We start from the raw sequence: 55,917 nt of genomic DNA on the forward strand, positions 1-55,917 counted from the left end.
TCGACGCCCTGGCCGACCGCGCCCGCGCCGCCGCCGCCGCGCAGGCGGCCGAGCGGGCCTCGGCGCTGCTCGGCCGGGCGCTGGCGCTGTGGCGCGGGGAGCCGCTGTCGGACGTACCGTCGGAGCGGCTGCGCCTGGAGGTCGTCCCCGCGCTGAACGAACGCCGGCTGAGCGCGCTGGAGCTGCGCACCGACGCCGAGTTCCGGCTCGGGCGGCATGCGGACGCGCTGCCGCGCCTGCGCGAGCTGACCGCCGCGCATCCGCTGCAGGAGCGCTTCTGGGCGCAGCGCATGCTGGCGCTCTACTGCTCGGGCCGCCAGGGCGAGGCCCTGGACTGCTACAGCACCGTCAGCGCGCTGCTCGCTGATGAGCTGGGCGTCGACCCGGGCGCCGAGCTGCGCCGGCTCCACCAGCAGATCCTCACCGCCGACCCCGCCATGACCGCACCGGCGATCACGGTGTCGTCGGTGTCATCGGTGACGTCGGTGTCGCTGGAGGGCCTGCGGGCGAAGGGCAATCTCCCTGCCGAGACGACGACGTTCGTAGGCCGCGAGGCCATGCTCCGCAAGACGCGGAAGCTGCTGGAGAGCGCCCGTCTCGTCACGCTGACCGGGCCGGGCGGGGTCGGCAAGACACGGCTGGCGCTGCGTGCGGCCGCCGAGGCGGTCGAGGCCGTCGACACGGCCTGGGCGTTCCCGCACGGCGCCTGGCTCGCCGACCTCGCGCCGCTGACCGAGCCGCGGCTCCTGGACCGCGCGGTCGCCGAGGCGCTCGGCCTCCCCGACCACTCCATGCGCCCCGGTACGGAAGTACTGGTCGAGCACCTGAGGGAACGGCAGCTGCTGCTGGTCCTCGACAACTGCGAGCACGTCGCCGAGGAGGCCGCCCACCTCCTGGGCACCCTGCTGAGCGCGGCCCCGGGCCTGCGCGTGCTGGCCACGAGCCGCCAGGGGCTGCGCGGCCCCGGGGAGTATCTGCTGCCCGTACCGCCCCTGGCCGTCCCCCAGGGCCGGGGCGCCGCACCGGCGTTGACGCGCTGTGAGGCGGTGCGGCTGCTCGCCGACCGTGCCGAGGCGTGCGCCCCGCACTTCCGGATCACCGCGCGCAACCAGGAGGCGGTGGGCCGCCTCTGCCGCCGCCTCGACGGCATCCCCCTGGCCATCGAACTGGCCGCCGTCCGCCTCGGCACGCTCTCCGCCGAGGAGATCCTCGAACGCCTCGACGACCGGTTCCGCCTCCTGTCCGACACCGGGGCGCGCACCGGGCCCCGGCACCAGCGCACCCTGCGTGGCGTCGTCGACTGGAGCCACGACCTGTGCGACGAGCGGGAGCGGAGACTGTGGGCGGGCGTCTCGGTCTTCTCCGGCGGCTTCGACCTGGCGGCGGCGGAAGCGGTGTGCCCGGACGAGCCGGGCGACGAGACCGTCTCCTGCCGGGACTTCGGGCATGAGGGCGCATCCTGTGGGGGCGCCTCCTGGGTCGAGCCCGCCCGCAAGGACGGTCCTCCCGCCGGAGGCGTCGTCGTGGGCGGGCCGGCGCGGGAAGACGTCGTGGACGTGCTGGCCGCCCTCGTGCACAAGTCGGTGCTCACCGTGGACACCACCGGGTCGCCCGCCCGGTACCGCATGCTGGAGACCCTGCGGCAGTACGGGCAGGGGCGGCTCCCGGAGACGGGGCGGCAGGTGCCGTTGCGGCGGCGGCACTGCGCGTATTACGGGGGCATGGCCGCGACGGCCGCCGCGCAGTGGTGCGGGCCCGGCGAGGTGGCGTGGCTGTCACGGCTGCGGCTGGAGTCGCCGAACCTCCGGGCCGCCCTCGACTTCAGCGTCTCGGGTGAGGGCGACGCCGCGTCCGGGCTGGAGATCGCCGCGAACCTCACCCGCACCCGGTACTGGTTCTTCAGCAGCTCGCTCGGCGAGGGCCGGCACTGGCTGACCCGGGCGCTGGAACTCACCCCCGACGCCCCCGTCCCGCTGCGGACCTGCGGTCTCGCGCTCGCCGCCTGGATCGCGCTGTGCCAGGGGGACCAGCCCGCCGCCGAACGTCTCCTGGCGGAGGCCGTGCGGCTCGGCGGGGCCGTGGAGGGCGGCGTGAGCCCGGCCGTACTGGCGTACATGGAGGGCGCCTTCGCCTTCCTCGTCCGCGGCGACGCCGACTCCGTCGCGCTCCTCGCCCGCGCCAGGGAACGCTTCCGGGCGGGCGGGCAGGTGGGCGACGCGCACATGGCCACCATGCTCTGGGCCATGGCGCTGGGCTTCCTCGGCGAGCGGGAACCGGCGCTGGCCGCCGGACGGGCGTACGTGACGGAGGCCGACGCGTACGGCGCGGGCTGGGCACACTCGTGGGCCCTGTGGGGCATGGGGCTCGCGGAGCTGCGGCACGGCGACCCCCACCGAGCGGTGGGCCTCTTCCGCGACTCGCTGCGCCGGCAGCGGGGCATCGGCGACCGCTGGGGCCCCGTGTGGGGCGTGGAGGCCATGGCCTGGACCGCCGCCGCCACGGGAAACCACGGCCACGCGGCTCGCCTGATGGGAGCGGCATGCCGACTCCTACGGACGACGGGCGTCGCCCTCACGGGCCTCAAGCCGCTCCACGACGCCCACCTGAAAGCCGAACACCAGGTACGCCACGCCCTGGGCGACCGGGCCTACATGGCAGCCTTCGCGGAAGGCGCGGGCACGAGGGACCCGGTCCGCCTGGCACTGGGCAGACGGTAAGCCGGCTACACCCACAGAGGGGCCCAGACAACCGCTCAGGTCCGGCGCAGTCCGTACGCGAGGGCGTTTCCCCGGTCCTCCAACCGCTCGAACCCGGCCCGGCCGAGCACCGCCTGTGACGGTGCGTTCGACGGGTCCACCAGGCCGAGGACCGATGTGACCTCGGGCCGGGCGAGGGCCCACTCGGCGAGGGCCCGTAGCGCCGTCGCGGCATAGCCGCGACCCCGCGCCGCCTCCGCCAGGTCGTAACCGACCTCCACGCATCCCTCGTCGTCCGGCGGCCCATGGAACCCCATGGCGCCGACGGCCAGCTCGTCCTCGGTGCGGACCAGCACGTACATGCCCCACTCGGGCCGGTGCACCCCGGCGGCGTACGCCTTCGCCGTCCTGCCGGCGGCGCCCCGCGTCCCGCCGAAGGGGCCGCCCTCGATCCAGGTCAGCCCGCCCGTGCCGCCCGCGGCGAGGTCGGCGGCCGCCGCGGGGGACACCTCGCGCAGCGCGAGCGCCGGCCCGGCGGGCAGGGAGGGGGAGTTGTGCCAGCGCCAGTGCGTCAGCGGCTCGCGCCCCGGCAGGCTGCCGCGGCCCGTGGACCACAGCAGGACCTGCCACGGCGTGCCTCCGGCGGGCGGCACATGCGGGAAGAGGTGGGCGAGCACCGCCTCGCAGAGTTCGGCGGGCGGCTCCGCGTCGACGCCGAGCGCCTGAGCGATGTCGTACGTATGGAGGAGGATCTCGGTGACGCCCATCGCGGCGAAGCCGGCCGCGTCCGCGCTGCCGTGCGGGTAGGGGTGGAAGCCGCGGACGCCGCGGGGCGTCGTGCGGATCACCGCCGCGAGTAGGCCGCCACTCGCCTCGATCGCCCGGATCGCGCCTTCGGGACCCGTGCCCTCGTCGAGCGCGGCCTCGAAGGGGACCCAGGAGTCGGTGGCCCGGCCCGTCAGCTGTCCCGCGTACGCGACGAGGTCGCACACGATGTGTTCCGCCGTCGTCAGGCAGCTCCAGTCGAGCCCACCCGCCTTGACCTCCCAGTTCCCCTCCGCCGTGGCCCGCAGCACTCGCGCCGCGTGCGCGACGGCCTCGTCGATCCTGTCCCCACCCATGAGCAGCATGCGCGGAGCGTACGGGAGGGCGGGGCGGCGGGCACCTGGGTTTACGGGTCGAGCAGGGCCAGCTCCGTCGCCAGGTTCTCGCGCGCCGGGGACTCCCAGACGGCCGCTCCGTGCGGGGTCCTGAACAGGCGTGGCAGGGCGAGGAGTTGGCGCAGTACCGCCGCTCTGCCCGCGCGGAACGCCTCGTCCGGCACGAATCCGTACTCCTCGCGGACGGCCGCCGCGTAGGCGGCGTACGCGTCCGGGGCCGCCGCGAGGATCGCCAGGTCGGCGTCGCACAGCGCCTCGCCGTTGTGGTCGCCGTCGGCGGGGTCGTGGGTGACGGTCAGGCGGACGAGGCGGGCCACCTCGGAGGTCCGCGCCGCCGACAGGCCCGCTTCGGGGAGGGCGCGCTCGGCGAGGCGGGCCGAGCGCTCCTCGTTCTCGGAGCGGTCGGGCGCGTACACCGCGTCGTGGAACCAGGCCGCGAGGCGGACCAGCTCGGGGTCCTCGGCGTGGTCTTCGAGTACGTCGATGTGGTCGAGGACCGCCGTCAGGTGGGCGGTGGTGTGGTAGCGGCGCTGCGGCTCGGCCCAGCGGGCGAGCAGGTTGTCGGCGAACCGGTACGGGTCGTGGACGCACTCGTCGGTGTCCCGTGCGCGCAGCAGCGTCCTGAGCCAGCGCTCCCGCAGCGGCTCGTGGTTCTCGTCGTCGGCCATGGGACGAGCGTATCCCTTGGGGTCTTGTATACCCCCCTGGGGTAAGGTAGCTTCCTCGGTGTCCGGTACCCCTTGGGGGTATAGGGCGACCCGGGGCAACCCGTGCCGTGTCGGTTTTGGAGGGGACTCGCCATGCAATCCGTCAATCCCATGCGCTGGTGGGCGCTGCTCGTGCTCGCCACCGCGCAGTTCATGGTCATCATGGACACCTCGATCATCGGGGTCGCGCTCCCCGAGATGCAGAAAGACCTGGGCTTCTCGCAGGGCGAGCTGCAGTGGGTCTTCAACGCGTACGTCATCGCCTTCGGCGGGCTGCTGCTCCTCGGCGGGCGCCTCTCCGACCTGCTCGGGGCGCGGAAGGTCTTCGTCTCCGGCTGGGTCGTCCTGATCGCCGGGTCCGTCCTCGCCGCCGCCGCGCAGACCGCGACCGTCGAGGTCGTCGGGCGCGCCGTGCAGGGCGTCGGCGGCGCGCTGATCGCGCCCGCCGCCATGACCCTGCTCATGATGCTCTTCGGGCACGACCCGAAGGAGCTCGGCAAGGCCATGGCCCTCTACGGCGCCGCGGCCCCCGCGGGCGGCACGGCCGGCGTCTTCCTCGGCGGTGTCTTCACCGAGTGGCTGAGCTGGCCCTGGGTCTTCATCATCTACGTCCCGATCGGCGTCGCCACGCTCGCCGCGACCCGCCTCCTGCCCGCCGTCGCGGGCAAGCGCGGCTCGGTCGACGTCCTCGGCGCGGTCTCCGTGACCGCCGGGCTCGCGCTCGCGGTGTTCGCCGTGGTCCGCGCGCCGGAGGCCGGGTGGGGCTCGACGGGGACCGTGCTCCAACTGGCCGGCGCCGCCGCCCTGCTGGCCCTCTTCCTCGTCGTGCAGAAGACCGTCCGTGAGCCGCTCATGCCGCTGAAGGTGTGGCGGGTGCCGCGGCTCGGCTCCGCCAACCTCGCGATGACGCTGCTCGGCGCCGCCTGGATCCCCATGTGGTACTTCCTCAACCTCTACCTCCAGCAGGTCATGGGGTACGGGGCGTTCGCGAGTGGCGCGGCGCTGCTGCCGATGACCGGTCTGCTGATGGTCTTCATGACCGCCGTCACCGCCCGCCTCCTCGGCCGCTTCGGGGCCAAGTCCCTGATCGGCAGCGGGCTGCTCGTCCTCGCCCTCGGCCTGCTGTGGCTGTCACAGGTCGGCCCGACCGGCTCGTTCGTGATCGACGTGCTGCCCGCCTCGCTGGTCGCCGCGCTCGGCATGTCCCTCGCGTACATCCCGGCGATGATGGCCGCGATGGCGGGTGCCCCGCAGGAGCAGGCCGGTCTCGCCTCCGGCATCGTCAACACCACCTACCAGGTCGGCTCGGCGCTCGGCCTCGCGGCGCTCACCGCGCTGGCCACCTCGCGGGGTGCGGGCGAGCTGGGGAACCTCCCCGTGCTGACGGACGGGTTCAGTGCCGCCTTCACTGGCGCGGCGGCCATCGCGGGGGTGGGCGGGCTTGTCACCCTGCTGGTGATGCGGGGGGAGTCCGCGGCGGCGAAGGAGAAGGTCTCGGTGGACGCCTAGTCGATCGCCGGACAGGCTCCAACAGCGACAGGCGGGCTGGGTGACTCCAGTCCGCCCGTTGCCATGTGTGCGTTCGAACGGTTGGCTTTCGGCATGACGACCACACCTGACGAGACGTACGAACCCGAGCGCGCCGGACGGCTCCTGCGCACCGAACGCGACGCCCTCATACCGCTGTTGAGGTCCGCGCCCGACGAGGCGTACGCGATCCGCACCTGCTGTCCCGGCTGGACCGTGCGGCATGTGATCGCGCACTGCGGATCCGCGCTGATGCGGGTCGTGGAGAGCCGCTTCGGCGAGGGCGTGTTCAGCGCCGAGAGCAACGACCAGGACATCGCCGAGCGCGCCGACTGGCCCAACTCCCGCATCGTGGACGAGCTGGAGCGCGGTATGACCGAGGCGGGGCCCGTCATGGCCGCGGCCAAGGGGATGCTCGACGGCGTCGCGCTGGGGGAGTGGGTGCACGCCGGAGACGTGCGCGAGGCATGGGGGAAGCCGGAGGCGTACGGCGGTGCGGGGCTCGCGGACGCGCTGCCGCTCCTCGGGCAGTTCAGCCGGGGCGAGTTCAGCGCGGCGACGCCCGGCCTCGCTGTCCACGCCGACGTGGACGGGTGGGACGAGCCGCTGATCCTCGGCGCCACGGACGGCCGGCGGCCCCCGGCCCGCTACATCGGCGACGCGCCGACCCTGATCCGGATCTGCGCGGGACGGCAGCTGGCGGGGACGCGGTACGAGCTGGCTGGCGCCACGGAAAAGGAGTTGGCGCTGTTCGACTGACGGGGATCATGGGGTGATGACCGCTTATGAACCCGGCGTACCCGCCGATCCGGACGTGCTCCACCCCATGCCCGGCCAGGAGCGCCTGGTGCTGCTCAAACCGCTCGTCAAGTCGCCGCTGATCGAGGTCGGCGACTTCTCGTACTACGACGACCCCGACGACCCGACCGCCTTCGAGACCCGCAACGTGCTCTACCACTACGGGCCTGAGCGGCTGGTCATCGGGAAGTTCTGCGCGCTGGGCGAGGGCGTGCGGTTCATCATGAACGGCGCCAACCACCGCATGGACGGCGCCTCGACGTTCCCGTTCCCGATCATGGGCGGGTCGTGGAGCGAGCACTTCGACCTGATCACCGGGCTGCCGGGACGCGGTGACACCGTCGTCGGCCACGACGTCTGGTTCGGTTACCGCGCCACGGTCATGCCGGGCGTCCGGATCGGGCACGGCGCGGTCATCGCGTCCGGTTCGGTGGTCGTCGACGACGTGCCGGACTACGGCATCGTCGGCGGCAACCCGGCCCGGCTCATCCGCCGCCGCTTCGACGACGAGGACATCGCCCGGCTGCTCGAACTGGCCTGGTGGGACTGGCCGGTCGAGCACCTGACCAAGCATGTACGCGCCGTCATGTCCGGCAGCGTGGCCGAGCTGGCGGCCGTGGCACCGAAGGGAAACACGCGTACCCCGGAGGTCGACTGACCTTCGGGGTACGCGTGGGCGCGTGGTAGGGGGCGGCGGTCAGTGCTGGTGGCCGCCGCCCTTCTCCGCGCGCGCGCCGCCGCCCGCGTGCACCGTGAACGCCGCCGTGCGGACCTCGCCCTCGTGCTTGAAGTCCAGGAACAGGCGGTACGCGCCCGCGCTCGGCGCCGTCGCCATGAAGGAGACGCCGGGACCCGCCTCGGTCTTCCCGTCGCCGGGCGCGCCGTTCGGGTGGACGTGGAGGTAGGCGAGGTCCCCGGAGCGCAGGGCCACCAGGTGGCCGTAGGCGCCCAGGTAGGGCTGGAGGTCGGTGACGGGCTCGCCGTCCTTCGCCACGTTCAGGGTGAGGTCGCCGCCCGCGCCCGTCTTCAGCTCGCCCTTCAGCGTCACGTCGTAGCCGTCCACCGTCGCGGTCGTACTGTGCGCGGGCAGCTCCTTCGGCGTGGCCTCGCCGGCCACCGCGAGGTCCGCGCCGAGCGTCAGGCCCTCCTTCGCGCCCTTGGGTCGGAAGTCGGCGAAGACGCGGTAGCCGCCCGCCTGGGGCAGCTCGACCTTGGTCGACCAGGTGCCGTCCGCCGCGCGGGTGGGGTGCAGATGGCGGTAGGTGGTCAGGTCGCGTGAGGCGACGATGAGGTGCAGCTCCTTGTCGTGCTCCTTCTGGTACGCGGTGACGTTCCGCCCCGTGGAGTCCTTGACGACGCTGAAGCGCAGCTCTTCCTTGCGGCCCGCGTCGACGCGCGCCGTCTTGAGGTCCAGCGTGTAGCCGCGCTCGGAGATCTGGAGGCCGCCGGGAGCGGTGTCGCCGTGCTTCCCGTGTCCCTCGCCCTCATCCTTGCCGCTCATCTGCTTCCCCTCCTGCTGCTCGCCGTCGTGTCCACCGTGCTGAGCCGCCGGCGCCCTTTCCGTGACGGGGTCGACGCCCTTGCCCACTCCGTACGCGGTGCCGAAGGTCGCGGCGACGGCGGCGGCGAACGCGGTGATCTTCAGTCCGGTGTTCATGACGGCTCCCTGAGTGATCCCGGCCGGCTGTTCCGGTCGGTCGGCCTCGATGTATTCGAAGATACCCCCTGGGGGTACCAAGTCAAGCCCGGATTTCTCGGCGGCGGCTCTTGCGATTGGTACCCCCCGGGGGTATAAATGGACCTCGTAAGGCCGATACCCGGCCCGGGTATCGGTTCCCGCGCCGCTCCACACAGGAGGCACCCATGAGCACCGACGCGATCACCACCACGTACAAGGTCGACGGCGTCCACAGCGCGCACTGCCAGGGAGTCGTCACCGACGTCGTCGGCGGCCTCGACTTCGTCACCGCCGTGCAGGTGCGCGTCCCGGAGGGCCTGGTCACGGTCACCACCGCCGCCGAGCCCGACGACACCCGTATCGCCGAGACCGTCGAGGACGCCGGTTACGACTACGTCGGCCGCGTCTGACACCGACCGCCCGCCCACCCCGCCCCCACGTCACGAGGAGCCCGCAGACATGTCCACCACCACTCCCGGCACGCCCGAGGCGGCCTCCCCCGCTTCCACCGCAGAAGTGGAACTCGCCATCGGTGGCATGACCTGCGCCTCGTGCGCCGCCCGGATCGAGAAGAAGCTCAACCGCATGGACGGCGTCGAGGCGACCGTCAACTACGCCACCGAGAAGGCCAAGGTCAGCTACCGCGGCGAGGACATCTCCGTACAGGACCTGATCTCGACCGTCGAGGCCACCGGGTACACGGCCGAGGAGCCCACGCCCGTACGGGACGAGAGCGCGTCGTCGGACGACGGCGAGGAGCGGCGCGCCGACGACGCGCTGCGGCCGCTGCGCGAGCGGCTGATCACCGCGGTGCTGCTCTCCGTACCGGTCATCGCCATGGCGATGGTCCCCGCCCTGCAGTTCGAGTACTGGCAGTGGCTCTCCCTCACCCTGGCCGCGCCCGTCGTGACCTACGCCGCCTGGCCCTTCCACAAGGCGGCCTTCACCAACGCCCGGCACGGCGCGGCCACCATGGACACGCTGATCTCGGTCGGCACCTCGGCGGCGTTCCTCTGGTCGCTGTGGGCGCTGTTCCTCGGCACCGCCGGGACGCCCGGCATGACCCACCCCTTCGAGCTGACCATCGCCAGGAGCGACGGCGCGGGGAACATCTACCTGGAGGCCGCGGCCGGCGTCACCGCCTTCATCCTCGCCGGGCGCTACTTCGAGGCCCGCTCCAAGAGGAAGGCGGGCGCCGCCCTGAAGGCGCTGCTCCAGCTCGGCGCCAAGGACGTCACCGTGCTGCGCGACGGAGGACGCGAAGAGACCATCCCGGTGGGCGACTTGAAGACCGGCGACCGTTTCCTGGTCCGCCCCGGCGAGAAGATCGCCACCGACGGCAAGGTCGTCGAGGGTGCCTCGGCCGTGGACGCCTCCATGCTCACCGGCGAGTCCGTGCCCGTCGAGGTCGCCGAGGGCGACTCCGTCACCGGCGCCACCCTGAACGTCGGCGGACGCCTCGTCGTCGAGGCCACCCGCGTCGGCGCCGACACCCAGCTCGCCCGCATGGCCAAGCTGGTGGAGGACGCGCAGAACGGCAAGGCCGCGGCCCAGCGCCTCGCCGACAGGATCTCCGCGGTCTTCGTGCCGGTCGTCATCGGCCTGGCGCTCGCCACCCTCGGCTTCTGGCTCGGCAACGGCGCCGGACTCACCGCCGCCTTCACCGCGGCCGTGGCCGTCCTGATCATCGCCTGCCCCTGCGCCCTGGGCCTCGCCACCCCGACCGCCCTCATGGTCGGCACCGGCCGCGGCGCCCAGCTCGGCATCCTGATCAAGGGCCCGGAGGTCCTGGAGTCCACCCGCAAGGTCGACACCATCGTCCTGGACAAGACGGGCACCGTCACCACCGGCAAGATGACCCTGCTCGCCACCCACACCGCCGACAACACCACCGAGGCCGAGGTGCTGCGCCTGGCCGGCGCCCTGGAGCACTCCTCGGAGCACCCCATCGCCCAGGCCGTCGCCGCCGGGGCGGCCGCCGAGGTCGGTACGCTGCCCGTCCCCGAGGACTTCGCCAACATCGCGGGCCTGGGTGTTCAGGGCATCGTCGAAGGGCACGCGGTGCTCGTCGGCCGCGAGGCACTGCTCGCCGAGTGGGAGATCCGCCTTCCGGTGGCGCTGGAGCGGGCGAAGGCCGAGGCCGAGGCGGCCGGACGTACGGCCATCGCGGTCGCCTGGGACGGCGAGGCGCGGGCGGTCCTGGAGGTCGCCGACGCGGTGAAGGACACCAGCGCCGAGGCGATCACCCGGCTGCGCGCGCTCGGCCTGACCCCGATCCTGCTGACCGGCGACAACAAGGCGGTCGCGGCGTCGGTGGCCGCGGAGGTCGGCATCTCCCCGGAGCACGTCATCGCCGAGGTCATGCCGCAGGACAAGGTCGACGTGGTCAAGCGGCTGCAGGCCGAGGGCCGCTCGGTCGCCATGGTCGGCGACGGCGTGAACGACGCCGCGGCCCTCGCCCAGGCCGACCTGGGCCTGGCGATGGGCACGGGCACGGACGCCGCGATCGAGGCGGGCGACCTGACGCTCGTCCGCGGGGACCTGCGGTCCGCGGCGGACGCGATCAGGCTGTCGCGCCGCACCCTGGGCACCATCAAGTCGAACCTGTTCTGGGCCTTCGCCTACAACGTGGGCGCGCTGCCGCTGGCCGCGTCCGGCCTGCTCAACCCGATGATCGCGGGTGCCGCCATGGCTTTCTCCTCGGTCTTCGTGGTCGGCAACAGCCTGCGGCTGCGGGGGTTCAAGCCGCTGTCCTGACACCCTGACCGCTCCCCGCGGTCAATTGGTCCACCCCGGTGCGGGCGACTCGGCTCGCGCCGGGGTGTTCTGCGCGTAGGCTGGTAATTGGACTAGACCTGTGGGAAGGAAGAGGCAGCCATGAGCAAGCGTGCAGTCCTGGAGGTGATCGCCCTCGACGCCGAGGACGCCGCCGCCGCCCAGGCCGGCGGTGCGGACCGCCTGGAGCTGGTGACCGACATGGCCGCGGACGGCCTCACGCCGTCGTGCGAGACCTTCGCCGCGATCCGGGCCCGTGTCGACATCTCGCTGCGCGTCATGCTGCGGCTGGCCGACGGGTTCGCCGCCGGTGACGTCGAGGCGCTCGTACGCCGTGCGCGCGAGCTGAGGAGCGAGGGCGCCGACGAGTTCGTGCTCGGCTTCCTCGACGAGGCGGGCGGGCCCGACCTCGCCGCGGTCGAGACGCTCGTCGACGCGATCGACGGCTGCCGCTGGACCTTCCACCGGGCGATCGACCGGGCCGCCGACCGTGACGCCCTGCGCAAGCAGCTCGCGGACCTGCCGGGCCTGGACACGTACCTCACGGCGGGGGCCGCGGGCGGGGTCGACGAGGGCCTGCCGACGCTGGCCGCCGAGGCGGCGCGGCGGGGGGAGCCCGGGTATGAGCCGCAGCTGCTGATCGGTGGCGGGCTGCGGCTGGAGCATCTGCCCCCGCTGAAGGCCGCGGGGGCCGACGCGTTCCATATCGGCGGGGCGGCCAGGCCCGACGGATGGTCGGGGCCGGTCTCCTCGCGGGCGGTGGCGCGGTGGCGCGCCGCCGTCGACGCGTAGACGCTCCGCTGGGGTGGGCCGGTGTCGCGCTGTTCCCCGCGCCCCTGGCGGGGTGCTCGGTGGGGCCTGCGGTACAACTGGGGGGAGAGGGAGGGGACTTCATGACCGCACCTACCAGTCGCGCGCTGCCCGTCGCCGTGGCGGTGCTCACCGCGACCGTCGCGCTCTGCATCACGCTTGTCGCGTTCGGGAACATCACCGACTTCGGCACGAACCAGCAGTTCGTACGCCATGTCCTCGCGATGGACACCACCTTCAAGGACGACGACCTGATGTGGCGCGCGGTGGAGTCCACCGCGCTTCAGGACGCCGCGTACATCGCGATCATCGTCTGGGAGACCGTCGCCGCGCTCGTCCTCATCGCGGCGACGGTGCTGTGGGCCGGTGCCCTGCGGCGCCGCGCGGGATTCCGGCGGGCCCAACGCCTCGGGACCGCCGGCCTGTTGATGGTGCTGCTGCTGTTCGGGGCCGGGTTCATCGGCGTCGGCGGCGAGTGGTTCGCCATGTGGCAGTCCGAGGACTGGAACGGCCTGGACGCGGCGACCCGCGTCGTGACGCTGGCGGGCATCGTGCTGATCGTGAGCCATCTGCCGTCCGCCGCGGTGGCGGCGGACGACGCCAAGGGAGCGGAGAACTAAGCGAGTTGCTTCGGCAGCGGCGCCGCGTGCACGACGATCAGGCCGGAGACGGCGCGGGTCAGTGCCACGTACAGCCGGCGCAGGCCCGTCCGCTCGTCGGGCTCGCCGTCGACGACGGCGGCGGGCTCGTCGAGCACCACATAGTCGTACTCAAGGCCCTTCGCCAGGGACGCGGGCACCAGCGTCAGCCGGGTGTCGGGCGTGGTCTCCCGCCCGGGGGAGAGGTACGTGAGACCGGCCGCCGTCAGCGTCTCGGCCAGCGCGGGAACGCGGGCGTCGGCCGCGATGAGCCCGATGGAGCCCTCCTGACGCAGTGACTCTACGCACGCCTCAAGACAGGCCGAGTCCAGCTTCCCCTGCTCCACCTGCCGCACCGCGAGCGAACCGGGCGACTCGCGCACCGAGGCGACCTCCGTGAGCCCCGGCGCGATGTCGGGCAGCAGCCGCGACGCGTACGCGATGACTTCGCGCGGCACGCGGAAACCGGCCGTCAGCTCCTCCACGACCGCGTCGGCCTTGCCCAGATGCCCAAGAGCCTCGGCCCAACTCCGGGTCGCCCACGGCGTGGTGCCCTGCGCGAGGTCACCGAGGACGGTCGCCGAACCGGTCGTGCAGCGCCGCCCCACCGCGCGGTACTGCATCGGGGACAGATCCTGCGCCTCGTCCAGCACGACATGACCGAGCGAATGCGTACGCGATACGAGATCGGTGGCCTCGTCGATCAGCACGGCGTCGGCGGCCGACCACTTGGCGGACTTGACGCTGCGGGCGGGCTTGCTCCACAGCACGGCCTTCCGCTCGTCCTCGGTGAGGAGGCTCTCGGAGTGCGCGGCGAGGAAGTCCGCGTCGGAGAGCAGCCGCAGCACCAGCTTCGCGGGATCGACCGGCGGCCAGATGGCCTTCACGGCGGCCTTCACCGCGGGGTTGCGTGCGACGGCGTCCTGTACGCGGTCGTCGGGGGCCTCGCCCGACTGCTCCATGCGGACGAGGACGGTATGGGCGATGCGCTGCGGAAGCGCGTCGCGGGCGGCGCCGTACCGTATGTCACGCGCGAGCAACTCCCCCACCATCTCTTCCAGTTCATACGCGGGTACGCGCCAGCGCCGGGAGCCGCGCACGACGACCACGGGCTCGGTCGGCAGGGTGACGTGCGAGCGCACGGCCCTGCGCAGCACCTCCGCCATACGGGCGTCGCCCTTGACGAGGGCGGCGGCGGAATCGTCCGTGCCGCGCACCTCCACGTGGGCGACGAGGTCGTCGACGGTGGCCTGCTTGACCTCCAACTCGCCGAGCGCGGGCAGTACTTGCTCGATGTAGTGCAGGAAGGAGGCGTTGGGCCCGATGACGAGCGTCCCGGTTCGGGCCAGCCGGTCCCGGTGGGCGTACAGCAGATAGGCGACACGGTGCAGACCGACGGCGGTCTTCCCGGTCCCGGGCCCGCCCTGCACGCAGACGCTTCCGGTGAGGCCGCTCCGTACGATCTCGTCCTGCTCGGGCTGAATGGTCGCGACGATGTCCCGCATCGGACCGACGCGGGGCCGCTCGATCTCCTGCTGGAGCAGCTTGCTGGTCCGCTCGCCCTCGGAGGGGTCGCTGAGGTGCTCGTCCTCGTACGCGGTGAGGTCGCCGCCCGTGTACCCGAAGCGGCGGCGCAGCGCGATGTCCATCGGGTTCTTCTTGGACGCCCGGTAGAACGGCTGGGAGACCGGCGCACGCCAGTCGATGACCATCGGGTCCCCGTCGGCGTCGTGCACGTGCCGCCGACCGATGTAGAACTGCTCGCCCTCGGCCCCTTCGGCCCGCTGGGCGCCGGGGGCGTGCAGATAGTCGAGCCGCCCGAAGAAGAGCGGGGTGTGGGCGAGATCGGCGAGGGACTTGATCCGCTCGTCGATCTGCCGTTGCAGGACGGCGGCGTTCACCCAGTTCGCGGTGACGTCGCGGATGTCGAGGGCCTGTGCGTCCGCGCGCATGGCGCGCAGCGCGGAACGGGACGCGGCGAGGTGTCCCCGCTCGCGGGCGAGGGGGTCGGTCTGGTCGTGCGCGTGCACGGGATGCCTCCGGCGGTTCTGCGGGGTGGGCCCGTTGCTGCCGCCCGGTTTCCGTCCGGGCGGCGGCGCTCCGCGGGGGAGGCCGGGGAAGGGGGCATCGTAGGCGCGGGGTGGGGGGGCGGTGCCAACGGGTTTTCCGGCGGTGGCCTCCGGGTCAGTCGTCGTCGGCCAGCTCCGCCACGCCCGTGATGCGGTGCAGGGGGAAGGTCCGTACCTCGTCCGCCGTGTGGTCGTACGCCGTGACGAAGCCGCCCTCCACGCGTACGGGGGCGATCACGCGCTGGCTCGCGGCGCCCTCGGCGTTGACGTAGCCGATCCAGACCGCCTCGCCCGTCATCACCGCGGCCTGCATCGTGGCGAGGGTCTCCGCGGACGTCGTACGGGGCAGCCCGCCGCTCGGCGTCTGCGGGGTCTCCTTGCGGGGCGCGGTCGAGGCCAGGTCGCCCGCGCGGATCGCCCGTACGGCCGCGCCGATGAGCGTGGCGTCGGGCAGCGGCGGCCCGTCCGGCACCGGCTCGGGGGCCGAGCGGGGCGGGGTGCGGTGGGCGTGGGCGCGGGTGATCAGTACGTCGCCCTCCGGGGACTCCGCGGAGGGCGCGAAGCCCATGATGCGCAGGGCTTCGAGGAGCGTGCCCGGGTCCGCCTGGGCGGCCAGCACGGTGGGCGCGAGGCGGCGCAGACGCAGGCCCTGGGAGCGCTTGTCGGCCAGGATCTCGTTGAGCAGCGCCTCGTCGTCGCAGCGCACGTACGCGGAGGCGGCGCCGATGCGCAGGTGGCCGTGTCTGCGGGCCACGTCGTCGATCAGATACGCGAGGGGCTGCGGAACCGGCGTATGGGAGTGGGCGGTCAGAAACGCGTGCAGGTCGGACGCGGCCTGCCCGGCGTCGAGCGCGCGGCGCACGGAACCGGGCGTGAAGCGGTAGACGGTGGCGCCGCCCTTCGACTCGACGTCGGCGAGCACGGCGAGGGCCTCGGCGAGCGGCCGCTGCAGCGGCCCGGGCGCCACGGCCGTGAGGTCGGCCTGGAGCAGGACGTGATCGAGCGGTTCGGGCAGCAACGGGGCGAGCAGCCGCGCGGCACGCTCGGCGGCGACGGCCTGCTCGGCGCCGGTGACTGGCCGCCGGCCCCGACCACCACCGCCCGCATCACCAGCCGCGCCTGCTTCCGCGCCCGCGGCTCCGGCATCGGACTCGGCCCCGGCCAGCAGTGCCCTGCCATGCGACGACAGCGCCCCCCGGCCTGTGACGCCGAGCAGTTCCGCCTCGTTCAGCGTCCACTGGGCGATGCGGGTGCGGAGGTCCAGCGAGGTGGGGGAGGGGCGTTCCCAGCGGAGGCGGGACAGGAGGGAGTCGGGGGCGGGGGCGGCGCCCTCGGGGAGCGCCGCCAGGAGGGTGAGGACGCGGCGGCGGACCTCGGGTGACGCCGAGCGGTCCAGGTGCGGGCCCAGCGCGGACAGCGTGCGGTCCTTGCCGTCACGGCCGCCGATCAGGCCCGCCGTGCGGGTCGCCGCCAGCCAGGCCGTGGCGAGGGACGCCCAGCGCCGGGGCGCGGGCAGCTCCTGCCACTCGTCGTACGCGGGAGTCGCCGCGTACCGCTCGTCGGCCTCGCCGTCGGCGGCCACCAGGCCCGCCGCGTACGCCAGCTCGACCCAGAAGGCGGCCAGCGGCTCCGGCATGTCGAGCGCCACCGCCGTCCGCTTCAGGTCACGCACGCTCAGCCCGCCCGCGCGCAGCACCGTGGGCCCGCCCTCGTCCCACTCCTTGAGGAGCTCCTCGACGGTGGCGAGCGCCGTGTACGCCTGGCCCGCCGCCGCGGCGTCCACAACCTGTGGACGGTGTTCGCGCGCCGCCTCGACGGCCGGCGGCACCGGCTCGGGCACGCGGTGCGCGCGGCCCGCGCGCAGGTGCAGGGCCACCTCGCGGGGCAGTACGACCGTGCCCGGGGCGGTGGGCAGGAGCAGCCCCCGGTCCAGGAGCCAGCGCAGGTGGCGGGCCGGGTCCGCGGTGACCTGGCCGTAGGGAGGGCCCCAGACCAGCCGGGACAGGACCTCCACGGACTCGGCGGGCGCCTCGTCCAGGAGGGCCGACATGCGGGCGCGGTCCGTGAACAGCGCGGTGAGGGACTCCACCGCCGACACCGCGTCGTGGGTGGTGGGCAGGCCCGCCGCGGCCACGATGTCCTGGATGCGGTTGGGCGACATGCCGGCCGTGGCCTCGACGACGGTCGGTCCCAGACCGGTGGGGGAAGGGCGCTGAGGGCTCGGCGCCAGCAGCTCGCGGGCCGTGCGGACCAGCCGCAGACGGTCGCCGGAACCCCAGACGAGGGCCTGCTCGTGAAGGGTGCCGAGGGCGCGGGGCAGCGCCGCCTCCACCGCCGGGTTCCCGTCGTCACCGGCGAGGAGGCCGAGGACCTCCTCGTACGTCGTGGGTTCCTGGGCCACCGCCAGCGTCTCCGCCACCTGCTGCGCGAAGCGGTCGAGGCGCTCCAGGGCGCGGACCACGGAGGCCCGGGTGCCGGCCCGGGCGGCGAGCTGCGTCAGGTCGGTGGGCACCGGGCTGAGAAGGTCTGGGCGGGCACGCAGCAGCCCCGCGAGGGCGTCGTCCTCACGGGAACGGAGCGCTTCGGCGAGGGAGCGGGGGGTGTCCGCGCCGCGCGGCGGTGCGGGCGCGCTGTCCGTGGGCTGCGGCGGCTCGTCGGTGCTCATCCGGCTCACGTTAGCGGGCCGGGGGCCTCAGCGGTGTCCCCGCGGGGCTCGGGCGGTGCTTTGCCCGCGGGTTGTCCGCGGGTCGTTCGTGGCTGGGCGCGCCGTTCCCCGCGGCCCTTCGGGGCCCGGCTGTATCCGACGTCACCACCCGGCCCCCGCCCGATGCGGCACACTGGACGTTTGGCCTAGTGAAAGGGCGCTCGCGTGAACGGTCCCCTCATCGTCCAGTCGGACAAGACTCTCCTGCTGGAGGTCGACCACGAGCGGGCCGACGCCTGCCGTCGTGCCATCGCGCCCTTCGCGGAGCTGGAGCGGGCGCCGGAGCACATCCACACCTACCGCGTCACCCCGCTCGGCCTGTGGAACGCGCGCGCCGCCGGGCACGACGCCGAGCAGGTCGTGGACGCGCTCGTGGAGTTCTCGCGGTACCCCGTGCCGCACGCGCTGCTCGTCGACGTCGCCGAGACGATGGCCCGGTACGGGCGTCTCACGCTCTCCAAGCACCCCACCCACGGGCTCGTGCTCACCACCACCGACCGGCCCGTCCTCGAAGAGATCCTGCGGTCGAAGAAGGTCCAGCCGCTCGTCGGCGACCGGCTCGACCCGGACACCGTCGCCGTGCACCCCTCCGAGCGCGGGCAGGTCAAGCAGACGCTGCTCAAGCTCGGCTGGCCCGCCGAGGACCTCGCCGGGTACGTGGACGGCGAGGCGCACAAGATCGACCTCGACGAGCGCGGCTGGTCGCTGCGGCCCTACCAGCAACAGGCCGTCGAGGGGTTCTGGCACGGCGGCAGCGGAGTCGTCGTACTGCCCTGCGGCGCGGGGAAGACCCTGGTCGGCGCCGGGGCCATGGCGCAGGCCAAGGCCACCACGCTCATCCTCGTCACCAACACCGTCTCCGCCCGCCAGTGGAAGCACGAACTGGTGAAGCGGACCTCCCTGACGGAGGACGAGATCGGTGAGTACAGCGGGACCAGGAAAGAGATCCGGCCCGTCACCATCGCCACGTACCAGGTGCTCACGACCAAGCGGAAGGGCATCTACCCGCACCTTGAGCTCTTCGACTCGCGCGACTGGGGTCTCGTGATCTACGACGAGGTGCATCTGCTGCCCGCGCCCGTCTTCAAGTTCACCGCCGACCTCCAGGCGCGCCGCCGCCTCGGCCTGACCGCGACGCTCGTACGGGAGGACGGACGCGAGTCCGACGTCTTCTCGCTCATCGGGCCCAAGCGGTTCGACGCCCCGTGGAAGGAGATCGAGGCGCAGGGCTACATCGCGCCCGCCGACTGCGTCGAGGTGCGGGTCAACCTCACCGACAGCGAGCGGCTCGCGTACGCCACCGCGGAGCCCGAGGAGAAGTACCGCTTCTGCGCGACGACGGCGACCAAGCGGAAGGTGACCGAGGCGCTGGTCAAGAAGCACGCCGGTGAGCAGACCCTCGTCATCGGGCAGTACATCGACCAGCTCGACGAACTCGGCGAGCACCTGGACGCGCCCGTCATCAAGGGCGAGACCACCAACGCGCAGCGCGAGAAGCTGTTCGGCGCCTTCCGGGAGGGCGAGATCTCCGTACTCGTCGTGTCGAAGGTCGCCAACTTCTCCATCGACCTGCCGGAGGCCACCGTCGCCATCCAGGTGTCGGGCACGTTCGGGTCGCGGCAGGAGGAGGCCCAGCGGCTCGGACGCGTGCTGCGGCCCAAGGCGGACGGGCACGAGGCGCGCTTCTACTCCGTCGTGGCGCGCGACACCATCGACCAGGACTTCGCCGCGCACCGGCAGCGGTTCCTCGCCGAGCAGGGGTACGCGTATCGGATCGTCGACGCGGACGAGCTGCTTGCGGGGAGCTGAGCCGGGCCAGATCTCACCTGGGCCGGCGGGGCGCTTCTTCAGACGCCCGACCGCCAGGACGTAGCGGCTCCGTCAGCCTCGGCGCGCGGCGGCGGCACGTCCGTGCGCGAAGTCACGTACGTACTCAGCAGCGGCAGCAGCGCCAGGGCCAGCAGCGGATACGGCGACGCCGGCGGCTGCTGCCACCAGGGCAGCCGGAGATCCAGGCCGCCCTGGTGCGGGAGCAGCCAGAAGGTGCGGGCCGTGAAGAGCACGGCGACGGCGGCGGCCAGCCGGGGCCTGCCCTCGGCGATCAGGAGCGCCAGGAGCGGTACGCACCACACCCAGTGGTGGGACCAGCTGATCGGGCAGATCAGCAGGGTCGTGAGGGCGGCCAGAAGCAGGGCTCGGGGGCTGTCGGCGGGCATACGGCGGGCCGACCAGAGGCCGGCGGCAGCCGTGAGCGCTGCGGGGAGCGCCCAGGCCAGGCCCGGTTCCGCCTCGTGCAGGACGCGGGCGATCAGGCCCTGGAGCGACTGGTTGTCGACGATCCACGCCTTGCCGACGCGGCCCGTCTCGAAGACGCGGCGCGTCCAGAAGTCGACGCTGGCGGCGGGCAGGACGAGCGCGCCGAACAGCACGGTCCCGGCGAAGGCCGCCAGGGCGGTCGCCGCCTCGCGTACGCGTCCCGCGACGAAGAGGTACGCGATGAAGAAGGCCGGGGTGAGTTTGATCCCGGCCGCCATCCCCAGCGCGAGCCCCTTGCCGGGCGCGCCCTTCGGCCTGGTCAGATCCCAGAGGATCAGGCAGGCCAGGGCGAGGTTGATCTGCCCGAAGACGATGGTCTGGAAGACGGGTTCCAGCCACAGGGCGAGGGCGGTGGCGGTGCAGAGGTGACGGAGGCGGGGGCGGGGCCGGAGGTCCGTCAGGCGGCAGGAGAGGTGGATGAGCAGGCCCAGGAGGGCGGTGTTGCCGACGAGGAAGGCGAGCTTCAGGGCGGGGAGGGGAAGCCAGGCCGTCGGTACGAAGAGAAGGGCGGCGAACGGAGGGTACGTCGCCGGAAGCTCCCACTCGGTGACGGTGAACCCGTACAGATCGCTGCCCTCGATGACGGCCCGGCCCTCGGCCCGGTAGACGAGGGCGTCGGCCATGGGGATGTGCTGGAGGGCGCAGAGGGTGGCGAGGGCGGCGAGGGAAGCGGCGAGGAGGACAGGTGCGGGGGCTCCGCGGGGTGGCTTCACGGGTGGGGAGGGTATCTGACGGGGCGTCCGGGGCGGGGCTCCGGAGGCGGGGCCTGCCTGGCCCGCCGCTTCGAGGCGGATGCCTCCTGGGGGCCTGCGTGTTCACCCGGGTGACCGCCCGGTAGGGGCCAGGCCCGCCGCTGCGCGGCGGATGTCTCCCACCCACCCGCCCGTTCACCCGGCACCACGATCGCCTCGTAGGGGCCAGGCCCGCCGCTGCGCGGCGGATGTCTCCCGCCCACCCGCCCGTTTACCCCGAAGCACCATCGCCTCGTAGGGGCGCCCACCCACCCGTTCCTACGTGGGGGCCTGGGTGCCGGGTAAACGGGTGGGTGGGTGGGAGACGGCCGCCGCGCAGCGGCGGAGTAGGGGATGCCCCCGGGCCAGGCCCGGTGTTGGAGGCGCCCCCGCCAGACGCGGTACCGTCGGGGGCCGGGGAAACCAACCCAGCCGCCCCGGAGGGGACTTCGTGGGGATCGAGAGTGATCAGCTGGTCTACGACTATCTGAGCAGGGTCGGAGACCTGGCCCAGCAGCGGCAGTTGCCGTCCGGCACCCGTATGCGCCTGGTCGCCGGTCTGCGGGATCAGATCGACCGCAGCCGCGCCAAGACGGTCGTCGACAGCCCCGTCGCCATCCGCCGCATCCTGGCCGGGCTCGGCACCCCGGAGGACGTCGTCGACGCGGCGGGCGACGCCCCCGGCGACGTATCGGCGACGCCGCCGGGCGCACCCCGCGCAGCCCGCGCGCCCGTCCCCACACAGCGAGGCGGCCGCCCCCGCCGCATCGTGCCCCGGCCCCGCCGCACCCCCAAGTCCCAGCCCGGGCCGGGTGACATGGACGGGCCGCGCCCGTCCCCGCCGCACCTCGCGGGGTCGGACGAGTTGGGGCCCAGCGGCTCCGAGCCGGACTGGTGGCGGGTGGACAGCAGCCCGTTCGGCGTCGCCGACAGCGTCCCCGGTTTTGTCGGCGGCGTGGAGATCCCCGAGATTCTCAAACCCCCACCGTCCCCGTCCCCGTCCCCGCCCCCGTCCCCGGACAACCCCTCTCGCACCCTTCCGCGCCTCAGCAAGGGACCAGAAGGGACCGAAGAGGGCGTAGAGATCGACGAGGCCGACGAGGCCGACGAAACCGCCGAGGGCGTCGTCGAGGACGCGGGCACGACCGCCGAAGGGCGCCGACGCCGGTGGCCCCGCCTCCGGGGCAGCGACGGCGCCGGCCTCAGCAACCCTCTCCTCCTCCTCGCCGCCGCCCTCCTCGCCATCGGCGCCGTCCTCGGCAACTGGCTGGCGCTCGGCGGCGGCTGGCTCATCGCCTACGCCTCTCGCAGGCTCTCCCGTGCCGAGGCGAAGTGGGCCGTGATGGGCATGCCGGGGCTCGCGGTGGCCGCCGGGTTCACCTGGCTGTGGGGGCGTACGGAGAGGCACTGGGGCGAGCGGATCACGGAAGGGCACATGAGCGACGCCATGGCCGAGACGTGGCCGTGGGTGGTACGCGGCGCGGCCGTCGCCTCCGCGCTCTTCCTGGTGTGGAGATCGCAGCGACGACGGCCGTGAGGGACAGGAGCAGGAGCAGAAGCAGGAGCAGAAGCAGGGACAGCTCAAGGGCCCTGCCTCTTCTCCAAGAGCCCTACTTCTTCGTCAGGTCCCTCTGCAGCTCGTCGAGGATCTTGTTCGCCGCCGTGTAGCCGATGCCCTGGATCCACAGCTCGTCGTCGACGGTGTGGACGTTGCCCGACTTCACCGCCTTCATGTTCTTCCACAGGCCGCTGCCCGTGGTCTGCGTCTGCTTGGCCTTCTTCGGATCGCCGTACGTGGACCGGAAGATGACGTCCGTGTCGGCGAGGTCGATCTTCTCGGGGGAGAGATCGTAGGAGAAGCCGTCCTTCGCCTTCGCGGAGATCGGCGCGCGGCCGAGACCGACGTCCTTGAGGAGGGTGGCGATGTAGCTCTGCTCGCCGTAGAGGCGGATGTCGGCGCCCTCCATGAAGCGGATGACGTTGACCTTCGTCGACTTGGCCTTCGCGGGGCCGCCGATCGCGGTGGTGACCTTCTTGGCGTGGGCCTCGTAGTCGGAGACGACCTTCTTGGCCTCGGCCTGCTTGCCCATCGCGTCGGCGTGCACCTGGAAGTTCTCCTTCCAGGGGTAGCCGGTCGTCTCCGTCATGACGGTCGGCGCGATCTTCTTGAGCTGGTCGTACTTGGCGGCGTGCCGGATCTTCGAGGTGAGGATCAGGTCCGGCTTGAGCTCGGCGATGGCCTCCATGTTGGGGTTCAGCATCTCGCCGACGTCCTTGATGCCGCTGACCTTGTCCTTCGGCAGGTAGTTCAGGAAGCCCGACTCCGCCTCGACGTGCGTGGAGCCGACCGGCTTGACGCCCAGGGAGATCGCGGAGTCCAGCTCGGCGGTGTCGAGGACGACGATCCGCTCGGGGCTGACGGGGACCTTCACGTCACCCATGGCCGTCTTCACGGTGTGGGTCTTGGCCGAGCCGGAGTCCTTTTCGGACCCCGAGGAGTCCGAGGAGCCACAGGCGGTCAGCGCGAGCGCGCCGGTCAGGGCCAGCGAGCCGGTGAGGAGCGCGCGACGGCGCAGCGGGGAGCGGAAGCGGTTCATGGGGACGCCTTTCAAGCGTTATGCGGGGATGTCGGTGCCGGTGCTGTGCCAGTGCCGGTGCCGGTGCCGGTGCCGGTGCCGGTGCGGGTGTGGCTGCTGGTGCGGGCGGGCGCGGTCGGCGACCACGGCGCCCCGGGGACGACCAGCGGGGAGCCGGTCACGGGATCCGGCACCACCACACACTCCAGGCCGAAGACCTCGCGTACGAGTTCCTCGGTGACGATCTTCGTGGGGGTTCCCTCGGCGACGACCTCGCCCGCCTTCATGGCGACGAGGTGATCGGCGTACCGCGCGGCCTGGTTGAGGTCGTGCAGGACGACGACGACCGTGCGGCCCCTGTCGTGGTTGAGCTGGCGTACGAGATCGAGGACCTCCACCTGGTGGGAGATGTCCAGGTACGTCGTCGGCTCGTCCAGGAGGAGGAGGTCGGTGTCCTGGGCCAGGGCCATCGCGATCCATACGCGCTGACGCTGGCCGCCGGACAGCTCGTCGACGGAGCGTTCGGCGAGCGCGGACACGTCGGTGCGGTCCATCGCCTCCGTCACCGCCGTCTCGTCCTCCTCGGACCACTGCTGCCACCAGTGCTGGTGCGGCTGGCGGCCGCGCGCGACGAGGTCGGCGACGGTGATGGCCTCGGGTGCGACGGGCGTCTGCGGGAGCAGCCCGATCCGCTGGGCGATCTTCTTCGTCGGCAGCTTGGCCAGCGCCTCGCCGTCCAGGAGGACCGCGCCGCTCCTCGGCTTGAGGAGGCGGCCGAGCGCCCGCAGCGTCGTGGACTTGCCGCACGCGTTGGGGCCGACGATCACGGTGACCTTGCCGTCGGGGATCGCCAGGTCGAGGCTGTCGACGACCGTGCGGTCCTCGTAGGCGAGGGTCAGCTCGCGGGCCGAAAGGCGAGCTGGGCGCGCGTCAGCGCTCGTTGAGGGGCGGTGGCCGGGTGACGGGTGGGCGGTCACGACGTGCCTCCATTGCGGACGGAACGGCTGCGGACGATCAGCCAGATCAGGTACGGGGCGCCGACGGCCGCCGTCAGCACGCCCACCGGCAGCTCCGTGGGCGAGAACAGGCGGCGCGCGAGCAGGTCGGCGAGGACCACGATCAGCGCCCCCGTCAGCGCCGAGCAGAGCAGCGGGATCTGCGCGGTACGGGTCAGCCGGCGCGCGATCTGCGGGGCGAGCAGCGCCACGAAGTCGACGGGCCCCGCCGCGCTGGTCGCCACGGACGCGAGGACGACACCGAGCAGGACGAGTCCGAGGCGTACGTGTCCCAGGCGCACCCCGAGTGCGGTGGCCGTGTCGTCGTCCATGGTGACCGAGCGCTGCGCGCGGGCCGCCCAGAACGTGAAGGGGAGGAGTACGAGCAGCGTCAGGGCGAGCGGGTCCGCCTCCGCCCAGCCGCGCCCGTTGAGGGAGCCCGTCATCCAGATCTGCGCCTGCTGGGCGACGAGATAGTCGCCCTTGGTCATGAAGAGCGTCGTCACGGAGCGCAGGGCGATCGCGAAGCCGATGCCGATGAGCACGAACCGGGTGGCGTGCAGGCCGCCGCGCCACGCGAAGACGTACACGAGGGCGGCCGCCGCGATACCGCCGATCACCGACAGGTAGGGCAGCACGGTGTACGAGGTGACCCCGAAGGTCATCGCGCCGACGGTGAGGGCGCTCGCGCCCTGGCTGATGCCGATGATGTCGGGGCTTGCGAGCGGATTGCGGGCCACGGTCTGGATGAGTCCCCCGGCGACCCCGAACGCGGCACCGACGAGCAGCCCTACCACCATGCGGGGTTCGCGCAGCGTGCCGACGACCAGCTCATCGGCGGAGGGCTGCCCGAAGACGACCTTCAGCGCCTCGACGGGCTGGACGTAGGACTCACCGACACAGAGGTACGCGAGACAGCTGGCGGCCAGCAGCACCGCTAGCCCGAGGGCGACGAGGGCGGCCCGCCGGTGCAGCAGAAAGGCGGCACGGCCGACACGTACGACGGAGTATCCGGCAGGGCGGATGCGGTACGGGGCACATGACACGGAACTCACGCCGCGACCGCCTTCCGGCGCACCAGGGCGACAAGGAACGGCACCCCGATGAGCGAGGTCATCACTCCGGCGGGCACCTCACTGGGCGGAAAGACGACCCGCCCCGCCACGTCGGAGACGAGCAGCATCACGGGCCCGAGGACAGCGGCCACGGGAAGCACCCACCGGTGGTCACTGCCCACGATCGCCCGGGCGATATGAGGAACGGCAAGGCCGATGAAGGCGATGGGCCCCGCCGCCGCGACGCCCGCCCCCGTGAGGACCGTCGCCCCGAGTCCGCCCACGATGCGCACCGTCGCCACGTTCTGCCCGAGCCCCTTCGCCACGTCCTCGCCGAGCGCCAACGCGTCCAGGCCACGGGCGACCGCGAGGACGAGCACGAGCCCCACGACGAGGAACGGCCAGATCTGGCCGACGATCTCGGAGTCGCGCCCGGAGAGCGAACCGACCTGCCAGAACCGGAACTCGTCCAGCGCGGAGGCCTTGGTGGTGAGGACCGCCGTGGTCAGCGAGACGAGCAGCGCGTTGATGGCGGCGCCGCCCAGCGCGAGCTTCACGGGGGTCGCCCCGCCCCGCCCGCCGGACGCGATCGCGTACACGGCGACCGACGCGAGTCCGGCGCCCACGAAGGCGTACCAGACGTAGCCGGTCAGCGTGTGGACGCCGGCGAAGGCGATCGCGAGGACGACGCCCACCGAGGCGCCCTGGCTTATGCCGAGGATGCCGGGGTCGGCGATGGGGTTGCGGGTGATGCCCTGGAGCACCGTTCCGGCCAGCGCGAGCGCCGCTCCGACCATCAGGCCGATGAGGGTGCGCGGCACCCGCATCTCGCGGACGACCTCGGCGGAGTCGCTGTGGCCGCCGTGCAGCAGCGCGTCGAGGACCTCGGAGGGGGCGATCGCGCGGGCGCCGACGGCGAGGCTGAGCAGGACCGCGAGCAGCAGGGCCACGACGGCCGCCGTCATCACGGCAGCGCGTCGGACGGGCACACGCATCGGCTGAGCTCGTTTCGGAGTGCGGGAAACCGGAATGTTGGCATACCAAGTCGGCGGCCAATGTTGGTAAGGCTTGGCTAAGTCTAAGGGTGGGCCGTGGGGCCGCCTCGGCAGAATGGGCCCATGACCTCACGCGCGCTGACCGTCGGTTTTGACCTCGACATGACCCTGATCGACTCCCGCCCCGGCATCAAGGCCGCCTACCAGGCGCTTTCCGCGGAGACAGGGACGTACATCGACGCGGACCTCGCCATCACGCGCCTCGGACCGCCGCTGGAGCAGGAGCTGCGGAACTGGTTCCCCGAGGAGAAGATCAAGGAGATGGGCGACCGCTACCGTGAGATCTATCCCACATACGCCATCACGCCGACGCTCGCGATGCCCGGCGCCCGGGAGGCGGTGGCCGCGGTCCGCGCGCACGGCGGCCGCGCGATCGTGGTGACCGCCAAGCACGAACCCAACGCGAAGCTGCACCTGTCGCACCTCGGCATCGAGGCCGACGCGGTCATCGGCTGGCTGTGGGCGGAGGCGAAGGCCGTGGCGCTGCGCGAGCACGAGGCGTCCGTGTACGTCGGTGACCACACCGGCGACGTACGCGGCGCGCGTACGGCGGGCGCGCTGTCCGTCGCGGTGGCGACCGGGCCGTGTGACGCAGCGGAACTGCGCGCGGCGGGCGCGGACGTGGTCCTCGGCGAGCTGACGGAGTTCGCGGACTGGCTCGACGCGTACACCGCCGCGGAGCGCCGCTAGCCGGCCGCGGACTTCGCCTGTCGCCGCTGCGCGGCGATCCCGCGCAGTACTCCGGCGGCCGCGACGACGAAGCCGACGCCCATCAGCATGCACACCGCGTACGCGAGGGGCGGGAAGGGATCGGTGCCGAGGAAGAGAGGGGCCACCGTGACCAATGTGGCCACGGCGCCGACGAAGAAGACGATTGCTCCGATCCGGACCATCCCGTCGCCGGGCCCGGCCGAATTCGCTTGGGTTTTGTCACGCACCCCACCAGGGTAGTTCCCAGCGCGAAGGAAGAATCCGGGGACGTCTTGTCACCGGGCCCCGGACCAATAGTCTTGGTTCCGGCGGGTCGGGCGACCCGCTGTAGTGCTATCCAGAGCCGTTTTCGCCCTGTCATTTCCGGTGGGGCGGACCGGCATAGACGAGCGACGAGTACGAGGACGAGGACTTCACGTGCCTACCGGCAAGGTCAAGTGGTTCAACAGCGAGAAGGGCTTCGGCTTTCTCTCCCGCGACGACGGCGGCGACGTCTTCGTGCACTCCTCCGTACTGCCCGCCGGCGTCGACACACTCAAGCCCGGCCAGCGCGTGGAATTCGGTGTGGTCGCGGGGCAGCGCGGCGATCAGGCCCTTTCCGTCTCGATTCTCGACCCGACCCCGTCGGTGGCGGCCGCGCAGCGCCGCAAGCCGGACGAACTGGCGTCAATTGTCCAGGACTTGACGACGCTGCTGGAGAACATCACCCCGATGCTGGAGAAGGGCCGCTACCCCGACAAGGCGTCGGGCGCGAAGATCGCGGGCCTGCTGCGGGCGGTCGCGGACCAACTGGACGTGTAAGGGGGCCCGCCCGCGGCACATGGACGGCTCGCCGACCGCTATGCCCAGGGGAACGCGAGCGCGTCCGGCCGCAGGGCGGGTACGAGTCCCTCGGCCGCGGCCCGCGTCAGGAGGCCCCGCACGGCCGCGTGGCCGTTCTCGCCGAGATCGGCGGTGAACTCATTGACGTACAGCCCGATGTGCTGGTCCGCGACGGCCGGGTCCATCTCCTGGGCGTGCTCAAGGACGTAGGGCCGGGACGCCTCGGGGTCGTCCCAGGCCATACGGACCGAGGTGCGCGCCGCCTCGGCCAGGGCGCGCAGCGTCTCCGCGCCCAGCGACCGCCTGGCGATGATGGCGCCCAGCGGGATCGGCAGGCCCGTCGTGGCCTCCCAGTGCTCGCCCATGTCGGCGAGGCAGTGCAGGCCGTAGTTCCGGTACGTGAAGCGCGCCTCGTGGATGACCAGGCCCGCGTCGACCCTGCCGTCGCGCACCGCGGGCATGATCTGGTCGAAGGGCAGCACGACGATCTCGCCGACACCACCGTCGGCGAGCGTGTCCGCCGCCCAGAGACGGAAGAGCAGATACGCCGTCGACTTCTCGCTCGGCACGGCGACCGTCCTGCCGGCGAGGTCCACGCCGGGCTCACGGGTCAGCACGAGGGGCCCGCAGCCACGGCCGAGCGCGCCGCCGCAGGGCAGCAGGGCGTACTCGTCGAGGACGTAGGGCAGGACGGCGTACGAGACCTTCAGCACGTCGAGGTCGGGATCGGAGGCGGCCGGGGCGAAGGACGCGGCGCGCTCCGCGATGCCGTTCGTGATGTCGATGTCCGCGAACGTCACGTCCAGTTCGGGGGCGCCGGGCACCCGGCCGTGCGCCCACGCGTCGAAGACGAACGTGTCGTTGGGGCACGGCGAGTACGCGATGCGCAGCGGCGACTCAGTCACGTGCGTCATGTCTGTCATGTCTGTCATGTCGTCCGTCAGGCGTGTCATGCGTGTCATGCGTGTTCCAACTCTCCCAGGTCGGCGCGGACTTCCCGAACGCGTCGCTCAGCGCGGCCAGCGCGTCGCCGATCCGCCAGGCGGCGCGGTCACGCGGGCCGACGGGGTTGGAGACCGCGCGGATCTCCAGAACGGGCAGACCGTGCAGGGCGGCCGCCTCGGCGACACCGAAACCCTCCATCGCCTCGGCCAGGGCGCGCGGATGGCGCAGCCGCAGCTCGGCGGCGCGCTCGGCGGTGCCAGTGACGGTGGAGACGGTGAGGACGGTGCCGGTCGCGGCACCACAGGCGCCGGCGAGCTCTCGTACGAGGGAACGCGGCGGACGGTGGCTGACGGCGCCGAAGCCCAGTTCGGTGACGGGCGCGAAGCCGTCCGGGGTCTCGGCGCCCAGATCGGCCACCGTGATCTCGTCGGCGACGACGAGGGAGCCCACCGGGGCGTCGGGCTGGAAGCCGCCGCCGATGCCCGCCGAGACGACCAGGCCGTAGGGCCGGCCGGTGGCGGCGGCGCGGGCGAGCGCGGTCGCCGTGCCCGCAGCGGCGGCGGCGGGGCCCACGCCGACGGCCAGCACGTCCACGTCCGCGGCCGAGGGCAGCGCGCGGGCCACCGCGTCCCGTTCGGCCGGGACCGCGGTGGCGACGAGGACGCGCGTGAGGAGCGCCGGACCGGCGGTCAGGAGTCCTTCTTGAACTTGAACGACCACAGGCCGGTGGCCTTCTGCGTACCGCCCTTGCCGCCTTCGAGGAGGCTGACGGTCGACTTGTCGCCGCCACCGCCGTACTGCTGGTTGAAGAAGACGCTGCCGGGGATGACGACGTACGTCTTCTTGCTGGCCTCGGTCAGCGGCTGGCCGTTCATCAGCAGCGTCCAGCCCTTCTCGGCGACCTCCGGGTCGACGCCGAAGCGGACCTTCTCGTCGGGGTCGACCTTGACGGTCTTCACGTCCTTGTCCTGGAGGCAGGACTTCAGCTGGGACTCCTTCAGCTCCTTGCCGTCGTTGTAGCAGGAGGCTTCGGTGTGCACCGAGTCGCTGCCGACCGTCACGGTGGCCAGCGGCGTCGGCTTGTCGCAGGCCGAGAGGACGAGGAGTCCGGCGGAGACGGCGCCAAGCGCGGCCACGGTGCGGCGGCGGCGCGCCGCGCTGTTCACATTCGCGGCTCCGCCGCGGAGCAGGGAGGTCATGGGCGAAGGCTATCGGGCGCGTCCGGGGGTCCTGCTACGCGGGGGTCGCGGGCGTGCCGTGCCGCTGCCGGTGGGTCACACCACCCGGGCGCGGGGGCCGCCCCGCCGGGCCGTCGAGAGGAGGCCCCGGACGGTCGAGAGCCAGCCGACCGCGAGGATGCCCGCGGCCACCGAAAGACCGAGCGACCCGTTCAGCGGCAGGGCGATGCCGACGCCGCCGCCGACCACCCAGGCGACCTGGAGCAGCGTCTCGGAGCGGGCGAAGGCGGAGGTGCGGACCTGCTCAGGGACGTCCCGCTGGATCAACGCGTCCAGGGACAGCTTCGACAGGGCCTGCGCGAAGCCCGCGCACGCGCCGAGAAAGGCGACGGCCACCGGGCTGAAGAACACGGCCGAGGTGATCGCCACGCCCAGCACCACCGCGACGACGGTCACGATGATCAGCTCCGGCGCCCGTGACTTCAGCCAGGCCCCGACGGCTGTGCCGAGCGCGTTGCCCACGCCCGCCGACACGCCCACTATCCCGAGCGAGACGGCGGCGCTCTGCCCGCCGAGCGGATGCTCCCGCAGCAGGAACGCCAGGAAGAAGATGAGGAAGCCGGACAGACAGCGCAGCGCGGCGTTCGCGGCCAGGGCGTGGGTGACGGCGGGGCCGACCGTACGGAGCCCGAGGAGCCCCTTACGGGTGGTGTCCGAGGCGGCCTCGGCGCGCGCGTGCAGATGCAGGTGTTCCTCGTCGGCGGCCAGCAGGGCCTTGCTCTCACCCTTCGCCGAGTCGACCTTGCGGGGCAGTGAGAACGACAGGAACATCCCCGATACGAAGATCACGAAGGCGCCGTAGAGCGGCCAGCGCGGACCGACGGCCTGGAGCCCCGCGCCCACGGGCGCCGCCACCGCCGTCGCGAGGAGCCCGCCGAGAGTGACCCGGGAGTTGGCCTTGACCAGGGAGAACCCGGGTGGCAGAAGACGCGGCACGACCGCGCTTCTCACCACCCCATACGCCTTCGACGCGACCAGGACGCCGAGCGCCGCCGGATACAGCTCCACGCTGCCGGTGGCCACGGCGCCCGAAAGGACCAGCGCGAGCAGGGCGCGGGCCAGCATCGCGCCCGCCATCGCGGCGCGGCGGCCGTGCGGGAGGCGGTCCAGGAGCGGGCCGATGACGGGGGCCAGGAGCGTGAACGGGGCCATCGTGATGGCGAGGTAGAGCGCGACGCGGCCGCGGGCCTCGTCCGTCGGCACGGAGAAGAAGACGGTGGAGGCGAGGGCGACGGTGACCATGACATCGCCCGCGCCGTTCACCGCGTGCAGCTCGATCAGCTTGCCGAGCCCCGACTCGCCCGCTCCGTGGGCGTGGGTCGCCTTGCGGATGCCTCGGGCGGTGCCGGTGAACGGCAGGTGCAGGGCGCGGCCCAGCGCACGCGCGGTCCGTCTGGCCGTTCCCGGCGAGACGGTTCCTACGGACGTCGACCTTGTGGGGGCCATTTCGTCATAGTGCCCTGTTGGGGGGCTCACTAGTACGGATACTGGCTGTGAGCCGTGGCGGGTGTCCTGCGTGCGGGCCCTTTCGCCAGCGGCGCTCGCTTCGCCGCTCCGCGGCGGGGCGGGGGGTGTCCAAGGCGCCGGATACGGGCACCGGGGCGCCGGAAGCGCGGAGCCGCCGGGGCGATGCGCGGGGCGGCCGCGTACGTCGGTGTAGGCCCAGGGGCCAGGAGAAGGTAGCGTGCGTAGCGCGCCTGCGGCGGTTGTTCTTGGCCGCGCGCCTCTCGGTCATCCCGCAGAATGGGTGACGTAGGTGCGCCCGGGAACGTCGGGCGCGGACGTTGACGCGGCCCCCTGGTCCGCTCCGTCCGCCCCCCGCGTAAGGGTGGCGCACTCGTGAGACGGCGTAGGAGAGAAGCGATACCTGTGAGCGCAGCGACAACGCGAAGCCGTACCCCGCGCACCCCGCGTACCCCCGACCGCCTGTGCGCCGAGGCGGTGGGCCTGGCGCGCGCCGCGGCCGAGGAGGCCGCCGCACCCGGTGTGGTCGGTGAGCATGTCGAGGTCGTGGTCGAGGGTGACCGCGTCGTCACGCACCTCTTCGAGTGCAAGGAGTTCGGCTACCGGGGCTGGCGCTGGGCGGTGACGGTCGCCCGTGCCTCGCGGGCGAAGGTCGTCACGCTCGACGAGACGGTCCTGCTGCCGGGCCCCGACGCCCTCCTGGCCCCCGAGTGGGTGCCGTGGAGCGAGCGGCTCCGCCCGGGTGACATGGGACCGGGCGATCTGCTGCCGACGGATGCGGAGGATCTCCGTCTGGAGCCCGGTTTCACGGGCGAGGAGGAGCCGCCGCCGAACTCGGTCGTCTCGCAGGAGATGGCGGAGCTGGTCGAGGCCGAGGACGCGGAGGTCACGGCGGCGGTGTCGCCCGCCGAGCTGCCGGTGGCCCCCGCGCGGGGCTCCATCGCGGCGATCGCCGACGAACTGGGCATGCGCAGGGCGCGGGTCCTTTCGCGGTACGGGCTGCATATCGCCGCCGACCGCTGGGAGGAGTCGCACGGCGCGAAGACCGCGATGGCCCAGGCGGCGCCGGCGGCGTGTGTCAGCTGCGGGTTCCTGGTGGCGATCGGCGGCTCACTCGGACAGGCGTTCGGTATCTGCGGCAATGAGTTCGGGCCCGCGGACGGGCATGTCGTCTCCCTCTCGTACGGGTGCGGGGGCCACTCCGAGGCGGCCGTCATGCCGAAGCCGCCGCGGCCGGCGCCGCCGGTGCTTGACGAGACGCGGGTGGACGAACTGCCGCTTCGGCCTTCGGCGGATTCGGGGTCGGTTTCGGTGGAGGGGCCGAGTGAGGACTTGGGCCACAGCTAGCTCTGGCGGGGGCGCCTCGAACTCTCCCCGCCCCCTTCGCCACGGCCCCGCGCTTCCGGCACCGCGGTGCCGTATCTGCTCCTCGGACGGGCCCCCGCCGACGCGGCTCTGCGCTTCCGGTGGCCCGGGTGCTCGTATCCGGCGCCTTGAACACCCCCGCGTCGCCGCTTCGCGGCGTAATCCCCACCCACCCGCCCTTTTCATCGCCGGGCAAACGGGCGGGTGGGTGGAGAGCCGCCGCGGAGCGGTGGAGGGCGGGCACCTTGGAACGCCGGGTGAACGGGCGGGCGGGTGGGAGACCCGCCGCGGCGCGGTGAAGAGGGGGCGTCCCGCAGCGCGGGGTGAACGGGCGGGCCGAGAGCGGTGACCTCGTGGCGCCCGCCCCCGCCCCCGAGGCGCCCCCGCCAGGACACGGTACGGTTCGCCCCCAGAGCAACCCCACCCCACAGTGGAGGGGCAAAGCCGCAGCTCCGCCTACCTGTCGCCCTCACAGGGCACACAGAGCACACCACCGACGCCGGAGACGCCGCCCAGCCCCACGCAGCCCAACCGCCCCAGCCCAGCGCAGCGCAACCGCAGCGCAACCGCAGAGGAGAGAGACGACCGTGAGCAAGCCCGTGCGGCCGGCGGCCGAAGGTACGGATCCCTTCGGTACCGCCCGCCTCCGCCGCGGAGTCCTCGACGCGTGGGCGGCGGCCCCGGCCCGCTTCCGTGAGGACGCCAACGCCGAGGAAGACCTCGCCCTCGGCGGCTACCGCGACCGCCTGGTCGTCGAGCTGGCCCAGAACGCCTCCGACGCCGCCGCCCGCGCGGGCGTCCCGGGGCGGCTCGCGTTGACGCTGCGCGACGGCGTCCTCGCCGCGGCGAACCGGGGCGCGCCGCTCGACGCCGCCGGGGTCGAGTCCCTGTCGACCCTCCGCGCCTCCGCGAAGCGGGAGGAGACCCAGGCACAGGAGGCCCGGCAGGGCCAGAGCGTGGGCCGGTTCGGCGTCGGGTTCGCCGCCGTGCTCGCCGTCAGCGACGAGCCCGCCGTCGTCGGGCGGACCGGTGGCGTCCGCTGGTCGCTGACCGAGGCGCGGGAGCTGGCCGCGGAGACCGCCCGCTTCAGCCCGGGTCTCGGTGACGAGATCCGGCGGCGGGACGGGCACGTGCCGCTCCTGCGCCTGCCCCTCGCCGCCGAGGGCAGCGCCCCTGAGGGGTACGACACCGTCGTCATCCTGCCGCTGCGCGACCCCGCCGCGGAGGACCTCGTCGCCCGGCTGCTCGACGAGGTCGACGACACGCTGCTCCTCGCCCTCCCGGGGTTGGACGAAGTGTGCATCGAGACGCCGGACGGCGTCGCCCGCACCCTGCGGCGCCGCACCGAAGCCCCGTACACCGTCATCGAGGACAGCCGGGACGGTAGGACGTGCTGGCGCACCGTGAGTCGGCAAGGCTCCCTTGACGCCGCCCTCCTGAAGGACCGGCCCGTCGAGGAGCGGCTGCGTCCGCACTGGTCCGTCACCTGGGCCGTGCCCGCGGACAGCACCGGCGCCCCGGAGCGGCCCCGCACCACCCCCGTCGTGCACGCGCCGACGCCGAGCGACGAGCCGCTGGGCGTACCTGCGCTGCTCATCGCGTCGTTCCCGCTGGACACCGCCCGGCGGCACGCCGCTCCCGGGCCGCTGACCGACTTCCTCGTGCAGCGGGCGGCGGACGCGTACGTCGAACTGCTCACCGAGTGGCGGCCGGTGAGCGAGGAGATCATCGGCCTGGTGCCCGGTCCGCTCGGCAGGAGCGAGCTCGACGGCGGCCTGCGCCAGGCCATCCTGGAGCGGCTGCCGCGTGCCGCCTTCCTGCCGCCCGCCCTGCCCCGGGGCGAGGACGAGGACGAGCTGCCCGAGACGCTGCGGCCCCGGGACGCGGAGGTCGTGGAGGGCGCCGGTTCGGACACGGTCCGGGTCCTCGCGGAGGTGCTGCCCAGTCTGCTTCCCGCGGGGCTCGAACGCCGCGCCGAGCTGCGTACGCTCGGTGTCGCCCGCGTCCCGCTGGCCGAGGCGATCGACCGCCTCGCCGGTCTTGAGCGGGATCCCGGCTGGTGGCGGCGGCTGTACGACGCGCTCGCCGGGATCGACCCCGACCGGCTCACCGGTCTGCCGGTGCCGCTCGCCGACGGCCGTACGACGATCGGGCCCCGGCAGGTGCTGCTCCCCGCGCCCGGCGACGAGCGCGACCCCGCCTCCCTGGCCCGCCTCGGCCTGAAGGTCGCCCACCCGGACGCCGCCCACCCGCTGCTCGAAAAGCTCGGCGCGCTCCCGGCCACGCCCCGCGCCGTCCTGACCACGCCGCAGGTGCGCGCGGCGGTCGCCGCCTCTCTCGACGACGACACGTGGGACGAGGAGGCCCTGGACGCCGAGGAGTTGGCGGACGTCGTCCTGGCGCTGGTGCGGGACGCGAATCTCGCGCCGGGCGACGAGCCGTGGCTCGCCGCCCTCGCCCTGCCCGACGAGGACGGCGAGCCGGCCCCCGCCGGTGATCTTGTCCTGCCGGGCAGCGCCTTCGCCGACGTCATGCGGGACGAGGAACTGGCGCTCGCCGAGCAGGAGTTGGCCGACCGCTGGGGTGAGCAGCCGCTGGCCGCCTGTGGTGTGCTGGCCGGCTTCACGCTCGTACGCGCCACCGATGTCGTCCTCGATCCGGACGAACTGGAGCCCCGGGACGGCGACTTCGCCGAGCCCGACGACGCCGGGCTCCTGGACGCGGTGGACGTGTGGTGCGAGGACCTGCTCGACCGGCTGCCGGACACCCCGGTGCCGCCGGTCGCCACGGAGATCGTCGCCGTACGGGATCTGGACCTGGTCGACGACGACCGCTGGCCGCAGGCCCTGGCGATGCTCTCGCGCCCGCCGCTGCGGGACGCGCTGACGCAGCCGCTGAGGGTGCTGCTGCCGGACGGTACGACGCAGACGGTCCGTTCGTACACGGCGTGGTGGCTGCGCGGCCACCCGGTCCTCGACGGCCGCCGTCCCGCCGGACTGCGCGCGGAGGGCGGCGATCCGCTTCTGGTGGGGCTGTACGACGCGGCGGACGCGTCCGGGTTCGGCGACGAGCAGGTGCTGCGGGCTCTCGGCGTACGCACGTCCGTCGCCACCCTCCTTGAGGAGCCGGGCGGCGCGGCCGAACTCCTCGACCGGCTCGCGGACCCGCAGCGGACCGTTTCCGCCGCTCAGCTGCACGCCCTTTACGGCGCGCTTGCCGATCTCGACCCGGAGCAGGTGACGCTCCCCGAGGAGCTGCGCGCGGTGGTGGACGGCGAGGTCGTGGTGGTCGACGCGGCGGACGCGGTGGTCGCCGACGCCCCCGATCTGCTGCCGCTGGCCGGTGGTGTGGCGCTGCTGCCCGTCGAGCCGCGCAAGGCCGCCGATCTGGCGGAGCTGTTCCAGGTGCGCAGGCTCAGCGAGACGGCGGCCGTGGAGCCCACGACGGAGGGCGTCGAGCGGGCGGTGCCCGGACCGGTGCGGACCCTGCTGGGCGCGGCGACCCCACGGACGTACGTCGAACACGACGAGCTGGTCGCGGGCGGCGTGGAGCTGGACTGGCGCCGCACCGCGGACGGCACCGTGCACGCGGCGACCCTGGAGGGTGTGGCGGCGGGGCTCGCCTGGGCGGCCGGGCAGTGGCCGCGCCGCTTCGAGGTGGCGGCGCTGCTCGAGGATCCCTCGCGGACGGCGGAGCTGGCGCGGGATCGTTGGTTCGACTGACGCCCGGGGTCGCCCGGGGTCGCCCGGGATGGCCCGGAGATCGGAATGCCCGGTTCAGCCCTGTCGAACGGGGCGGAACCGGGCATTCTGTAACCCGGTCACATTTTCTGCTTCCGCCGTACAACCGTTCGCCCCTGGCGCGGGTCTGATCTCGCGGGTCAACAGACTCCTAGATCACTCGGTCCTCGCATGACGGCAACGCACCGCGGGGTCCCCTTCTCCGCCTGGGAAAACACATGCGCATCCGTGCCACCGTGGCCGTACTGTCCGGCGCCCTGGCTCTGTCCGCACTCGCTCTCCCGGCCGCCCAGGCCGCCGCCAAGGGTCCGACCGAGGTGACCGAGGGCGACACCGAGATCACGAAGGTCACCGTCAACGGCGGCAAGGACCTCGTGCTCGGCACCACCGGGAAGAAGAAGTTCACGATCGCCGTCACCGCGACGGACCCGACGGGCGTTCACGACGCCACCGCCTTCCTGTGGCACGGCACGGACCTCGACAGCGAGACCGGCATCGACGGCAGGATGATGTCGGACGACCTCGACGGCAAGTGCACGGACGTGAACGCGACCACCTCTGTCTGCACGGTCTCGATCGTCGCCGACCCGAAGGCCTTCCGCACCAACCTCCTGGCCGGCGAGTGGCACGTCGCGGCCACCGCGGGCGGCAAGGACGGCGACTTCGTCTCCAGGGACACGCTGGCCTCGGACGCCCGCGTCCAGCGCGCCGCCAAGCTCACCACCAACGCCTCCCCGGAGCCGGTCAAGAAGGGCAAGATCCTCACGGTCACCGGCGCCCTGACCCGCGCCGACTGGGAGACCCACAAGTACGCGGGCTACACCGGCCAGTCCGTGAAGCTTGAGTTCAAGAAGAAGGGCGCCAGCACCTACACCGCCGTCAAGTCGGTGAAGTCCGGCTCCAAGGGCGCCCTGAAGACCACCGTCAAGGCCTCGGCCGACGGCTACTACCGCTACACCTTCGGTGGCACCTCCACCACCCCGGCCGCGAAGTCGGCCGGCGACTTCGTCGACGTTCGGTAGACGTCCGGCACTACGCCGGAACGCGGCGGTCCACCCAGCGGTAGATGACCTCGATGGCCAGTGAGGCCACCGCCGCGATCGCGACCGCCGCCCACGGCATCGTCGTGCCCTCCAGCTTCAGCTGGAAGAAGTCCTGGAGCCAGGGCACGGTCAGCACGAGCAGGAAGCCGAGACCCATCGCGCCGATGAGGCCGATCCGCCACCACGTGTAGGGGCGGGCGATGATGGCGAGCACCCACATGGCGATCAGGAACAGCGCCAGGGTCGCCGCGCTGGTCTCGGCTTCCCGCGCGCCCGCGCCCTCGTAGTGGTGGCGGGCCAGGAGGTACGTCGCGAAGGTGGCGCCGCCCGCGATGACGCCGCCCGGGATCGCGTACCGCATGACCCTGCGGACGAAGTGCGGCTGCGCGCGCTCCTTGTTGGGGGCCAGCGCCAGGAAGAACGCCGGGACACCGATCGTGAGGGTGGACAGCAGCGTCAGGTGGCGCGGCAGGAACAGGTACTCGACCTGCGAGCAGACCACGAGCAGCGCGAGGATCACCGAGTAGACGGTCTTGACCAGGAACAGCGTGGCGACGCGCGTGATGTTGCCGATGACGCGGCGGCCCTCGGCGACCACGGACGGCAGCGTCGCGAAGCTGTTGTTGAGCAGCACGATCTGGGCCACGGCCCGCGTGGCCTCCGAGCCCGAGCCCATCGAGACGCCGATGTCGGCGTCCTTCAGGGCCAGTACGTCGTTCACGCCGTCGCCCGTCATCGCGACCGTGTGACCGCGTGACTGGAGGGCGCCCACCATGTCCCGCTTCTGCTGCGGGGTGACCCGCCCGAAGACCGCGTTGTCCTCCAGCTCCCGCGCCATCTCGCCCTGCTCGGCGGGCAGCCGCCGCGCGTCGACGGTGTTCGCGGCGCCGGGCAGCCCCAGCTTGCCCGCGACCGCGCTCACCGAGACCGCGTTGTCACCGGAGATGACCTTGGCGGCGACGTCCTGCTCCTCGAAGTAGCGCAGGGTGTCGGCGGCGTCGGGGCGCAGCCGCTGCTCCAGGACGACCAGGGCGGTGGCCCGCGCCGAGGCCGCCACGTCCGGGGCGTCGAGGTCGCCGGCCGCGCGGGCGAGGAGCAGGACGCGCAGGCCCTGCTGGTTCAGCTCCTCGATCTCGGTGAGGGACGGGTCGCCCTCGGGCAGCAGCACGTCGGGCGCGCCGAGCAGCCAGGCCGACGTGGTGCCGTCGCCCTCGCTGAACGAGGCGCCGCTGTACTTGCGGGCCGAGGAGAAGGGCAGGGACTCCGTGCAGCGCCACTCCTCGCTGTCCGGGTAGGCGTCGATGATCGCCTGGAGCGAGGCGTTCGGCCGCGGGTCGGATTCGCCGAGGGCGCCGAGGACCTTGCGTACGTACGTCTCGTCGCCGCCGTTCAGGGTGCGCAGCTCGGTGACGTCCATGCCGCCCTCGGTGAGGGTGCCGGTCTTGTCCAGGCAGACCGTGTCGACGCGCGCGAGGCCCTCGATCGCCGGGAGTTCCTGTACGAGGCACTGCTGGCGGCCGAGCCGGATCACGCCGATCGCGAAGGCGACCGAGGTGAGGAGCACAAGACCCTCCGGGATCATGGGGACGATCCCGCCGACCGTGTACGCGACGGACTCCTTGAAGTCGTCGTCCTTGACGACGAGCTGGGAGATGATCAGGCCGATGGAGGTCGGCACCATCAGCCACGTGACGTACTTGAGGATCGTGGAGATGCCGGAGCGCAGCTCGGAGTGGACGAGGGTGAAGCGCGAGGCCTCCTCGGCGAGCTGCGCGGCGTACGCCTCGTGGCCGACCTTGGTGGCGGTGAACGCGCCGCCGCCCGCGACGACGAACGAGCCCGACATCATCTGGTCGCCGGGCTTCTTGACGACGGGGTCCGCCTCGCCGGTGAGCAGCGACTCGTCGATCTCCAGGCTGTCGGTCTCGACGGCCTCGCCGTCCACCGGGATCTTGTCGCCGGGGCCCAGCTCCACCAGGTCGCCGAGGACGATCTCGGAGGTGGAGATCTCGGCGGCCCTGCCGTCGCGCCGCACGGTCGGCTTGGCCTCGCCGATGACGGCGAGGGAGTCCAGGGTCTTCTTGGCGCGCCACTCCTGGATGATGCCGATCCCGGTGTTGGCGACGATCACGAAGCCGAAGAGGCTGTCCTGGATCGGCGCCACGAAGAGCATGATCACCCAGAGCACACCGATGATCGCGTTGAAACGGGTGAAGACGTTGGCCCGGATGATCTCGCCGAGGGAGCGGGAGCTGCGCACCGGTACGTCGTTGACCTCGCCGCGGGCGACCCGCTCGGCGACCTCGGCTGCGCTCAGCCCCGTGGACCGCGCCGCGGGGGGCGGCACCGGGTGGACCGGGTCGAGTTCGGCGCCCGCGTCGATATGCGTCATGCATTCGACGGTAAGGGTGGTGATGGGGCTTCACCCCTTGAATGCCCCAAAGATCCGACCACGGTAGGAGGCGCGCGGTCGCGTGGGGGTCCTGTGGTCGTACGGGCTGCCGTGGCCGTAGGGACTTACCGCGGCTGCGTGGTGACCTTCGACCTCTTGATCGCGGCGTCGCGCACCCGTACGTACCAGATGCCGATGAGGCCGAGCCCGCCGCCGGCCAGGCAGGTCCACACCCACCAGGTCGTGTCGCGGTCGTCGAACCAGCCGTAGAAGGGCAGCTGGGCCACGAAGAGGACGAACCAGAGGATCGTGCCGCCGGTGATGGTGGCGACCACGGGGCCCTCAAGGGGCTCCGGCGCCTCGTGCTTGGGGGTCCACTTCGCCATGCGTACAGCTTATGCCCGGCCCCCGGGCCTTGGGCGGCGGGCGGTACAGCCCTTGTGGCGCAAGGGTCTACGCGCGGAGATAGCGATTTCGGCTTCATGTATTCATACTGAAACGGCTTATGAATGGCCGGTTACTTTCGTACGAATATACAAGTCACGAGGTTCTCCATGTCCCCCTCGGCCAGTGCCCCGGTCGACGCCAGTAAAGAGTCCCCGCAGCCTCCGCAGGGTGGCCTCGACGGGTACTTCAAGATCACGGAGCGGGGCTCGACCCTGGTCAGGGAGGTCCGGGGCGGCTTCGCCACCTTCTTCGCGATGGCCTACATCATCGTGCTGAACCCGATCATCCTGGGCAGCGCGAAGGACATGTACGGACACCAGCTCGACAACAAGCAGCTGGTCACCGCGACCGTGCTCACCGCCGCCTTCACCACGCTCCTCATGGGCGTCATCGGCAACGTCCCGATCGCGCTCGCCGCGGGCCTCGGCGTGAACACCGTCGTCGCCCTCCAGCTCGCGCCCCGCATGTCGTGGCCCGACGCCATGGGCATGGTCGTCCTCGCGGGCTTCGTCGTGATGCTGCTCGTCGCCACCGGCCTGCGGGAACGTGTGATGAGCGCCGTGCCGCTCGGCCTGCGCAAGGGCATCGCGATCGGCATCGGCCTGTTCATCATGCTGATCGGCCTCGTCGACTCCGGCTTCGTCTCGCGCATGCCGGACGCCGCGCACACCACCGTCCCGCTCCAGCTCGGCGGCGACGGACACCTCAACGGCTGGCCGGTCCTGATCTTCGTGCTCGGCGTGCTGCTCACGCTGGCGCTGATGGTGCGCAAGGTGCCGGGCGCCATCCTCATCAGCATCGTCGTCATGACGATCGTCGCGATGATCGTCAACTCCGTGGCCAAGGTGCCCAGCTGGGGGCTGACCAGCCCGGAGTGGCCGGGCAACCCCGTATCGACGCCGGACTTCGGGCTCGTCGGCGAGATCAGCCTGTTCGGCGGCTTCGAGAAGGTCGGCGTCCTGACGGGCGTCCTCTTCGTCTTCACCGTGCTGCTTTCGTGCTTCTTCGACGCGATGGGCACGATCATGGGCATCGGCGACGAGGCCAAGCTGACCGACGCCAACGGCAACATGCCCGGCATCAACAAGGTGCTCTTCGTCGACGGCATCGCGGTCGCCGCGGGCGGCGCCTCGTCCTCCTCGGCCACCACCTGCTTCGTGGAGTCCACGGCGGGCGTCGGCGAGGGGGCGCGCACCGGCCTCGCGAACGTCGTCACCGGCGGCCTCTTCGCCGTCGCGCTGTTCCTCACGCCGCTCGCCACGATGGTCCCGTCCCAGGCGGCCACGCCCGCGCTGCTCGCGGTGGGCTTCCTGATCCTGTCCGGCTCCATCCGGCAGATCGACTGGGGCGACCCCACGATCGCGATCCCCGCGTTCGTGACGATGCTGATGATGCCGTTCACGTACTCGATCACGAACGGCATCGGCATGGGCTTCATCACCTTCACCGTGCTGCGGCTCGCCGCCGGGCGCGGCCGCGAGGTGCCGGCCGCGATGTACGCGGTGTCGGCGGTGTTCGCCTTCTACTACCTGATGCCGGCGCTGAACCTGACGTAGGGCGCCTGGTGATCCGCGGGCCCGTCGGCGCCGATCGCACACGCCCCGTGCCCCTTCGGGGGGCGCGGGGCGTGCGCGCGTCCGGACCCGGTCGTGTGAACCGAGTGGTCCTTAGTCAGGGTAATGAGTTACTCTAACGAACATGCCGGACCTCTCCCATGGCGACGACGCCGCCGCCGTGAACGCCTTGCGCTCCGCTGTGATGCGCCTGTCCCGTCGACTCAAGCACCAGCGTGTCGACGAGTCGCTGAGCCCCACCGAAATGTCGGTGCTCGGCACCCTTGCCCGCTGCGGCAGCGCCACTCCGGGCGAGCTCGCCCGCAAGGAGCATGTGCAGCCGCCGTCGATGACCCGCATCGTCGCGCTGCTGGAGGCCAAGAGCCTGGTCCGCCTTGAGCCGCACCCCGAGGACCGCCGCCAGAAGGTGGTCACCCAGACCGAGACCGCCGAGGCCATGCTCGAAGAGAGCCGCCGCAAGCGGAACGCCTGGCTGGCCGGGCTGACCGAGCATCTCGACGAGGACGAGTGGGCACGGCTGCGTGCCGCCGCTCCCGTCCTGGAGAAGCTCGCCCACCTGTAGCGCCACCCGGTCCTCGTACGCCGGAGGACCGGGCCCCGTACACCGGAGGACCGGTCCTCGTACCCCGGAGGAAATGACCCTTCGTACGCCCAAAGGAGGCGAACGCACTTTGAGTACGGGATCCGGAGCAGACTCCGCCCCCGCACCGACCGCCCTCGACAAGCCCGACCGCACCCACAAGTCGTCCATGTTCAGCTCGCTGAAGATACGCAACTACCGGCTCTTCGCGACCGGAGCCGTCGTCTCCAACACCGGCACCTGGATGGCCCGCATCACCCAGGACTGGCTGGTGCTCAGCCTCACCGGGTCCTCCGCGGCCGTCGGCATCACCACGGCCATGCAGTTCCTGCCGATGCTGCTCTTCGGCCTCTACGGCGGCGTCATCGCCGACCGCTTCGCCAAGCGGAACCTCCTCTTCTGCACCCAGGGCGCGATGAGCATCAGCGGGCTCTTCCTCGCCGCGCTCACGCTCACCGGCAACGTCCAGGTCTGGCACGTCTACGTCGCGGCCTTCTTCACCGGCCTCGTCACCGTCGTCGACAACCCGACGCGGCAGTCCTTCGTCTCCGAGATGGTCGGCCCCGACCAGGTCCGCAACGCCGTCTCGCTGAACTCCGCGAACTTCCAGTCCGCCCGCCTCATCGGCCCCGCCGTGGCGAGCGCCCTGACCGCGGCCGTCGGACCGGGCTGGGCGTTCCTCGCCAACGGCCTGTCCTTCCTCGCGCCGCTCACCGGCCTGCTCCTGATGCGGACCGGCGAACTGCACCCCACCCCGCGCAAGCCGCGCGGCAAGGGCCAGCTGCGCGAGGGCCTCACGTACGTCTCCAAGCACCCCGAGCTGATCTGGCCGATCGTCCTCGTCGGCTTCATCGGCACCTTCGGCTTCAACTTCCCGATCTGGCTGAGCGCCTTCGCGGACGACATCTTCCACGGCGGCGTGGGGATGTACGGGCTGTTCAACACCCTGATGGCCATCGGCTCGCTGGCCGGCGCGCTCCTCGCGGCCCGCCGCGGCACGTCGCGGCTGCGGCTGCTGGCCGGGGCGGCGATCGCCTTCGGCGTCCTTCAGATGGCGGCGGCGTTCGCGCCAGAGCTGTGGATGTTCGTCGCGCTGATCGTGCCGATCGGCATCCTCGGCCTGACGGTGAACGTCACCGCGAACTCCTCGGTCCAGATGGCCACGGATGCCGAGATGCGGGGCCGCGTCATGTCGCTGTTCATGATGGTCTTCACCGGTGGTACGCCGCTGGGCGGCCCCCTCTTCGGCTGGCTCGCCGACGCGTACGGCGTCCGGATCAGCATGGCCGTCGGCGGCCTGGTCTGCGCGATCGCCGCGGTCGGCGTCGGCCTGATGCTGGCGCGCGCCGCGAACCTGCGCCTGAAGGTGGACCTGCGCCGAGGCCGGCGGCATGTGCGGTTCGTGCCGAGGGAACGGGAGCTGACGACCGCGGCGTAGCCCGGCCGGGCGGCGGGCGTGGCGCGTTGGGCGTCCCCTCCTCCCTCCGACGCGGGGAGACTCTGTCCATGAGACTGTTCGCGGCGGTTCTGCCGCCGGACTCCGTGGTTCGCGCGCTGGCTGCCGCCATGGCCGGGCTACGGGGGCTGCCCGGCGCCGACGCCCTGCGCTGGGCGGGCCCGGACAGCTGGCACTTCACGCTGGCGTTCATGGCGGAGGTGCCGGAGGCGACCGTGCCGGACCTCACCGCCCGCCTGGAGCGCGCCGCGCACCGCACGCCCCCCTTCTCCCTCGCCCTGCGCGGCGGCGGACACTTCGGTGACCGGGTGCTGTGGACGGGCGTCGCGGGCGACGTGGCCGTGCTGCGGCTCCTCGCCCAGCGGGCGGAGGCGGCGGCGCGCAAGGCGGGCCTCCCGAGAGAGGAGCACCGGCCCTACCGCCCGCATCTGACGCTGGCGCGCGGCGGCGGGGAGACCGGCCTCCGGCCGTACGCCGACGCGCTCGCCTCCTTCGCGGGCGCGCCCTGGACGGTGGACGAGCTGACACTCGTACGCAGCGACCTGCCGAGGAGCGGCGTGCCGGGGGAGCGGCCGCGCTACGAGGTGGTCGGACGCTGGCCACTGGGAGGCGGTTCCCGGGAGCGGGGCGCGGCCGGTTAACCTCGACGGTGTGGACCCGAAGACCAGAAACCGGATCATGGCCGGTGTGCTCGTGATGATGTTCGTCGTGGTGGCGGTGGCGGCCGCGCTCGGCGGTTAGCCGACCGCGGGCCGCCCCGCGTACGCCGCGTACCCAGCGTGTCCCTTGCCGGGGCCACGGCTACCAGGCGAAGGACTCCGGTGACGGGCCGGGCCCGGGGAAGATCTCGTCCAGGGAGTCGAGAAGCTCCTGGGACAGCTCAAGCTCGACGGCGCGCAGCGCGGACGCGAGCTGCTCCGCGGTGCGCGGGCCGACGATCGGCGCGGTGACGCCGGGCCGCGTCAGCAGCCAGGCCAGGGCGACCTCGCCGGGCTCGAGGCCGTGCTTGTCGACCAAGTCCTCGTACGCCTGGACCCTCGCGCGGACCTCCGGCTTGGCCAGCTCGGCGGCGGCCCGCCCGCCGCTGCGGCGCGCGCCGTCGGCCTTCTTCAGCGCGCCGCCGAGCAGGCCGCCGTGCAGCGGCGACCAGGGGATGACGCCGACGCCGTAGTCCTGGGACGCCGGGATGACCTCCATCTCGGCGTCGCGCACGGCGAGGTTGTACAGGCACTGCTCGCTGACGAGGCCGTAGCTGCCGCGCCGCCGCGCGGTCTCGTTGGCCTGGGCGATCTTGTAGCCGGGGAAGTTGGAGGACCCGGCGTAGAGGATCTTCCCCTGCTGGACCAGTACGTCGATCGCCTGCCAGATCTCCTCGAACGGCGTGCGCCGGTCGATGTGGTGGAACTGGTAGATGTCGATGTAGTCGGTCTGGAGCCGCTTCAGCGACGCCTCGACGGCGCGGCGGATGTTGAGCGCGGAGAGCCGGTCGTGGTTGGGCCAGACGGACTCGCCGTCGGCGGTCATGTTCCCGTACACCTTGGTGGCGAGCACGACCTTGTCGCGCCGCTCGCCGCCCTGGGTGAACCAGGTGCCGATGATCTCCTCGGTACGGCCCTTGCCGGCGCCCTGGCCGTACGCGTTGGCGGTGTCGAAGTAGTTGACGCCCGCGTCGAGAGCGGTGTCCATGAGCGAGTGGCTGTCGGGTTCATTGGTGAACGGCCCGAAGTTCATGGTGCCGAGCGTGAGCCGGCTGACTTTGAGCCCTGTGCGTCCCAGCTGCGTGTACTTCATGGGGTCTTAGCCAACGGGGTGGAGTGGGCTCTAGGCAAGGCCCTTGCCGGGAAGGGGATCAGTCGCGGGAGAAGTCGGAGCTGTCGAGGGTGAGGCCGAGGAAGGTGTGGGTCAGGTCGATCACTTCGCCGAAGTCGACGGTCGTCTCGACGCGGTAGTCGCCGTCCTTGGGCTGGGTGTAGGCGTGGCACTTTCCCTGGTAGGGATCGACGATGAGGTAAACGGCGACTTCGGCGGTGGCATACCCGGTCTTCTTGGGGCCGTAGTCGTTCGGGCCTGTGCCCCGGGAGATGACTTCGGCGACGAACTCGATGTCCTCGCACAGGAAGCCGCCTTGCTTCGTACGTTCGGCCTTCTCGGCAACCAGTGCCACGTCACTGCAGAAGGCATTGAGCTCGCCGGGGTAGTCGATGCGGACATCGGAGAGCAGGCGCCGACGCGGATACTTGGGCCTCAGCTGCTCGAGAATGCCCAGAATGATGTCCCAGTGGTTGGCCCGCTGCGGCGTCATGTAGACGATCCCCTCGATGATGTCGATCTTGTATCCCTCGAGGAAGGGCCCCCGCTCAAGCGTCTCGAACATTTCGTCCAAGCGCTTGGTGTTGTCGTCGGCCATCTTGATCCTGTCGTCCACAAGAGTCATCGTGGCGCTCCTCCCCGGCCGCCCTCGGTCGAGTGCGGCCGCGCAGTACAACGATACGCACGGAGACAAGGTCACGCCCCGCCCAGCCAGCCCGCCGCGTCGAGCCGGAACGCCTCCGGTGGGACGACGGCGGACAGGTCGTCCTGAAGGGCGTCCAGGCGCCGTACGCCGATCCGCTCCGCCCACTCCGCCCGCAGCTCGTCGAAGATGACCGCCGAGCGGCGCAGCGCGTCGATGCCGTGCGGGGTGAGGCGGACGAGTTTACGGCGGGCGTCGGCGGGGTCGTCGGTGCGGGCCGCGTAGCCGAGGGCGACGAGGCGGTCGACGGTCTTGCCCGCGGCCTGCTTGGAGACGCCGAGGCGGCGGCCGACCTCGCTGGCGGTGGCGCCCGCCGCCCCGATGGCCTGCATGGCGAAGCCGTGGGCGGGGCGGAGGTCGGGGTGGCCCTGGTGGGCGAGTTCGGTGTGCAGGCGGTCGATGAGGGTGCGGAAGCCGCCGAAGAGGAGGAGGGGCAGCTCGTACCCCCTGCCTTCCCTCTCGCTCTCTCCCTTGCGCCGACCGTCAACCTGTTTTACCTTCTCATCGTCAACCATGTTGTCGATAGTAGGGGGTACGTCATGTTCACCGAGCACACCGTGGAGACCGCGCCGGCCGAGTCCCGCCCCGCGATGGAGCGGGTGACCCGGGCCTTCGGGCAGCTCCCGAACGCCGTCGCCCGCCTCGCCGAGTCCCCGGAACTCCTCAACGGCTTCCTGGAGTTGAGCGCGGCCTTCGAACGTACGACCCTGGACCCCGTGGCCCGCGAGGCCGTCATCATGACGGTCGCGACGCGCAACGACTGCCACGTGTGCGTTGCTCTGCACACCGGCAAGCTGCGCAAGCTGGGCGCGGGGGCGGAACTGGTGGCGGCCCTGCGTGAGCAGCGGGAGCTGCCCGACGAACGGCTCGAAGCGGTACGGCGGTTCACGCTGACCGTGCTGGCCACGGCGGGCGGCGTCGGCGACGACGACGTGAAGACGTTCCTCTCCCACGGCTACACCGAGCGGAACGCCCTCGAAGTCGTCCTCGGCATCGGTACGTACACGATGTCGACGCTGGCGAACCGGCTGACGCGGGCGGCGTGAGCGGGCGGGTGGGTCAGTCCGCCCTTCAGGTTGTTGCTGCGTGGGTCAGGAAGGTGGTCCAGGTGGTGGGGGCCACCTGGAGGGTGGGGCCGGTCTCGGGGGAGTTCTTTGAGTCGCGGATGTGGATGGTGGTGGGGGTGGCGGCTATCTCCAGGCATTCGCCTTCGCCGACGCTGTAGCTGCTCTTGAACCAAGTCACTCCGGTGTTCACAGTTCGCATGCCGTCTTCTCGATAAGTTGCGCGGAGTCCTCAGGGGTGAGTGCTTGGGTGCGGAGGGTTCCGTACTTGGCTTGCAGGTTGCCCAAATCGGGCTGCTCGGTGACGAAGTAGCCGCCCTTGTGTCCTTCGATGTAGGCGAACTGTCGTCGCTCGGTCGTCTCCAGCAGGATCATGGGCCCCATGAGTCCGGCGTGGGCCTGCCTGTCGTGCGGCATGACTTGAATGGTGACGTTCCGAAGCTCTCCGAGCTCAACCATGCTCCGTAGCTGCTCCTTGAGTACGGCAGTGCCGCCCAACGGGCGGGTCAGGGCGCTGTGCTCCACGATGAAGTGGAGAACGGCGATGGGCTTGCGCGCGAGAAGGTCTTGCCGCGCCAGCCGATTCGCCACCCGATCGTCGATCTCGTCGTCGTCCAGAGGCGGGTAGACGCAGTTGAACACAGCTCGTGCGTAGTTCTTGGTCTGCAACAGCCCTGGCACCACGTGGTCCTGGTACGAGTGGATGGACATCGCCACCTTCTCGTGTTCCAGGAAGTCCTCGGTCCATAGCCGGAGCCCGCTCTTCGAAAACTCCTTCTCCGCGAGAAGAACAAGTGCACCCTGTGCACCCAGAACCTCGTCCGCGATCTCGACCAGCTTCCCCTTGGGCGCCCGCTCGCCCCGCTCCACCATCGCCACCTGCGACTTGGAGTACTGAACATGCGTGCCCAGCGCCTCCTGTGTCATCCCGGCCCGCTCGCGGTAGAACCGCAGCAGCGCGCCGAACGACTCCGAACCTCGTTCACCGGAGTGCACAACGTCCTCCCCAAGTGCACGGCCCCGCACGTACCTTGCGCAGCCCTGGTCACAGTATGTGAGCGTCCGGAAGCATCTGGTGCATGAACTCGGAAACCTCATCACTCAGGGTCCACGACTGGATCCCGACGGCGGGCCACGCGCTGCGGCACGCGGGCATCCATTTCGACGCCGTACGGATCGGCGGCGCGCTGGGCGAGCAGGTCGCGTACGACCTGATGCAGTTCACGGACTTCCGCGCGGGCCCGATCATCCGCGAGGCGACGGGCGGGCGTTGCTTCTACTTCCTGCTGCCCGCGCGGGCGGCGGAACCGTACGTATGGCCGGTCGGGGTGCGGGCCCTGAGCCGGGGCGCGGGCAGCCTCGCGTACGTCGGGGTACCCGCGCTGGACGGCTACACCTGGCCGCTGGACTGGAGGTCCCGGCCGACGGAGGAAGTGCCGTTCGTGGAGGGGGAGTCGCTGCATGAGGCGGTGCGAACCCTGGCACGGTGAGACGGCCGCGCGACCCCGGGGACCGGCACGCGCTCACACGCCCAGGCGCTGGCAGTTGCCCGGGCCGTCGACCACCATGAAGTACATCTTCTTGCGGGTGTTCGGGCCGTAGACGCCGTCGGCGGTCACGCCCTCCTTCCTCTGCACCCACTTGAGCGCCGACTCGGTCCCCGGGCCGAAGATGCCGTCCACGCCGATGTCGCGCTGATACCGGCTGCAGTACTTCATGGTGTGCTGCAACTGCCGCACGGCCTTGCTCTGGTTCCCCTTGCCCAGCAGGCAGTCCACCGAGCCGCCCGCGGTCGAGAACACGTACAGCCCCCGGTACGGCTTGTACGTGGTGCACGATGGCAGCGCCGCGGCCTTCGACTTCGCGGGCTGGTCCGCGGTCGGGCGGGGCGCGTGGGCGGCCGCCGGTCCGCCCGCGGTGGTCAGGCCCGCCCCCGCCAGGGCGGCGGCGGCGAGGGCTCCGATCAGAATGCGCTTCATGGATGCGTCCTGTTCCGTGAGGTGCGGGTGGATGATCGGCCGCTGTCTCCTCGCGGCCGGTCATCAGAGTGGCCCCCAGCCCGCGCGGGGCGCGTCAAACGAGCGGTGTATCGGCCTGTAAACCTGTGCCGTACCGGTACCGCCCCGGCGTCGTCCCGAACGTCCGTGTGAACGCGTGGGACAGCGCGTACGGCGAGCCGTAGCCCACCAGGCGGGCCACCGTCTCCAGGGAGTGCGTCGTGTCGCGCAGGAGCGTGGCCGCTCGGGTCATGCGCCACCAGGTGAGGTACGTCATCGGGGCGCGGCCCACCAGGGCCGTGAAGCGGCGGGTGAGGGTGGCGCGGGAGACGCCCGTGCGGGAGGCGAGGGCCTCGTTGGTCCAGGGGGCCTCCGGGGCGTCGTGGAGGAGACGCAGGGCTGTGGCCACCACCGGGTCGGCAAGGGCGGCGGGCCAGCCCGAGCCCGACGTGTGGTCCGTCGTCCACGCCCGGACCATGTAGACCAGGAGCAGATCCAGGAGGCCGGGGACGGCTACGTCCGTGCCGGGGCGCGCCGCGCCCGTCTCGCGGCCGAGCAGGTCGATCGCCGCCCGCAGCTCCGGGTGGTGTCCGGCGCTGCCGCGCAGGTGCACGGTCTCCGGGAGCTCGGCCAGCAGCGGGTGGGCGTGACCGCCTCGGTCGAAGCGGTACTTGCCGCAGAGCAACTCGGCGGCGGGAGCGGCGGGGTGTGCGGACATCGGGTCGGCGTTCGTGGTCCGCCAGTGTTCGAAGGGGATGGCCCGTTCGACCGTGCGGGCGTCCGCGGGGGAGTCCGCGAGCACATGCCCCGCCCCGCGCGGCAGCAGCACCGCGTCGCCCGCCGCGAGCGTGCAGGGGGCGCCGCCGTCGTCCGGCAGCAGCCAGCAACCGCCCTCCAGGACCACGTGGAACCCCACCCCGTCGTACGCGGGGAGCCGGCAGCACCACGAGCCGGACACCCTGACGCGGTGGGCGTCCGGCCGCCCGATCCGCGCGGCCGCGATCGCGTCGCTCACTACGTCCATGGGGGGAGAGTAAGGGAGCCGCGGTGAGGCGTACGCGTATTCAGGCGAGCTGAACAGGCATTGAGACGCTCACCTAGCCCGCCTTACGGTTCGATCATGGTTGAACTCGTTGATGAACCCATGGTGTTGGGCGACGTCGAAGTCCGTCGCGTCGTGGAGCTGGAGGCCCCCTTCCTCCCTGCCACCGATCTCGTGCCCGGGGTCTCGGAGGAGGTGTGGCGCGAGAACGAGGGCTGGCTCGCGCCCGACTTCTGGGACCCGGACAGCGGCCGGGTCGTGGCCGCCGTACAGACCTGGGTGCTGCGCAGCGAGGGCAAGGTCGTCCTCGTCGACACCGGGGTCGGCAACGGGCGCGTACGGCCGGACGCCCCGCACTTCGCGAACCTCGACACCGACTTCCTGGCCCGCCTCGCCGCCGCCGGAGTGCGTCCCGAGGACGTCGATGTCGTCGTCAACACCCACCTGCACGGCGACCACGTCGGTTGGAACACCCGGGAGAGCGGGGACGGCTGGGTGCCCACCTTTCCCAACGCCACCTACCTCATGCCGGCCGCCGACCACGCCCACTTCGGCCCGCGCGGCGCCGACGAGGAGAGCCGCGACCCGGTCTTCGCGGACAGCGTCGCGCCCGTGGACAGGGCGGGGCGGACGCTGCTGTGGAGCGGCACCCACCGCGTCGACGCCCACCTCACCCTGGAGGCCGCCCCCGGCCACACCCCCGGCTCGTCCGTCCTGCGGCTCGCCTCGGGTACCGACCGGGCCGTCTTCGTCGGCGACCTCCTGCACACCCCCGTGCAGATCCTCGAACCCGGCCACAGCAGCTGCCTCTGCGCCGACCCGCGCGAAGCCGCCGAGACCCGGGTCCGCGTCCTCGGGCGGGCCGCCGACGAACGGGAGCTGGTCGTGCCCGCGCACTTCCGCGGGGCGGGTGCCGCCCAAGTCCGAAGGCGGGACGGGAAGTTCGCGGTCAGCCGGTGGGCTGCATGAGTGTCTGCGCGTAGGGGCCCCCGATGCCCCACGCCTGCGCCATCGCCTCCGCGAAGGCCCCCGCCAGCTTGTGTTCGCCGCTCGCGTTCGGGTGCGTACCGTCGTAGGTGTCGGTGTGGATGTCGTACGACGGTGGTGACGAGGCCAGGAGCAGCGGGGAGCGGCTCGTGTCCAGGTCCGCGGCCGTCTTCGCGAGGAGGTCGTTGAAGCGCGCGACCTCGGCGGCGAACGGGGCGTCCGACTCGGCCCGGACGTTCGGGATCACCGGCAGCATGACCATCCGGACGCGCGGGTTCGCCGCGCGGGCCCCGGCGACGAAGGTCCGGACGTTCGCCGCGGTCTGCTCCGCGTTCGTGTAGAAGCCGAGGTCGATCAGGCCGAGGGAGATGAGGAGGACGTCCGCCTCGTCGCGGGCCAGCGCGCCGGTGATCCGGGGCGCCATGTGCAGCCAGCCCTCGCCCCACCCCGCGAGGTGGTGGCGGGGGAAGTCGGGGGGCGCGTCGGCGTAGTCGTGGGAGAGGGGCTCTCCCGCCGCCTTGTCGTAGAGGGCGGTGCGCGGGCCCACCACGGCGACGCCCCCGGCGCCCAGGCTGTCGCGCAGGTGCCGCCACATCCGGTAGCGCCAGGTGTGTTCCCCGGCGCTTCCGATCGTCATCGAGTCGCCGACGAACATGAACCTGAGCATCCGCACATCATGGCGGATCACCGCCACCACCTGCGATGTGAGGCTGAGCACCCCGCACGGCCGCGCGGGTGGCACGCTTGGGTCCATGCGTTCGCTTCGGGCTGTTCCCTGTGTCCTTCGGGCTGTTCCTTCCGCCCTCGCCGGTGCCGTGCTGCTCCTGAGCGTGGCGGGGACCACCACGCCCGCCGTGGCCGACGACCACGAAGGGTTCACCATCAAGGACCCGCGGATCGTCGAGTCCAGCGGCCTGGCCGCGTCCCGCGCCCACCCCGGCGTCTACTGGACGCACAACGACCAGGACAAAGGTGCCTTCCTGTACGCCGTCGACTCCAGGACCGGCAAGACGGTCGCCACCGTCACCATGACCGGCGTCGGCGTGCCCCGTGACGTGGAGGCGATCTCGGTCGGCGCCGACGGCGATCTCTACGTCGGCGACATCGGCGACAACCGCGGCGGCACCTGGCCGCACGTGTGGATCTACAAGCTGCCCGAGCCGAAGACGCTGAAGGACCAGACCGTCCGCGCCACGCAGTACGTCGTGAAGTACGCGGACGGCGCGCGGGACGCGGAGGCGCTGATGGTGCATCCGAAGACCGGGCGGATCTACATCGCCGACAAGAAGGAGGAGGGCGGCAGCCTCTACGAAGGGCCCGCCGAGATGTCCACCTCCAAGACGAACGTCTTCCGGCGCATCGCCGCCACCGACCTGTGGGTGACCGACGGCGCCTTCTCGCCCGACGGCGGACAGCTGGCCCTGCGCGGCTACTTCGGCGGGACCTCCTTCGCCTGGAAGGGCGAGGGGAGGAAGCCGGTGCGGGAGGGGCGGCTGAGCGTGCCCATCCAGCGGCAGGGCGAGTCGGTGACGTACACCCTGGACGGTACGAATTTGATGTACGGCACCGAGGGCGCGCAGAGCGCGGTCACGCCCGTGGAGGTGCGCGGCAAGGGCGGGGGCGGCGGCGACTCGTCGAGCGGCAGCGGGAGTTCGGACGGCGTGGGCGCCGGGTCCGGCGGTGTCGGCGGGGGCGTGGGGAAGGGCGCGGTCGTGGTCGCGGCCGTACTGCTCGCCTTCTTCGGGCTGAAGCGGCTGCTGCGCAAGCGCTGAGCGGAAGATCCGCCCGGGGCCCGAGGGGTCATGCCCTCTGTTCGCGGCGGGCCACCAGGACGTCCAGGCCGTCCAGGATCCGCTGCAGCCCGAACTCGAAGTGGTCGAAGTCCGAGCCGAACGCGTCCTCGGACAGCGCCGCGAGAGACGGGTAGTTGCCGCTCCGCATGATCTTGTCGAGGGTCGGTGCCTGCGCCTCCCAGAACGCCCGGTCCGACAGGCCGCTCTTCTGCACCGCCTCCATCTCGTGCACCTGGGTGCGGGCGACCCCGGTGACGTACCCCTCGACCATGACGATAACGCCGATCAGCTCGGGGTCGGTCAGGCCCATCGGCTTGATGCGCGACAGGGTGCGGTCCAGGCCGCCGACCGCGCCGGGGCCGAGCACGGGACGGGCCTGGTTGACGTGGAGCAGCCAGGGGTGGCGGCGGTAGAGGACGAGGGTCTCGCGCGCGTACTCCTCCACGCCCTCGCGCCAGCCGCCGGTCCAGGCGCCCTCCTCCTCCGGCGGCGTGAACACGCGGTCCAGCATCAGGTCCAGCAGATCGCCCTTGCCGGGGACGTAGCGGTACAGGGACATCGTGCCCGTGCCCAGCTCCGTGGAGAGGCGGCGCATCGAGACCGCCGCGAGCCCCTCGGCGTCCGCGAGGCGTACCGCCTCGGTGACGATCCGGTCCAGGGTCAGGGCCGGCTTGGGCCCTCGCGTCGGGCGCGCGCCCTCGCCCCAGAGCAGCTCCAGGCTGCGGGTGATGTCGCTGCCGGTGCGCCGGTCGTCGCTGCCGCTCGTGCTCGTCATGGCTTCACCCTAATCGCCCGGAAGGGAATTGGGTACGCCGTACTCAAGAATTGGGTACGGTGTACTTGCATGACACTGAGTACGGTGTACTCTCCACTGGGTACGACGTACTCAAAGGTGCGTGGCAGAGGGACCTGGAGGCGCAGGCAATGAACGGGAACGGCTTCGCGGTACGAGCCGAAGGGCTCCAGAAGCGGTACGGGGAGAAGTACGCCCTGAACGGCTTCGATCTGCACGTCGAGCAGGGCACGGTGCACGGACTGCTCGGCCCCAACGGCGCGGGCAAGACCACCGCCGTACGCATCCTGTCCACGCTCGTACGGCTCGACGGCGGCCGCGCCGAGGTGGCCGGCGCCGACGTGGCGCGCGAACCCGCGCTCGTCCGCGGCCGCATCGGCCTGACCGGGCAGTACGCCGCCGTCGACGAGGTCCTCAGCGGACGGCAGAACCTGGAGATGTTCGGCCGCCTCTTCCACCTCGGCGCCAAGCGGGCCAGGCGGCGCGCCCAGGAACTCCTGGAGCAGTTCCACTTGGCGGACGCGGCGGAGAAGAGCGCCGGTCAGTACAGCGGCGGCATGCGGCGCAGGCTCGACCTCGCCGCCTCGATGATCCTCGCGCCCGCCGTGCTCTTCCTGGACGAGCCGACCACCGGACTCGACCCGCGCGGCCGCCTCGAGGTCTGGGACAGCGTGCGCGACCTGGTGGCGCGCGGCACGACCGTGCTGCTCACCACCCAGTACCTGGAGGAGGCCGACCGGCTCGCCTCCCGCATCACCGTCCTCGACCGGGGCCGCGCCATCGCCGACGACACCCCCGACGGCCTGAAGAACACGGTCGGCGGCAGCCACCTCGACGTCGTGGTGCGCGAGACCGCCGACCTGCCCGCAGCCGTCAAGGCCGTCACCCGGGTCAGCGCGGGCGAACCGCTCGTCATCGACGCGGAGCGCCGCGTCCAGGCCGCCGTCACCGACCGGGTCGCCGCCCTCACCGACGTCGCGCGGACCCTCCAGGACGCGGGCGTCGCCGTCGAGGACATCGGCCTGCGCAGGCCCAGCCTGGACGACGTGTTCCTGCGCCTCACGGGAGAGCCGTCCGACCCCACCGCCGACGCCACCGACACCACTGCCCACCTGGAGAAGGAGGCCGCGGCATGAGCGTCACCGTCACCCGCACCGCCCCCGAGCCGTACGGCACCTCGCGCGGACGGCTCTTCTGGGCCCTCGCCGACTGCTGGAACGTCACCCGCCGCTACCTCACGCACTTCCAGCGCCAGCCCGTCACCATCGCCTGGCAGCTGGGCTTCCCCATCATCTCCGTACTCCTGTACGGCTTCGTCTTCGGCGAGGCCATGAAGGTGCCGGGCGGCGGGAACGACGGCGACTACAAGCAGTTCCTGATGCCCGGCATGTTCGTGATGACCATGGCCTTCGGCTTCATGAACACCGCCATGGCCGTCGCCACCGACGCCTCCAAGGGCGTCATCGACCGCTTCCGCTCCATGCCGATGGCCCCCTCGGCGGTGGCCTCCGGACGTGGCGTCGCCGACCTCGTCGTGGCCTGCGCGGAACTCGCCATCCTCGCGCTGACCGCCCTCGCCATCGGCTGGCGCTCCAGCGCCGGACTCCTCGACACCGCCCTCGCCTTCGCGCTCCTGCTGCTCCTGCGGTTCAGCCTGATCTG

At 72.1% G+C, this 55,917-nt stretch carries 51 protein-coding genes (1 of these 51 only partly in view); 25 read left to right on the forward strand and 26 right to left on the reverse strand.

All coding sequences use genetic code 11. The features are described from left to right. Positions 1-2,717, forward strand: a 2,717-nt coding sequence (locus ACWDZ7_RS28125) for an ATP-binding protein (RefSeq protein ID WP_451800766.1), incomplete at its 5' end; no start/stop codon positions are given. Positions 2,718-2,752: 35 nt separating this feature from the next. On the opposite strand, the gene ACWDZ7_RS28130 is transcribed toward ACWDZ7_RS28125, so the two are convergent. Both ACWDZ7_RS28130 and ACWDZ7_RS28135 read right to left on the reverse strand, forming a co-directional pair. Next, positions 2,753-3,826, reverse strand: a complete 1,074-nt coding sequence (locus tag ACWDZ7_RS28130) for a GNAT family N-acetyltransferase (RefSeq protein WP_451800767.1) — start codon at positions 3,824-3,826, stop codon at positions 2,753-2,755. Positions 3,827-3,867: 41 nt separating this feature from the next. Then, the gene (locus tag ACWDZ7_RS28135) at positions 3,868-4,524 is read right to left on the reverse strand and encodes an HD domain-containing protein (protein WP_451800769.1); all 657 of its coding nucleotides are present in this window, start codon (positions 4,522-4,524) and stop codon (positions 3,868-3,870) included. 132 nt (positions 4,525-4,656) lie between these two features. On the opposite strand from ACWDZ7_RS28135, the gene ACWDZ7_RS28140 reads away from it, so the two are divergent. The 3 genes from ACWDZ7_RS28140 to ACWDZ7_RS28150 all read left to right on the forward strand — a co-directional run bounded on the left by ACWDZ7_RS28140 (position 4,657) and on the right by ACWDZ7_RS28150 (position 7,546). Further along, complete coding sequence (locus ACWDZ7_RS28140; protein WP_451800770.1) at positions 4,657-6,072, forward strand: MFS transporter; 1,416 nt, start codon at positions 4,657-4,659, stop codon at positions 6,070-6,072. A gap of 93 nt (positions 6,073-6,165) precedes the next feature. Beyond that, positions 6,166-6,849: a maleylpyruvate isomerase family mycothiol-dependent enzyme gene (locus tag ACWDZ7_RS28145; protein WP_451800772.1), complete on the forward strand. Its 684-nt coding sequence runs from the start codon at positions 6,166-6,168 to the stop codon at positions 6,847-6,849. Positions 6,850-6,865: 16 nt separating this feature from the next. After that, positions 6,866-7,546 (forward strand): CatB-related O-acetyltransferase, encoded by a 681-nt coding sequence (locus ACWDZ7_RS28150; RefSeq protein ID WP_451800773.1) that lies wholly within the window; start codon positions 6,866-6,868, stop codon positions 7,544-7,546. Positions 7,547-7,585: 39 nt separating this feature from the next. Here ACWDZ7_RS28150 and ACWDZ7_RS28155 read toward each other — a convergent pair whose 3' ends face one another. After that, positions 7,586-8,545 (reverse strand): hypothetical protein, encoded by a 960-nt coding sequence (locus tag ACWDZ7_RS28155; protein WP_451800774.1) that lies wholly within the window; start codon positions 8,543-8,545, stop codon positions 7,586-7,588. A gap of 206 nt (positions 8,546-8,751) precedes the next feature. On the opposite strand from ACWDZ7_RS28155, the gene ACWDZ7_RS28160 reads away from it, so the two are divergent. From ACWDZ7_RS28160 to ACWDZ7_RS28175, 4 genes are all read left to right on the forward strand, one after another. Beyond that, entirely contained in the window at positions 8,752-8,976 is a 225-nt protein-coding gene (locus ACWDZ7_RS28160; RefSeq protein WP_451800776.1) for a heavy-metal-associated domain-containing protein, read from the forward strand. A gap of 49 nt (positions 8,977-9,025) precedes the next feature. After that, positions 9,026-11,323, forward strand: a complete 2,298-nt coding sequence (locus ACWDZ7_RS28165) for a heavy metal translocating P-type ATPase (RefSeq protein WP_451800778.1) — start codon at positions 9,026-9,028, stop codon at positions 11,321-11,323. A gap of 120 nt (positions 11,324-11,443) precedes the next feature. Further along, entirely contained in the window at positions 11,444-12,133 is a 690-nt protein-coding gene (locus ACWDZ7_RS28170; protein ID WP_451800780.1) for a copper homeostasis protein CutC, read from the forward strand. A 101-nt stretch (positions 12,134-12,234) separates the two neighbouring features. Continuing rightward, a complete protein-coding gene (locus ACWDZ7_RS28175) occupies positions 12,235-12,771 on the forward strand; it encodes a DUF2165 domain-containing protein (protein WP_451800781.1) in 537 nt (178 codons plus the stop codon). On the opposite strand, the gene ACWDZ7_RS28180 is transcribed toward ACWDZ7_RS28175, so the two are convergent. Continuing rightward, positions 12,768-14,819, reverse strand: coding sequence for a HelD family protein (locus tag ACWDZ7_RS28180; RefSeq protein ID WP_451800783.1), 2,052 nt, complete (start codon positions 14,817-14,819; stop codon positions 12,768-12,770). The genes ACWDZ7_RS28175 and ACWDZ7_RS28180 overlap by 4 nt on opposite strands. A 154-nt stretch (positions 14,820-14,973) precedes the next feature. Further along, on the reverse strand, positions 14,974-17,523 hold the full coding sequence (locus tag ACWDZ7_RS28185) for a helicase-associated domain-containing protein (protein ID WP_451800784.1): 2,550 nt from the start codon (positions 17,521-17,523) through the stop codon (positions 14,974-14,976). 204 nt (positions 17,524-17,727) lie between these two features. On the opposite strand from ACWDZ7_RS28185, the gene ACWDZ7_RS28190 reads away from it, so the two are divergent. After that, positions 17,728-19,371, forward strand: coding sequence for a DNA repair helicase XPB (locus ACWDZ7_RS28190; protein ID WP_451800786.1), 1,644 nt, complete (start codon positions 17,728-17,730; stop codon positions 19,369-19,371). A gap of 38 nt (positions 19,372-19,409) precedes the next feature. On the opposite strand, the gene ACWDZ7_RS28195 is transcribed toward ACWDZ7_RS28190, so the two are convergent. Next, positions 19,410-20,591 (reverse strand): glycosyltransferase 87 family protein, encoded by a 1,182-nt coding sequence (locus tag ACWDZ7_RS28195; protein ID WP_451800788.1) that lies wholly within the window; start codon positions 20,589-20,591, stop codon positions 19,410-19,412. Between the two features lie 469 nt (positions 20,592-21,060). Here ACWDZ7_RS28195 and ACWDZ7_RS28200 point away from each other — a divergent pair, with 469 nt between their 5' ends. Next, positions 21,061-22,146 carry a hypothetical protein gene (locus ACWDZ7_RS28200; RefSeq protein WP_451800789.1) on the forward strand — a complete coding sequence of 362 codons (1,086 nt, stop codon included), beginning with the start codon at positions 21,061-21,063 and terminating at the stop codon, positions 22,144-22,146. Positions 22,147-22,219: 73 nt separating this feature from the next. On the opposite strand, the gene ACWDZ7_RS28205 is transcribed toward ACWDZ7_RS28200, so the two are convergent. The 4 genes from ACWDZ7_RS28205 to ACWDZ7_RS28220 are packed head-to-tail and all read right to left on the reverse strand — an operon-like array spanning position 22,220 to position 26,230. Continuing rightward, positions 22,220-23,206, reverse strand: a complete 987-nt coding sequence (locus ACWDZ7_RS28205) for an ABC transporter substrate-binding protein (protein ID WP_451800791.1) — start codon at positions 23,204-23,206, stop codon at positions 22,220-22,222. 11 nt (positions 23,207-23,217) lie between these two features. Next, a complete protein-coding gene (locus ACWDZ7_RS28210; RefSeq protein ID WP_451800793.1) occupies positions 23,218-24,162 on the reverse strand; it encodes an ABC transporter ATP-binding protein in 945 nt (314 codons plus the stop codon). Beyond that, complete coding sequence (locus ACWDZ7_RS28215; RefSeq protein ID WP_451800794.1) at positions 24,159-25,235, reverse strand: FecCD family ABC transporter permease; 1,077 nt, start codon at positions 25,233-25,235, stop codon at positions 24,159-24,161. The genes ACWDZ7_RS28210 and ACWDZ7_RS28215 overlap by 4 nt, the downstream gene beginning before the upstream one ends. Further along, a complete protein-coding gene (locus tag ACWDZ7_RS28220; RefSeq protein ID WP_451800796.1) occupies positions 25,232-26,230 on the reverse strand; it encodes a FecCD family ABC transporter permease in 999 nt (332 codons plus the stop codon). The genes ACWDZ7_RS28215 and ACWDZ7_RS28220 overlap by 4 nt, the downstream gene beginning before the upstream one ends. Positions 26,231-26,353: 123 nt before the next feature. On the opposite strand from ACWDZ7_RS28220, the gene ACWDZ7_RS28225 reads away from it, so the two are divergent. After that, on the forward strand, positions 26,354-26,980 hold the full coding sequence (locus ACWDZ7_RS28225) for an HAD family hydrolase (protein ID WP_451800797.1): 627 nt from the start codon (positions 26,354-26,356) through the stop codon (positions 26,978-26,980). Here ACWDZ7_RS28225 and ACWDZ7_RS28230 read toward each other — a convergent pair. Next, a complete protein-coding gene (locus ACWDZ7_RS28230; protein ID WP_451800798.1) occupies positions 26,977-27,228 on the reverse strand; it encodes a hypothetical protein in 252 nt (83 codons plus the stop codon). The genes ACWDZ7_RS28225 and ACWDZ7_RS28230 overlap by 4 nt on opposite strands. Positions 27,229-27,418: 190 nt before the next feature. Between ACWDZ7_RS28230 and ACWDZ7_RS28235 the strand changes: the two genes are divergently transcribed. Then, positions 27,419-27,802: a cold-shock protein gene (locus ACWDZ7_RS28235; protein ID WP_451519856.1), complete on the forward strand. Its 384-nt coding sequence runs from the start codon at positions 27,419-27,421 to the stop codon at positions 27,800-27,802. 38 nt (positions 27,803-27,840) lie between these two features. Here the strand turns inward: ACWDZ7_RS28235 and ACWDZ7_RS28240 are convergent, their stop codons facing one another. From ACWDZ7_RS28240 to ACWDZ7_RS28255, 4 genes are all read right to left on the reverse strand, one after another. Continuing rightward, positions 27,841-28,755: a 1,4-dihydroxy-6-naphthoate synthase gene (locus ACWDZ7_RS28240; RefSeq protein ID WP_451800799.1), complete on the reverse strand. Its 915-nt coding sequence runs from the start codon at positions 28,753-28,755 to the stop codon at positions 27,841-27,843. After that, on the reverse strand, positions 28,721-29,488 hold the full coding sequence (locus ACWDZ7_RS28245; RefSeq protein WP_451800800.1) for a futalosine hydrolase: 768 nt from the start codon (positions 29,486-29,488) through the stop codon (positions 28,721-28,723). The genes ACWDZ7_RS28240 and ACWDZ7_RS28245 overlap by 35 nt, the downstream gene beginning before the upstream one ends. Continuing rightward, a complete protein-coding gene (locus ACWDZ7_RS28250; RefSeq protein ID WP_451800802.1) occupies positions 29,458-29,967 on the reverse strand; it encodes a DUF2771 domain-containing protein in 510 nt (169 codons plus the stop codon). The genes ACWDZ7_RS28245 and ACWDZ7_RS28250 overlap by 31 nt, the downstream gene beginning before the upstream one ends. A gap of 75 nt (positions 29,968-30,042) precedes the next feature. Next, entirely contained in the window at positions 30,043-31,452 is a 1,410-nt protein-coding gene (locus ACWDZ7_RS28255; protein WP_451800803.1) for an MFS transporter, read from the reverse strand. Between the two features lie 423 nt (positions 31,453-31,875). On the opposite strand from ACWDZ7_RS28255, the gene ACWDZ7_RS28260 reads away from it, so the two are divergent. The 3 genes from ACWDZ7_RS28260 to ACWDZ7_RS28270 all read left to right on the forward strand — a co-directional run bounded on the left by ACWDZ7_RS28260 (position 31,876) and on the right by ACWDZ7_RS28270 (position 37,597). After that, on the forward strand, positions 31,876-32,817 hold the full coding sequence (locus ACWDZ7_RS28260) for a DUF3027 domain-containing protein (RefSeq protein WP_451800804.1): 942 nt from the start codon (positions 31,876-31,878) through the stop codon (positions 32,815-32,817). Positions 32,818-33,422: 605 nt separating this feature from the next. Beyond that, positions 33,423-36,557 (forward strand): sacsin N-terminal ATP-binding-like domain-containing protein, encoded by a 3,135-nt coding sequence (locus ACWDZ7_RS28265; protein ID WP_451800806.1) that lies wholly within the window; start codon positions 33,423-33,425, stop codon positions 36,555-36,557. Between the two features lie 236 nt (positions 36,558-36,793). After that, the gene (locus ACWDZ7_RS28270; RefSeq protein WP_451800808.1) at positions 36,794-37,597 is read left to right on the forward strand and encodes a DUF5707 domain-containing protein; all 804 of its coding nucleotides are present in this window, start codon (positions 36,794-36,796) and stop codon (positions 37,595-37,597) included. A gap of 10 nt (positions 37,598-37,607) precedes the next feature. Here the strand turns inward: ACWDZ7_RS28270 and ACWDZ7_RS28275 are convergent, their stop codons facing one another. Together ACWDZ7_RS28275 and ACWDZ7_RS28280 are read right to left on the reverse strand one after the other, a co-directional pair. Continuing rightward, positions 37,608-40,010: an HAD-IC family P-type ATPase gene (locus ACWDZ7_RS28275; RefSeq protein WP_451800809.1), complete on the reverse strand. Its 2,403-nt coding sequence runs from the start codon at positions 40,008-40,010 to the stop codon at positions 37,608-37,610. A gap of 125 nt (positions 40,011-40,135) precedes the next feature. Further along, complete coding sequence (locus tag ACWDZ7_RS28280) at positions 40,136-40,396, reverse strand: DUF2530 domain-containing protein (RefSeq protein WP_451800811.1); 261 nt, start codon at positions 40,394-40,396, stop codon at positions 40,136-40,138. A gap of 168 nt (positions 40,397-40,564) precedes the next feature. On the opposite strand from ACWDZ7_RS28280, the gene ACWDZ7_RS28285 reads away from it, so the two are divergent. From ACWDZ7_RS28285 to thpR, 4 genes are all read left to right on the forward strand, one after another. Beyond that, positions 40,565-42,013 (forward strand): NCS2 family permease, encoded by a 1,449-nt coding sequence (locus ACWDZ7_RS28285; RefSeq protein WP_451800813.1) that lies wholly within the window; start codon positions 40,565-40,567, stop codon positions 42,011-42,013. A 142-nt stretch (positions 42,014-42,155) separates the two neighbouring features. Beyond that, complete coding sequence (locus ACWDZ7_RS28290; RefSeq protein WP_451518741.1) at positions 42,156-42,593, forward strand: MarR family winged helix-turn-helix transcriptional regulator; 438 nt, start codon at positions 42,156-42,158, stop codon at positions 42,591-42,593. 109 nt (positions 42,594-42,702) lie between these two features. Continuing rightward, positions 42,703-44,049, forward strand: a complete 1,347-nt coding sequence (locus ACWDZ7_RS28295; RefSeq protein ID WP_451800814.1) for an MFS transporter — start codon at positions 42,703-42,705, stop codon at positions 44,047-44,049. A gap of 68 nt (positions 44,050-44,117) precedes the next feature. After that, complete coding sequence (gene thpR / locus ACWDZ7_RS28300) at positions 44,118-44,708, forward strand: RNA 2',3'-cyclic phosphodiesterase (RefSeq protein ID WP_451800816.1); 591 nt, start codon at positions 44,118-44,120, stop codon at positions 44,706-44,708. 160 nt (positions 44,709-44,868) lie between these two features. Here the strand turns inward: thpR and ACWDZ7_RS28305 are convergent, their stop codons facing one another. The 3 genes from ACWDZ7_RS28305 to ACWDZ7_RS28315 form a co-directional block, all read right to left on the reverse strand. Further along, positions 44,869-45,858 (reverse strand): aldo/keto reductase, encoded by a 990-nt coding sequence (locus ACWDZ7_RS28305; protein WP_451800817.1) that lies wholly within the window; start codon positions 45,856-45,858, stop codon positions 44,869-44,871. 58 nt (positions 45,859-45,916) lie between these two features. Continuing rightward, a complete protein-coding gene (locus ACWDZ7_RS28310; RefSeq protein ID WP_451800819.1) occupies positions 45,917-46,501 on the reverse strand; it encodes a Uma2 family endonuclease in 585 nt (194 codons plus the stop codon). Between the two features lie 71 nt (positions 46,502-46,572). After that, the gene (locus tag ACWDZ7_RS28315) at positions 46,573-47,094 is read right to left on the reverse strand and encodes a MarR family winged helix-turn-helix transcriptional regulator (protein ID WP_451800820.1); all 522 of its coding nucleotides are present in this window, start codon (positions 47,092-47,094) and stop codon (positions 46,573-46,575) included. Positions 47,095-47,118: 24 nt separating this feature from the next. On the opposite strand from ACWDZ7_RS28315, the gene ACWDZ7_RS28320 reads away from it, so the two are divergent. Further along, positions 47,119-47,625 carry a carboxymuconolactone decarboxylase family protein gene (locus tag ACWDZ7_RS28320; RefSeq protein WP_451800822.1) on the forward strand — a complete coding sequence of 169 codons (507 nt, stop codon included), beginning with the start codon at positions 47,119-47,121 and terminating at the stop codon, positions 47,623-47,625. Between the two features lie 25 nt (positions 47,626-47,650). On the opposite strand, the gene ACWDZ7_RS28325 is transcribed toward ACWDZ7_RS28320, so the two are convergent. Continuing rightward, complete coding sequence (locus ACWDZ7_RS28325) at positions 47,651-47,845, reverse strand: DUF397 domain-containing protein (protein ID WP_451800823.1); 195 nt, start codon at positions 47,843-47,845, stop codon at positions 47,651-47,653. Beyond that, the gene (locus ACWDZ7_RS28330) at positions 47,833-48,639 is read right to left on the reverse strand and encodes a helix-turn-helix domain-containing protein (RefSeq protein WP_451800824.1); all 807 of its coding nucleotides are present in this window, start codon (positions 48,637-48,639) and stop codon (positions 47,833-47,835) included. The genes ACWDZ7_RS28325 and ACWDZ7_RS28330 overlap by 13 nt, the downstream gene beginning before the upstream one ends. A gap of 83 nt (positions 48,640-48,722) precedes the next feature. Here ACWDZ7_RS28330 and ACWDZ7_RS28335 point away from each other — a divergent pair, with 83 nt between their 5' ends. Then, the gene (locus ACWDZ7_RS28335) at positions 48,723-49,133 is read left to right on the forward strand and encodes a hypothetical protein (RefSeq protein ID WP_451800826.1); all 411 of its coding nucleotides are present in this window, start codon (positions 48,723-48,725) and stop codon (positions 49,131-49,133) included. A 33-nt stretch (positions 49,134-49,166) separates the two neighbouring features. Here the strand turns inward: ACWDZ7_RS28335 and ACWDZ7_RS28340 are convergent, their stop codons facing one another. Further along, entirely contained in the window at positions 49,167-49,622 is a 456-nt protein-coding gene (locus ACWDZ7_RS28340; RefSeq protein ID WP_451800828.1) for a peptidoglycan-binding domain-containing protein, read from the reverse strand. Between the two features lie 94 nt (positions 49,623-49,716). Further along, entirely contained in the window at positions 49,717-50,664 is a 948-nt protein-coding gene (locus tag ACWDZ7_RS28345; protein WP_451800829.1) for an AraC family transcriptional regulator, read from the reverse strand. Between the two features lie 96 nt (positions 50,665-50,760). On the opposite strand from ACWDZ7_RS28345, the gene ACWDZ7_RS28350 reads away from it, so the two are divergent. Next, positions 50,761-51,651, forward strand: coding sequence for an MBL fold metallo-hydrolase (locus tag ACWDZ7_RS28350; protein ID WP_451800831.1), 891 nt, complete (start codon positions 50,761-50,763; stop codon positions 51,649-51,651). On the opposite strand, the gene ACWDZ7_RS28355 is transcribed toward ACWDZ7_RS28350, so the two are convergent. Then, a complete protein-coding gene (locus tag ACWDZ7_RS28355; RefSeq protein ID WP_451800832.1) occupies positions 51,632-52,336 on the reverse strand; it encodes a GDSL-type esterase/lipase family protein in 705 nt (234 codons plus the stop codon). The two genes, ACWDZ7_RS28350 and ACWDZ7_RS28355, sit on opposite strands and share 20 nt — an antisense overlap. An 85-nt stretch (positions 52,337-52,421) precedes the next feature. Between ACWDZ7_RS28355 and ACWDZ7_RS28360 the strand changes: the two genes are divergently transcribed. Beyond that, a complete protein-coding gene (locus ACWDZ7_RS28360) occupies positions 52,422-53,441 on the forward strand; it encodes a WD40 repeat domain-containing protein (protein ID WP_451800834.1) in 1,020 nt (339 codons plus the stop codon). Positions 53,442-53,469: 28 nt separating this feature from the next. Here ACWDZ7_RS28360 and ACWDZ7_RS28365 read toward each other — a convergent pair whose 3' ends face one another. Next, complete coding sequence (locus tag ACWDZ7_RS28365) at positions 53,470-54,237, reverse strand: TetR/AcrR family transcriptional regulator (protein WP_451800836.1); 768 nt, start codon at positions 54,235-54,237, stop codon at positions 53,470-53,472. Positions 54,238-54,386: 149 nt separating this feature from the next. Between ACWDZ7_RS28365 and ACWDZ7_RS28370 the strand changes: the two genes are divergently transcribed. After that, a complete protein-coding gene (locus tag ACWDZ7_RS28370) occupies positions 54,387-55,391 on the forward strand; it encodes an ATP-binding cassette domain-containing protein (protein WP_451800837.1) in 1,005 nt (334 codons plus the stop codon). Further along, positions 55,388-55,917: the 5' portion of an ABC transporter permease gene (locus tag ACWDZ7_RS28375; RefSeq protein ID WP_451800838.1), read on the forward strand. Its footprint extends 319 nt past the window's final position; 530 of the gene's 849 nt are visible here — the first part of the coding sequence; it begins with the start codon at positions 55,388-55,390; its stop codon lies off the right edge, out of view. The genes ACWDZ7_RS28370 and ACWDZ7_RS28375 overlap by 4 nt, the downstream gene beginning before the upstream one ends.

The organism is Streptomyces sp. NPDC003032 (assembly GCF_053591415.1).

Excerpts from the sequence above, each read along its gene's own strand:
- ACWDZ7_RS28340 (WP_451800828.1), bottom strand. The coding sequence starts at position 49,622 with ATGAAGCGCATTCTGATCGGAGCCCTCGCCGCCGCCGCCCTGGCGGGG.
- ACWDZ7_RS28305 (WP_451800817.1), bottom strand. The coding sequence starts at position 45,858 with ATGAAGTACACGCAGCTGGGACGCACAGGGCTCAAAGTCAGCCGGCTC.
- ACWDZ7_RS28285 (WP_451800813.1), top strand. The coding sequence starts at position 40,565 with ATGTCCCCCTCGGCCAGTGCCCCGGTCGACGCCAGTAAAGAGTCCCCG.
- ACWDZ7_RS28310 (WP_451800819.1), bottom strand. The coding sequence starts at position 46,501 with ATGACTCTTGTGGACGACAGGATCAAGATGGCCGACGACAACACCAAG.
- ACWDZ7_RS28275 (WP_451800809.1), bottom strand. The coding sequence starts at position 40,010 with ATGACGCATATCGACGCGGGCGCCGAACTCGACCCGGTCCACCCGGTG.
- ACWDZ7_RS28145 (WP_451800772.1), top strand. The coding sequence starts at position 6,166 with ATGACGACCACACCTGACGAGACGTACGAACCCGAGCGCGCCGGACGG.
- thpR (WP_451800816.1), top strand. The coding sequence starts at position 44,118 with ATGAGACTGTTCGCGGCGGTTCTGCCGCCGGACTCCGTGGTTCGCGCG.
- ACWDZ7_RS28320 (WP_451800822.1), top strand. The coding sequence starts at position 47,119 with ATGTTCACCGAGCACACCGTGGAGACCGCGCCGGCCGAGTCCCGCCCC.
- ACWDZ7_RS28220 (WP_451800796.1), bottom strand. The coding sequence starts at position 26,230 with ATGCGTGTGCCCGTCCGACGCGCTGCCGTGATGACGGCGGCCGTCGTG.
- ACWDZ7_RS28140 (WP_451800770.1), top strand. The coding sequence starts at position 4,657 with ATGCAATCCGTCAATCCCATGCGCTGGTGGGCGCTGCTCGTGCTCGCC.
- ACWDZ7_RS28225 (WP_451800797.1), top strand. The coding sequence starts at position 26,354 with ATGACCTCACGCGCGCTGACCGTCGGTTTTGACCTCGACATGACCCTG.
- ACWDZ7_RS28150 (WP_451800773.1), top strand. The coding sequence starts at position 6,866 with ATGACCGCTTATGAACCCGGCGTACCCGCCGATCCGGACGTGCTCCAC.
- ACWDZ7_RS28155 (WP_451800774.1), bottom strand. The coding sequence starts at position 8,545 with ATGAACACCGGACTGAAGATCACCGCGTTCGCCGCCGCCGTCGCCGCG.
- ACWDZ7_RS28170 (WP_451800780.1), top strand. The coding sequence starts at position 11,444 with ATGAGCAAGCGTGCAGTCCTGGAGGTGATCGCCCTCGACGCCGAGGAC.
- ACWDZ7_RS28365 (WP_451800836.1), bottom strand. The coding sequence starts at position 54,237 with ATGACGAGCACGAGCGGCAGCGACGACCGGCGCACCGGCAGCGACATC.
- ACWDZ7_RS28205 (WP_451800791.1), bottom strand. The coding sequence starts at position 23,206 with ATGAACCGCTTCCGCTCCCCGCTGCGCCGTCGCGCGCTCCTCACCGGC.
- ACWDZ7_RS28315 (WP_451800820.1), bottom strand. The coding sequence starts at position 47,094 with ATGGTTGACGATGAGAAGGTAAAACAGGTTGACGGTCGGCGCAAGGGA.
- ACWDZ7_RS28355 (WP_451800832.1), bottom strand. The coding sequence starts at position 52,336 with ATGCTCAGGTTCATGTTCGTCGGCGACTCGATGACGATCGGAAGCGCC.
- ACWDZ7_RS28360 (WP_451800834.1), top strand. The coding sequence starts at position 52,422 with ATGCGTTCGCTTCGGGCTGTTCCCTGTGTCCTTCGGGCTGTTCCTTCC.
- ACWDZ7_RS28240 (WP_451800799.1), bottom strand. The coding sequence starts at position 28,755 with ATGACAGACATGACAGACATGACGCACGTGACTGAGTCGCCGCTGCGC.
- ACWDZ7_RS28335 (WP_451800826.1), top strand. The coding sequence starts at position 48,723 with ATGAACTCGGAAACCTCATCACTCAGGGTCCACGACTGGATCCCGACG.
- ACWDZ7_RS28250 (WP_451800802.1), bottom strand. The coding sequence starts at position 29,967 with ATGACCTCCCTGCTCCGCGGCGGAGCCGCGAATGTGAACAGCGCGGCG.
- ACWDZ7_RS28135 (WP_451800769.1), bottom strand. The coding sequence starts at position 4,524 with ATGGCCGACGACGAGAACCACGAGCCGCTGCGGGAGCGCTGGCTCAGG.
- ACWDZ7_RS28350 (WP_451800831.1), top strand. The coding sequence starts at position 50,761 with ATGGTTGAACTCGTTGATGAACCCATGGTGTTGGGCGACGTCGAAGTC.
- ACWDZ7_RS28345 (WP_451800829.1), bottom strand. The coding sequence starts at position 50,664 with ATGGACGTAGTGAGCGACGCGATCGCGGCCGCGCGGATCGGGCGGCCG.
- ACWDZ7_RS28175 (WP_451800781.1), top strand. The coding sequence starts at position 12,235 with ATGACCGCACCTACCAGTCGCGCGCTGCCCGTCGCCGTGGCGGTGCTC.
- ACWDZ7_RS28290 (WP_451518741.1), top strand. The coding sequence starts at position 42,156 with ATGCCGGACCTCTCCCATGGCGACGACGCCGCCGCCGTGAACGCCTTG.
- ACWDZ7_RS28325 (WP_451800823.1), bottom strand. The coding sequence starts at position 47,845 with ATGCGAACTGTGAACACCGGAGTGACTTGGTTCAAGAGCAGCTACAGC.
- ACWDZ7_RS28370 (WP_451800837.1), top strand. The coding sequence starts at position 54,387 with ATGAACGGGAACGGCTTCGCGGTACGAGCCGAAGGGCTCCAGAAGCGG.
- ACWDZ7_RS28165 (WP_451800778.1), top strand. The coding sequence starts at position 9,026 with ATGTCCACCACCACTCCCGGCACGCCCGAGGCGGCCTCCCCCGCTTCC.
- ACWDZ7_RS28280 (WP_451800811.1), bottom strand. The coding sequence starts at position 40,396 with ATGGCGAAGTGGACCCCCAAGCACGAGGCGCCGGAGCCCCTTGAGGGC.
- ACWDZ7_RS28130 (WP_451800767.1), bottom strand. The coding sequence starts at position 3,826 with ATGCTGCTCATGGGTGGGGACAGGATCGACGAGGCCGTCGCGCACGCG.
- ACWDZ7_RS28270 (WP_451800808.1), top strand. The coding sequence starts at position 36,794 with ATGCGCATCCGTGCCACCGTGGCCGTACTGTCCGGCGCCCTGGCTCTG.
- ACWDZ7_RS28255 (WP_451800803.1), bottom strand. The coding sequence starts at position 31,452 with ATGGCCCCCACAAGGTCGACGTCCGTAGGAACCGTCTCGCCGGGAACG.
- ACWDZ7_RS28160 (WP_451800776.1), top strand. The coding sequence starts at position 8,752 with ATGAGCACCGACGCGATCACCACCACGTACAAGGTCGACGGCGTCCAC.
- ACWDZ7_RS28185 (WP_451800784.1), bottom strand. The coding sequence starts at position 17,523 with ATGAGCACCGACGAGCCGCCGCAGCCCACGGACAGCGCGCCCGCACCG.